At 68.2% G+C, this 57,671-nt stretch carries 43 protein-coding genes and 3 rRNA genes (2 of these 46 cut by a window edge); 35 read left to right on the plus strand and 11 right to left on the minus strand.

What is annotated here, in order from left to right; all coding sequences use genetic code 11:
- The 4 genes in view from ACZZZF_RS13445 to ACZZZF_RS13460 are tightly spaced (at most 48 nt apart) and all read left to right on the plus strand, a layout consistent with a single transcriptional unit that may run on beyond the window.
- Positions 1–629: the 3' portion of an L-ribulose-5-phosphate 4-epimerase gene (locus ACZZZF_RS13445; protein WP_463498807.1), read on the plus strand. Its footprint begins 91 nt before the window's first position; the window shows 629 of its 720 coding nt (coding positions 92–720); the start codon falls outside the window, past its left edge; it ends in the stop codon at positions 627–629.
- The gene (locus ACZZZF_RS13450) at positions 626–2,227 is read left to right on the plus strand and encodes a xylulokinase (protein WP_463498810.1); all 1,602 of its coding nucleotides are present in this window, start codon (positions 626–628) and stop codon (positions 2,225–2,227) included. Before ACZZZF_RS13445 ends, ACZZZF_RS13450 begins: the two co-directional genes overlap by 4 nt.
- Before the next feature lie 48 nt (positions 2,228–2,275).
- Positions 2,276–3,799: an L-arabinose isomerase gene (araA, locus tag ACZZZF_RS13455; protein ID WP_372984121.1), complete on the plus strand. Its 1,524-nt coding sequence runs from the start codon at positions 2,276–2,278 to the stop codon at positions 3,797–3,799.
- Positions 3,799–4,728, plus strand: a complete 930-nt coding sequence (locus ACZZZF_RS13460; protein WP_463498812.1) for an aldose 1-epimerase family protein — start codon at positions 3,799–3,801, stop codon at positions 4,726–4,728. Before araA ends, ACZZZF_RS13460 begins: the two co-directional genes overlap by 1 nt.
- A 162-nt stretch (positions 4,729–4,890) precedes the next feature.
- Here ACZZZF_RS13460 and ACZZZF_RS13465 read toward each other — a convergent pair whose 3' ends face one another.
- Positions 4,891–5,556 (minus strand): type 1 glutamine amidotransferase domain-containing protein, encoded by a 666-nt coding sequence (locus ACZZZF_RS13465; RefSeq protein WP_463498815.1) that lies wholly within the window; start codon positions 5,554–5,556, stop codon positions 4,891–4,893.
- 93 nt (positions 5,557–5,649) lie between these two features.
- Between ACZZZF_RS13465 and ACZZZF_RS13470 the strand changes: the two genes are divergently transcribed.
- Positions 5,650–6,549 carry a LysR family transcriptional regulator gene (locus ACZZZF_RS13470; protein ID WP_463498817.1) on the plus strand — a complete coding sequence of 300 codons (900 nt, stop codon included), beginning with the start codon at positions 5,650–5,652 and terminating at the stop codon, positions 6,547–6,549.
- Positions 6,550–6,894: 345 nt separating this feature from the next.
- Here the strand turns inward: ACZZZF_RS13470 and ACZZZF_RS13475 are convergent, their stop codons facing one another.
- Complete coding sequence (locus tag ACZZZF_RS13475; protein ID WP_463498820.1) at positions 6,895–7,482, minus strand: antibiotic biosynthesis monooxygenase; 588 nt, start codon at positions 7,480–7,482, stop codon at positions 6,895–6,897.
- Positions 7,483–7,865: 383 nt separating this feature from the next.
- Between ACZZZF_RS13475 and ACZZZF_RS13480 the strand changes: the two genes are divergently transcribed.
- Together ACZZZF_RS13480 and pulA are read left to right on the plus strand one after the other, a co-directional pair.
- Entirely contained in the window at positions 7,866–9,050 is a 1,185-nt protein-coding gene (locus ACZZZF_RS13480; RefSeq protein WP_463498822.1) for a thiolase family protein, read from the plus strand.
- Positions 9,051–9,457: 407 nt separating this feature from the next.
- Positions 9,458–15,490 carry a pullulanase-type alpha-1,6-glucosidase gene (gene pulA, locus ACZZZF_RS13485; RefSeq protein WP_463498825.1) on the plus strand — a complete coding sequence of 2,011 codons (6,033 nt, stop codon included), beginning with the start codon at positions 9,458–9,460 and terminating at the stop codon, positions 15,488–15,490.
- Positions 15,491–15,559: 69 nt separating this feature from the next.
- Here pulA and ACZZZF_RS13490 read toward each other — a convergent pair whose 3' ends face one another.
- Complete coding sequence (locus ACZZZF_RS13490; RefSeq protein WP_463498828.1) at positions 15,560–17,599, minus strand: beta-galactosidase; 2,040 nt, start codon at positions 17,597–17,599, stop codon at positions 15,560–15,562.
- A 169-nt stretch (positions 17,600–17,768) separates the two neighbouring features.
- Here ACZZZF_RS13490 and ACZZZF_RS13495 point away from each other — a divergent pair, with 169 nt between their 5' ends.
- From ACZZZF_RS13495 to ACZZZF_RS13510, 4 genes are read left to right on the plus strand one after another with little or no spacing between them, the layout of a single operon-like run.
- Complete coding sequence (locus tag ACZZZF_RS13495) at positions 17,769–19,271, plus strand: CoA-acylating methylmalonate-semialdehyde dehydrogenase (protein ID WP_056280628.1); 1,503 nt, start codon at positions 17,769–17,771, stop codon at positions 19,269–19,271.
- A 26-nt stretch (positions 19,272–19,297) separates the two neighbouring features.
- Complete coding sequence (locus ACZZZF_RS13500; RefSeq protein WP_072591951.1) at positions 19,298–20,479, plus strand: acyl-CoA dehydrogenase family protein; 1,182 nt, start codon at positions 19,298–19,300, stop codon at positions 20,477–20,479.
- Positions 20,476–21,378 carry a 3-hydroxyisobutyrate dehydrogenase gene (mmsB, locus tag ACZZZF_RS13505; RefSeq protein ID WP_463498832.1) on the plus strand — a complete coding sequence of 301 codons (903 nt, stop codon included), beginning with the start codon at positions 20,476–20,478 and terminating at the stop codon, positions 21,376–21,378. Before ACZZZF_RS13500 ends, mmsB begins: the two co-directional genes overlap by 4 nt.
- A 44-nt stretch (positions 21,379–21,422) precedes the next feature.
- Positions 21,423–22,199, plus strand: a complete 777-nt coding sequence (locus tag ACZZZF_RS13510) for an enoyl-CoA hydratase-related protein (protein WP_053097849.1) — start codon at positions 21,423–21,425, stop codon at positions 22,197–22,199.
- Between the two features lie 121 nt (positions 22,200–22,320).
- Here the strand turns inward: ACZZZF_RS13510 and ACZZZF_RS13515 are convergent, their stop codons facing one another.
- The 3 genes from ACZZZF_RS13515 to ACZZZF_RS13525 are packed head-to-tail and all read right to left on the minus strand — an operon-like array spanning position 22,321 to position 23,769.
- On the minus strand, positions 22,321–22,764 hold the full coding sequence (locus ACZZZF_RS13515) for a YdeI/OmpD-associated family protein (protein ID WP_230101226.1): 444 nt from the start codon (positions 22,762–22,764) through the stop codon (positions 22,321–22,323).
- Positions 22,761–23,231, minus strand: a complete 471-nt coding sequence (locus ACZZZF_RS13520) for an SRPBCC family protein (RefSeq protein WP_320488850.1) — start codon at positions 23,229–23,231, stop codon at positions 22,761–22,763. Before ACZZZF_RS13520 ends, ACZZZF_RS13515 begins: the two co-directional genes overlap by 4 nt.
- A 1-nt stretch (position 23,232) precedes the next feature.
- Positions 23,233–23,769, minus strand: a complete 537-nt coding sequence (locus ACZZZF_RS13525) for a MarR family winged helix-turn-helix transcriptional regulator (protein ID WP_053099260.1) — start codon at positions 23,767–23,769, stop codon at positions 23,233–23,235.
- Between the two features lie 133 nt (positions 23,770–23,902).
- Here ACZZZF_RS13525 and ACZZZF_RS13530 point away from each other — a divergent pair, with 133 nt between their 5' ends.
- The 3 genes from ACZZZF_RS13530 to ACZZZF_RS13540 are packed head-to-tail and all read left to right on the plus strand — an operon-like array spanning position 23,903 to position 27,367.
- Positions 23,903–24,679 carry an electron transfer flavoprotein subunit beta/FixA family protein gene (locus tag ACZZZF_RS13530; protein ID WP_053097843.1) on the plus strand — a complete coding sequence of 259 codons (777 nt, stop codon included), beginning with the start codon at positions 23,903–23,905 and terminating at the stop codon, positions 24,677–24,679.
- Position 24,680: 1 nt separating this feature from the next.
- A complete protein-coding gene (locus ACZZZF_RS13535) occupies positions 24,681–25,652 on the plus strand; it encodes an electron transfer flavoprotein subunit alpha/FixB family protein (protein WP_463498835.1) in 972 nt (323 codons plus the stop codon).
- 2 nt (positions 25,653–25,654) lie between these two features.
- Positions 25,655–27,367, plus strand: a complete 1,713-nt coding sequence (locus tag ACZZZF_RS13540) for a cytochrome b/b6 domain-containing protein (protein ID WP_463498838.1) — start codon at positions 25,655–25,657, stop codon at positions 27,365–27,367.
- A 109-nt stretch (positions 27,368–27,476) separates the two neighbouring features.
- Here ACZZZF_RS13540 and ACZZZF_RS13545 read toward each other — a convergent pair whose 3' ends face one another.
- On the minus strand, positions 27,477–27,983 hold the full coding sequence (locus tag ACZZZF_RS13545) for a GNAT family N-acetyltransferase (protein ID WP_053097837.1): 507 nt from the start codon (positions 27,981–27,983) through the stop codon (positions 27,477–27,479).
- A gap of 130 nt (positions 27,984–28,113) precedes the next feature.
- Between ACZZZF_RS13545 and ACZZZF_RS13550 the strand changes: the two genes are divergently transcribed.
- The 11 genes from ACZZZF_RS13550 (at position 28,114) to rrf (ending at position 43,226) form a co-directional block, all read left to right on the plus strand.
- Positions 28,114–28,674, plus strand: coding sequence for an acyl-CoA thioesterase (locus tag ACZZZF_RS13550; RefSeq protein WP_056280685.1), 561 nt, complete (start codon positions 28,114–28,116; stop codon positions 28,672–28,674).
- 4 nt (positions 28,675–28,678) lie between these two features.
- Complete coding sequence (locus ACZZZF_RS13555) at positions 28,679–29,503, plus strand: Rossmann-fold NAD(P)-binding domain-containing protein (RefSeq protein WP_463498841.1); 825 nt, start codon at positions 28,679–28,681, stop codon at positions 29,501–29,503.
- Between the two features lie 129 nt (positions 29,504–29,632).
- On the plus strand, positions 29,633–33,334 hold the full coding sequence (locus tag ACZZZF_RS13560) for a proline dehydrogenase family protein (protein WP_463498844.1): 3,702 nt from the start codon (positions 29,633–29,635) through the stop codon (positions 33,332–33,334).
- A gap of 90 nt (positions 33,335–33,424) precedes the next feature.
- The gene (locus ACZZZF_RS13565; RefSeq protein WP_447648231.1) at positions 33,425–33,859 is read left to right on the plus strand and encodes a hypothetical protein; all 435 of its coding nucleotides are present in this window, start codon (positions 33,425–33,427) and stop codon (positions 33,857–33,859) included.
- The gene (locus ACZZZF_RS13570; RefSeq protein WP_053097831.1) at positions 33,859–34,089 is read left to right on the plus strand and encodes a helix-turn-helix transcriptional regulator; all 231 of its coding nucleotides are present in this window, start codon (positions 33,859–33,861) and stop codon (positions 34,087–34,089) included. The genes ACZZZF_RS13565 and ACZZZF_RS13570 overlap by 1 nt, the downstream gene beginning before the upstream one ends.
- A 1-nt stretch (position 34,090) precedes the next feature.
- Positions 34,091–35,107, plus strand: a complete 1,017-nt coding sequence (locus ACZZZF_RS13575; protein ID WP_463498847.1) for an NAD(P)-dependent alcohol dehydrogenase — start codon at positions 34,091–34,093, stop codon at positions 35,105–35,107.
- A gap of 165 nt (positions 35,108–35,272) precedes the next feature.
- Positions 35,273–36,160 carry a dimethylargininase gene (gene ddaH, locus ACZZZF_RS13580; RefSeq protein WP_053097827.1) on the plus strand — a complete coding sequence of 296 codons (888 nt, stop codon included), beginning with the start codon at positions 35,273–35,275 and terminating at the stop codon, positions 36,158–36,160.
- Positions 36,157–37,368: an ornithine--oxo-acid transaminase gene (gene rocD / locus ACZZZF_RS13585; RefSeq protein ID WP_463498849.1), complete on the plus strand. Its 1,212-nt coding sequence runs from the start codon at positions 36,157–36,159 to the stop codon at positions 37,366–37,368. Before ddaH ends, rocD begins: the two co-directional genes overlap by 4 nt.
- 595 nt (positions 37,369–37,963) lie before the next feature.
- Positions 37,964–39,488, plus strand: a 16S ribosomal RNA gene (locus ACZZZF_RS13590).
- Positions 39,489–39,894: 406 nt separating this feature from the next.
- A 23S ribosomal RNA gene (locus ACZZZF_RS13595) occupies positions 39,895–42,999 on the plus strand.
- Positions 43,000–43,108: 109 nt separating this feature from the next.
- A 5S ribosomal RNA gene (rrf, locus tag ACZZZF_RS13600) occupies positions 43,109–43,226 on the plus strand.
- Together the 16S, 23S and 5S rRNA genes form the textbook arrangement of a ribosomal RNA operon.
- A 116-nt stretch (positions 43,227–43,342) precedes the next feature.
- On the opposite strand, the gene ACZZZF_RS13605 is transcribed toward rrf, so the two are convergent.
- Positions 43,343–44,119: an IclR family transcriptional regulator gene (locus ACZZZF_RS13605; RefSeq protein WP_463498852.1), complete on the minus strand. Its 777-nt coding sequence runs from the start codon at positions 44,117–44,119 to the stop codon at positions 43,343–43,345.
- Between the two features lie 52 nt (positions 44,120–44,171).
- Between ACZZZF_RS13605 and hutH the strand changes: the two genes are divergently transcribed.
- Genes hutH through ACZZZF_RS13625 form a run of 4 tightly spaced genes read left to right on the plus strand, consistent with a single transcriptional unit; the run spans position 44,172 to position 49,485 of the window.
- A complete protein-coding gene (gene hutH / locus ACZZZF_RS13610) occupies positions 44,172–45,713 on the plus strand; it encodes a histidine ammonia-lyase (RefSeq protein ID WP_463498855.1) in 1,542 nt (513 codons plus the stop codon).
- Positions 45,706–47,385 (plus strand): urocanate hydratase, encoded by a 1,680-nt coding sequence (gene hutU, locus ACZZZF_RS13615; RefSeq protein WP_056279137.1) that lies wholly within the window; start codon positions 45,706–45,708, stop codon positions 47,383–47,385. Before hutH ends, hutU begins: the two co-directional genes overlap by 8 nt.
- Positions 47,382–48,599, plus strand: a complete 1,218-nt coding sequence (gene hutI / locus ACZZZF_RS13620) for an imidazolonepropionase (RefSeq protein WP_463498858.1) — start codon at positions 47,382–47,384, stop codon at positions 48,597–48,599. The genes hutU and hutI overlap by 4 nt, the downstream gene beginning before the upstream one ends.
- A complete protein-coding gene (locus ACZZZF_RS13625; protein WP_463498861.1) occupies positions 48,580–49,485 on the plus strand; it encodes an arginase family protein in 906 nt (301 codons plus the stop codon). The genes hutI and ACZZZF_RS13625 overlap by 20 nt, the downstream gene beginning before the upstream one ends.
- 22 nt (positions 49,486–49,507) lie before the next feature.
- Here ACZZZF_RS13625 and cls read toward each other — a convergent pair whose 3' ends face one another.
- Positions 49,508–50,968: a cardiolipin synthase gene (cls, locus tag ACZZZF_RS13630; protein ID WP_463498864.1), complete on the minus strand. Its 1,461-nt coding sequence runs from the start codon at positions 50,966–50,968 to the stop codon at positions 49,508–49,510.
- A 135-nt stretch (positions 50,969–51,103) separates the two neighbouring features.
- On the minus strand, positions 51,104–52,381 hold the full coding sequence (locus ACZZZF_RS13635; protein WP_463498867.1) for a DUF445 domain-containing protein: 1,278 nt from the start codon (positions 52,379–52,381) through the stop codon (positions 51,104–51,106).
- 127 nt (positions 52,382–52,508) lie between these two features.
- Between ACZZZF_RS13635 and ACZZZF_RS13640 the strand changes: the two genes are divergently transcribed.
- From ACZZZF_RS13640 to ACZZZF_RS13650, 3 genes are read left to right on the plus strand one after another with little or no spacing between them, the layout of a single operon-like run.
- The gene (locus ACZZZF_RS13640) at positions 52,509–52,790 is read left to right on the plus strand and encodes a type II toxin-antitoxin system prevent-host-death family antitoxin (RefSeq protein WP_053099257.1); all 282 of its coding nucleotides are present in this window, start codon (positions 52,509–52,511) and stop codon (positions 52,788–52,790) included.
- Complete coding sequence (locus ACZZZF_RS13645; protein ID WP_463498870.1) at positions 52,787–53,200, plus strand: PIN domain-containing protein; 414 nt, start codon at positions 52,787–52,789, stop codon at positions 53,198–53,200. The genes ACZZZF_RS13640 and ACZZZF_RS13645 overlap by 4 nt, the downstream gene beginning before the upstream one ends.
- A gap of 29 nt (positions 53,201–53,229) precedes the next feature.
- Positions 53,230–53,502: a metal-sensitive transcriptional regulator gene (locus ACZZZF_RS13650; protein ID WP_053097810.1), complete on the plus strand. Its 273-nt coding sequence runs from the start codon at positions 53,230–53,232 to the stop codon at positions 53,500–53,502.
- 22 nt (positions 53,503–53,524) lie between these two features.
- Here ACZZZF_RS13650 and ACZZZF_RS13655 read toward each other — a convergent pair whose 3' ends face one another.
- On the minus strand, positions 53,525–55,072 hold the full coding sequence (locus ACZZZF_RS13655; protein WP_463498873.1) for an amino acid permease: 1,548 nt from the start codon (positions 55,070–55,072) through the stop codon (positions 53,525–53,527).
- Positions 55,073–55,228: 156 nt separating this feature from the next.
- Between ACZZZF_RS13655 and ACZZZF_RS13660 the strand changes: the two genes are divergently transcribed.
- The 3 genes in view from ACZZZF_RS13660 to ACZZZF_RS13670 are tightly spaced (each overlapping or abutting the next) and all read left to right on the plus strand, a layout consistent with a single transcriptional unit that may run on beyond the window.
- Positions 55,229–56,584, plus strand: a complete 1,356-nt coding sequence (locus ACZZZF_RS13660; protein WP_053097806.1) for a glutamine synthetase family protein — start codon at positions 55,229–55,231, stop codon at positions 56,582–56,584.
- Entirely contained in the window at positions 56,565–57,317 is a 753-nt protein-coding gene (locus ACZZZF_RS13665; protein WP_463498876.1) for a gamma-glutamyl-gamma-aminobutyrate hydrolase family protein, read from the plus strand. The genes ACZZZF_RS13660 and ACZZZF_RS13665 overlap by 20 nt, the downstream gene beginning before the upstream one ends.
- Positions 57,314–57,671 carry the 5' portion of an aldehyde dehydrogenase family protein gene (locus tag ACZZZF_RS13670; RefSeq protein WP_463498879.1) on the plus strand. The gene runs 1,004 nt beyond the window's last position, so the window shows 358 of its 1,362 coding nt (coding positions 1–358); it begins with the start codon at positions 57,314–57,316; its stop codon lies beyond the right edge, outside the window. Before ACZZZF_RS13665 ends, ACZZZF_RS13670 begins: the two co-directional genes overlap by 4 nt.

Genomic DNA, 57,671 nt, shown 5'->3' on the forward strand with positions numbered 1-57,671 from the left:
TCCGTTACGACCTCATCGTCTGGACCGGCGGCAACGTCTCGGGCCGCGTGCCCGGAGCCGACCTGTTCGTGATCAAGCCGTCGGGCGTCAGCTACGACGACCTCGCGCCCGAGAACATGATCCTGTGCGACCTCGACGGCGCCGTGATCCCCGGCACTCCGGGAAGCGACCGCTCGCCCTCGAGCGACACCGCGGCGCACGCGTACGTCTACCGTCACATGCCCGACGTCGGCGGAGTCGTGCACACGCACTCGACGTTCGCCGTCGCGTGGGCAGCCCGTGGCGAAGAGATCCCCTGCGTCATCACGGCCATGGCCGATGAGTTCGGCGGTCCGATCCCGGTCGGTCCCTTCGCGATCATCGGCGACGACTCGATCGGCCGCGGCATCGTGCAGACCCTCACCGGCCACCGCAGCCGCGCGGTGCTCATGCAGAACCACGGCCCGTTCACCATCGGAGTCGACGCGAAGGATGCCGTGAAGGCCGCCGTCATGGTCGAAGACGTGGCCCGCACCGTGCACTACGCCCGTGAGGCCGGCCCGCTGATCCCGATTCCGCAGGAGGCCATCGACAGCCTCTTCAACCGCTACCAGAACGTCTACGGACAGAACTCGGACGCCCGACGATGAGCGACACGAACATCACGACCGCCCGCGACGACATCCTCGCCGGCCGCACGAGCCTCGGCATCGAGCTCGGCTCCACGCGCATCAAGGCCTGTCTGATCGGATCCGACGCCACCGAGGTGCTCGCGACCGGGTCGTTCTCGTGGGAGAACCGCCTCCAGGACGGCCTCTGGACCTACGCGATCGACGAGGTGTGGACAGGCCTGCAGGCGGCATACGCCGGTCTCGTCGCCGACGCGGACGAGCGCCACGGCGTGCGCCCCGAGACGTTCGGCGCGATCGGGATCTCGGCCATGATGCACGGATACCTCGCGTTCGATGCGCGGGGCGAGCTGCTCATGCCGTTCCGCACCTGGCGCAACACCAACACGGGCGCCGCGGCGGCCGAGCTGACCGACCTGCTCGGCGTGAACATCCCGCTGCGGTGGTCGATCGCCCACCTGCACCAGGCGGTGCTCGACGGCGAGGCGCACGTGCCGCAGCTGGACTTCGTCACCACCCTCGCGGGCTATGTGCACACGAGGCTGACGGGCGAGCGCGTTCTCGGCGTCGGCGACGCCTCCGGCATGTTCCCGATCGACTCGGCCACCGGAGACTACGACGAGCGGATGCTGCAGGCCTACGACGCCCTCGCCGCCGACCGTCTTCCCGCCGCAGCCAAGGACCTGCTCCCGACCGTCCTTCCCGCCGGCGCCGCCGCCGGGACGCTCACCGCCGAGGGCGCGGCCCTGCTCGATCCGTCGGGCGCGCTGCCCCCCGGCATCCCGCTCTGCCCGCCCGAGGGCGACGCGGGCACCGGCATGGTCGCGACGAACTCGGTGTCGCCGCGCACCGGCAACGTCTCGGCCGGAACCAGCATCTTCGCGATGGTCGTGCTCGAGCGCCCGCTCGCCGAGGTACACCACGAGCTCGACCTCGTGACGACACCCGCGGGCGACGCCGTCGCGATGGTGCACTGCAACAACGGCGCGAGCGAACTGGCCGCCTGGGCAGGGCTCTTCACCCGTTTCGCCGCCGCCGCGGGGCAGCCGCTGAGCGATGACGCGGTCTTCGACGCACTCTTCCGCGAGGCTCTCGACGGAGAGGCGGATGCCGGCGGCCTGCTGGCGTACAACCACCTCGCGGGCGAGCCGATCGCCGGCCTCACCGAGGGGCGCCCGCTGTTCGTGCGCACCCCCGACAGTGCCTTCACGCTGGCGAACTTCATGCGCTCGCAGCTGTACGGCGTGTTCGGCACGCTCGCGCTGGGGATGCAGGTGCTCGCCGCCGAAGGAGTCGAACTCGACCGCATGTTCGCGCACGGTGGCATGTTCCGCACCGCGGGGGTCGCGCAGCGTTTCCTGGCCGGAGCGCTCGGCGCTCCCGTCGCGGTGGGCGAGCTCGCCTCCGAGGGCGGCGCGTGGGGTATCGCGGTGCTCGCGTCGTACCTCGCGCACTCCGAGACGGCGTCGCTGGGGGAGTACCTCGAGCGCGACGTCTTCGCCTCCGCATCCCTCGCGGTCGCCGACCCCGACCCTGCCGACGTCGCCGGCTTCACCGCCTACCTCGACCGCTACCGCGCGGGGCTCGCGATCGAAGCCGCCGCGACCACCGCTCTCTGACCCCCACGCGCACTCTTCACGCCGACACCGGAACACCCAAGGACTCTCATGCCCCGCACCCCGCTCACCACTTCGCTCGACGGCTACGAGGTCTGGTTCCTCACCGGCAGTCAGCACCTCTACGGCCCCGAGACGCTCGCGCAGGTCGCCGAGCAGTCGCAGGAGATCGCCCGCATCCTCGACGAGGCCGGCGAGGTGCCCGTGACCATCGTCTGGAAGCCGGTGCTGACGGATGCCGCAGCCATCAAGCGCACGGCCCTCGAGGCGAACGCCGACGACCGGGTCATCGGCCTGATCGCATGGATGCACACCTTCAGCCCCGCGAAGATGTGGATCGCCGGTCTCGACGCGCTGCAGAAGCCGCTCGCGCACCTGCACACGCAGGCGAACGTCGAGCTGCCGTGGGCCGACATCGACTTCGACTTCATGAACCTGAACCAGGCGGCGCACGGCGACCGCGAGTTCGGCTACATCCAGACGCGTCTCGGCGTGCCGCGCAAGACCGTCGTCGGTCATGCGAGCGACCCGCGGGTGCGCCAGGAGATCGCGACGTGGCAGCGTGCGGCCGCCGGCCTCGCGGCATCCCGTTCGCTCAAGCTCGCCCGCTTCGGCGACAACATGCGCTTCGTCGCGGTCACCGAGGGCGACAAGACCGAGGCCGAGCTGCGCTTCGGCGTGCAGGTCAACACGTGGGGCGTGAACGACCTGGCGGATGCCGTCGCCGCGGCATCCGACTCCGAGATCGACGCCCTCGTGGCCGAGTACGAAGAGCTGTACGAGGTCGTGCCGGAGCTTCGTCGCGGTGGCGACCGCCACCAGTCGCTGCGCGACGGGGCCGCGATCGAGATCGGTCTGCGGGCGTTCCTCGAAGAGGGCGGCTTCGGCGCCTTCACGACCTCGTTCGAAGACCTCGGCGCCCTGAAGCAGCTGCCGGGCCTCGCGGTGCAGCGTCTGATGGCCGAGGGCTACGGCTTCGGCGCCGAGGGCGACTGGAAGACCGCGATCCTCGTGCGCGTCGCCAACGTCATGGGCGCGGGCCTGCCCGGCGGGGCGAGCCTCATGGAGGATTACACCTACGACATGACGCCCGGCGACGAGCTGATCCTCGGGGCGCACATGCTCGAGGTCTCGCCCTCGCTCACGACGGCGAAGCCGACCCTCGAGATCCACCCGCTCGGCATCGGCGGCAAGGAAGACCCGGTGCGTCTGGTCTTCACCGCCGATCCCGGCCCCGCGATCGTCGTCGCCCTCAGCGACATGCGCGACCGCTTCCGCCTCACCGCGAACGTCGTCGAGAACGTGCCCCCGCGCCAGTCGCTGCCGAAGCTGCCGGTCGGCCGCGCCGTGTGGAAGCCGCAGCCCGACTTCACCACCTCGGCCGCCGCCTGGCTGACCGCGGGTGCTGCGCACCACACGGTGATGTCGACCGCCGTCGGGCTCGAGGCCTTCCGCGATTTCGCCGAGATGGCCGAGGTCGAGCTGCTCGTGATCGACGATGCGACCACCCTGCCCGAGTTCCAGAAGCAGGTCCGCTGGAACCAGGCCTACTACCGACTCGCGCAGGGGCTGTGATGACGGGAGCGGGCCGGCCGCGCTCGGGGCGTCAGCTGCGCATCACCGGGCACGGATACGAAGCCGTGATCGCGAGCGTCGGCGCCTCGCTGCGCCTGCTCGCATTCGAAGGACGCGACCTGGTCGTGCCCTTCGACGCCGACGAGGTGCGGCCCGGATACCGCGGCACCACTCTCGCACCGTGGCCCAATCGCATCGTCGACGGTCGCTACACGTTCAGCGGCGTCGAGCATCAGCTGGCCCTCACCGAGCCCGCCCGCGGACAGGCGCTGCACGGGCTGCTCGCCTGGGGCGAGTTCGAAGACCGACTGGTGCTCGACGACCGCGTCGTGCTCGCGGCCGTGATCGAGCCGCAGACCGGCTATCCGTTCCGCGTCGAGGTGGAGACCGAGTACCGCATCGACGGCGACGGCCTTCAGCAGACCGTCACCGCGCGCAACCTCGGGACGGATGCCGCGCCCTGGGGCACAGGGCCGCACCCGTATCTCGTCGCCGGACCCGATGGCCGGGTCGATGACTGGACGCTGACCGTGCCGGCATCCGAGGTGCTGACCGTCACCGACGACCGGCTGAGCCCGGTGGCGCTCGAGGGAGTGTCCGCGCATCCGCAGTGGGACTTCCGCGTTGCGCGCCCGATCGCCGACGTCTTCATCGACCACGCGTTCTCCGGCCTCGCCCGCGAGGGCGGAGTCGCCGAGGTGCGGGTGGTGACGGATGCCGGAAGCGGCGTCGTCATGACCTTCGACGAGCGCTGCCCGTGGGTGCAGGTGCACACGGCCGACAACCCCGGCATCGACGCGATCCATCGCATCGGCCTCGCGGTCGAGCCGATGACCTGTCCGCCGGACGCGTTCAACTCGGGGACCGACCTGGTCGTGCTCGAACCCGGCGCGACGCACGCAGCATCCTGGCGGATCGCCGCCGTCTGACGCGTGGCGGCCGGCCGAGTCGCTCGCGGCACGGTCGTGGCGCCGATGCGGGGCCAGTTCGGCATCCGAATGAGGCTTTTCCGGTGCGCAACTGGCCCCGCGTGCGGGTGCGGGTGCGGGTGCGGGTGCCGGATGTCGCGCCTGCGGACCGCGCCTCTCCGATCAGGCGAGTGCCGCGACCAGCGCCCGGGCTGCGGATGCCGACGACTGCGGGTTCTGGCCGGTGATGAGCAGTCCGTCGACGATCGTGTGATCGCTCCACGGGTCGGTCACGTCGATGTCGGCGCCGAGCTCGCGCAGAGAGGTCTCGAGCAGGAAGGGCGCGCGGTCCGCGAGCCCTCCGAGGCGCTCCTCCTCGTCGGAGAATCCGGTGATGCGCCGTCCGGCGACGAGCGGCTCGCCCGCAGCATCGCGTGCGGGCAGCAGGGCCGCGAGTCCGTGGCACACTGCGGCCAGCGGACGTCCCGCCGCGACGGTCGCCGAGATGAGCGCCGCCGAATCGGCATCCACAGCGAGGTCCTGCATCGGTCCGTGCCCGCCGGGGTAGTAGACGGCCGCGTAGTCGGCGCTGTCGACATCGGCGAGCACGAGGGGAGTGCTGAGCCCCGGGATCTCCGCGAGCGCCGCGGCATCCCCGTCGCCGAGGCTCGACGCATCGGCGACCGGCTCGACACCGCCGGGTGTCGCGAACACCACGTCGTGCCCCGCGGCGGTGAGCAGGCGGTAGGGGGCGAGCAGCTCTTCGGCCCAGTAGCCGGTGGGGTGCTCGGTGCCGTCGGACAGGGTCCAGGTGCGGGCGCCGGAGACGACGAAGAGGACGGATGACATGGATGCTCCCAAGGTTTGGACGACGGATCCCGTGCGGATGCGATATCCAGGACAACGGCCCGCCGCGACGAACGATTCCGATAGATTTCCGATATGAGCAATCGGAATTCCGATGGATTGCCCGACCTGGGGCTGTGGCGCACCTTCCTCATCGCGCACCGATCCGGGTCGGTGTCGGCGGCGGCGCGCAGGCTCGGACTCGCGCAGTCGTCGGTCACGACGCAGTTGCAGGCGCTGGAGGCGAGCGTCGGCGAGCCGCTGTTCGTCCGTCATGCCCGCGGCATCCGTCCGACGCCCCGAGCCGACGAGCTCGCCGCGCGGCTCTCGGGCCCGCTCGACGCGTTGGCGGATGCTCTCGGCACCCACCCGGCCCTCGAACCGCCGGTCATCCGCCTCGGCGGGGCGGGGGAGTTCCTGGCCGCCGTCGCCGCCCCGGCTCTCGCGAGTGCTGTGGCCGGCGGACTGTGGCTTGCGGTAACCACGGGCCTGGCCGACGACCTGCTCGATCAGCTGAGGGTCGGCAGCCTCGACCTGGTGATCTCCGCCGTGCGACCTCGCGGACGGGCGCTGCCGAGCATGCCGCTGTTCGACGAGGAATTCGTGCTCGTGGCCTCGCCGTCGCTGCGCATCGACCCGTCTCCGGCCCTCTCACCGGACGCGATCGCGCACGTACCTCTGCTCGCATACGACCGAGACGTCCCGATCGTCCGCCGGTACTGGCGCCACGTGTTCGGCATCCGTCTCGACCGGGAACCGGCTCTCGTCTTCCCCGACCTGCGCGCGCTCGCCGCCGCTGCGGTTGCGGGGGCGGGCGTCACCGCCCTGCCGACCTACCTGATCGCCGACGAACTCGCCGATGGCAGACTCGTCGACCTGCGACCCACCCAGGACCCGCCGATCAACACGCTGTATCTCGTGCGGCGACCGGGTCCGCTGTCCGACGGGGTCGCGGCCGTGGAGAAGGCGCTGCGCGCCGCCGTCGCCGACCTCTGACGCTCGTCGCGGCGGCGGTGCGGGGTCAGGTGCGCATCTGGAGTCCGGTGCAGGGTCAGTTTCGCATCGGACATCCGGTGCGGGGTCAGTTTCGCATCCACCATCCGGTGCGGAGTCAGTTTCGCATCGGAAACGCCCGATTCGGATGCGGTAGTGGCCCCTGCACAGATGCACTGCCTGGCCTCACAGATGTGCAGCCGCTCGCGCGGCGAACGCACACGACGGACGGATGCCGCACCTCACGGATGCCGCGCCTCACGGACGCATGCACCTCACGCACGCACCTCACGGACGGACCGCACACGGCAGGTGTGGCAGACCCGATGCGGCAGTGGCGACCGACCCTCAGCGGTTGAGCCACTGGCGCAGTGTGCGCGTGACCCAGGGCAGCACCCAGTAGGTCATGATCGGCGTGAGCACGACGGTCGTGGCGAGCACGCGCAGCCAGATCGGCAGCTCGTTCCAGCCGGGCACGGGGCTCAGCGCATAGGTGAAGGCGAGGTTCAGCGGGAAGAACCCGAGCCAGATCGACACGGCCTGCTTCCACCGCGGCGGAGTGCTGACCATCGCGACGGTGGTCGTCGAGCCGTCAGCGCGGGGGAGGGTGATGGTGTCGGTGGTCGGCTCGTCGAACCAGCCCTCGATGCCCGTGCGGCGGCGCACGCGCTCGCTGCGCACGAACTGCTCGCCGGTCGACTTCCACCACTCGCGCTCGCCCGACTGCTCCCACGCCACAAGCGACTTCTCGTCGGAGAAGCGGTACAACATGTGCCAGACATGCGAGTCCTCGCCGTCGCGCACCCAGCCGGATCCGAGGAACCCCGGGTATCGGTGCGCCAGATTCACGCCGGTCTGCACCCAGGCGGTGGCGGCGGCGACATGCTCGGGGTCGACCTCGCGGCGGATGGAGACGGTGATGGGTTCGCTGGACATGGTGGGGTCCTCGGAGAGAGCGGATCGCCCGGGTCACGGGCGCCTCGACGGTGGGGGATGCGCCGGGGTGCGGGCGCGTGTTCGATTGTATTTCGGATGCCGGGTGTCGCCGGTCGTTTTTCGCCGCGCGCGAAGACGGCATCTCGGGGTGCATGCCGATGCCGATGCCGATGCCGGGTGCCGGGTGCCGGATGCCGATGCCGGGTGCCGGGTGCCGGTGCCGGATACCGATGCCGGGTGCCGGACGCTCCAGAAGGCCGAATGCGCCTGCGACGGCCAGATGCCGGGAATCCGGCCGTCGCGGGCGCGCATGGCCGAGGCTGGTGCAGGGCAGCGCCGCGGCATCCGTCCCCGCACTCCGCGACAGGGTGAGAATAGGAGGCATGAGCACGCGCAGCGAAGCCGTCCTGATCGATGTCGTCCGCACTCCCGTCGGACGCGGCAAGCCGGGCGGCGCGCTCTCGGGCGTGCATCCTGTCGACCTCGCGGCGGGTGCTCTCGCCGCGATACTCGAGCGCAGCGGGCTCGAGTCGAGGCAGATCGACGACGTGCTGCTCGGTTGCGTGAGTCAGGTGGGGGACCAGTCGTCGAACATCGCGCGGCAGGCTGTGCTCGCCGCGGGTTTCGACGAGTCGATCCCCGCGACGACGATCGACCGCCAGTGCGGGTCCAGCCAGCAGGCCATGCATTTCGCCGCGCAGGGGATCATGGCCGGCGCGTATGACGCGGTCATCGTCGGCGGCGTCGAGTCGATGAGTCGGGTGCCGCTCGGATCGTCTGCGGCCGGCGGGTCGCCGATGTCGCCTCGCCTGCGTGAGCGCTACCCCGAGGGACTCGTGAACCAGGGCGTCTCGGCCGAGCTGATCGCCCAGCGCTGGGGCATCGATCGCGCAGCGCTGGATGAGTACGCCGCCGAGTCGCACCGCCGCGCGGCCGCCGCGTGGCACGAGGGATTCTTCGACCGCACCGTCATCCCGGTCGCCGAGGCGCCGGATGCCGCGGGCGACGAGACCGTGCGTGCCGGCACGACGACCGAGGGGCTCGGGGGACTCAACCCCGCGTTCCGCACCGACGCTCTTGCCGCCCGATTCCCGGACGTCGACTGGCGGATCACTCCCGGCAACTCCTCGCCGCTGACCGACGGAGCATCCGCTGCGCTCGTGATGAGCGCCGAGCGTGCCGCACAGCTGGGACTCACGCCGCGGGCGAGGTTCCACGCGTTCACGGTGGTCGGCGACGATCCGCTCATGATGCTGACCGGCCCGATCCCCGCGACGCGGCGCATTCTCGAACGCACCGGACTCACGATCGATGACCTCGACGCCTACGAGGTCAATGAGGCCTTCGCGTCGGTGCCCCTCGCCTGGGCCGCGGAACTCGGGGCGGATGCCGCCAAGCTCAACCCGCGCGGAGGGGCGATCGCCCTCGGGCACGCACTGGGCTCGTCGGGCACCCGCCTGCTCGGCACCCTGATCGACCACCTCGACGCGGTCGGCGGCCGCTTCGGACTGCAGACCATGTGCGAGGGCGGTGGCATGGCGAACGCCACGATCATCGAACGGCTGTAGGCCAGCATCCGTCACCCGGCATCCGCTGTGCCCCTGCCGGGTCGATGTTCGCCGGACAGGACAGAGAAGACCCCCGCCGACCCGATTCGGCGGGGGTCTCTTCGGGAGCAGACGCTCACCGTATGCGCGGATGACGTGACTACCCGATCCGGTCTGAGTCTGTGTCCGCGCATCTGCAGTTGTAGTCGGCGAAGGTGTCCGGGCGGTGAACGCGGCGAGAAATCCTCCTCACCTGGGATTCGCGAGCCTGGAAGCGTTTGCGACTTAAGGCCATCAGCAACATTCACACCCCTGACTTTTCGCCAGAACGCTACTGCAAGCGCTTGCAGTCATAGAGCCCGCCCTGCTAGCTTCACTCGCAAGCCTCCGGACACGTCGTCGTGTCCGCCGCCATCAGGGAGCATCATTTGTTCAAGTCGGCTCGGTCGAAGACGACCGCTTCACGTCCGCTCGCCCTCCTCGCCGCCACCGCGCTCGTCGTCTCGGGCTTCGGCGCGGCCGGCACTCTCGGCGGCTCATCCGCCGCAGCGGCCGATCGCACTGTGGCTCTCGTGGGCTCGCTGCAGTCCGAGCTCGGCTGCGCGGCGGACTGGGCGCCCGACTGCACCGAGACCGAGCTCGAGCCCACGGGCGCCGAGGGCATCTTCTCCGCCGAGTTCGAGGTCCCTGCGGGCACGTGGCAGTACAAGGTCGCGGTGAACGACGGCTGGGACGAGGCGTACGGGCTCGACGGCGGGGCCGACGACATCCCTCTGACGGTGGCCGGCCCGACGACCCTCCGCTTCACGTTCGACGACACGCTCAAGCGCGTCGGGCTCGAGGCCGCCGACCTGCGTGGCGGCTACACCTCCGACGATGAGGCGCTCATCGCGAGCCCGGCCCGACAGGCGGGTGCCGGCGAGCAGTTCTACTTCGTGATGACCGACCGCTTCGCGAACGGCGACACGGCCAACGACACCGGCGGTCTCGAGGGCGACCGGCTCACCACCGGTTTCGACCCCACGGACAAGGGCTTCTATCAGGGCGGCGACATCGCCGGAATCCGCGAGAACCTCGACTACATCGAGGGGCTCGGCACATCGGCGATCTGGCTGACGCCGAGCTTCGCCAACAAGCCGGTGCAGGGTGAGGGCGCCGACGCCTCTGCCGGTTATCACGGCTACTGGATCACCGACTTCACCCGCATCGACCCGCACCTCGGCACCAATGAGGAGCTGCAGGCGCTGATCGCCGACGCGCACGCCCGCGACATCAAGGTGTACTTCGACATCATCACCAACCACACCGCCGACGTCATCGACTACGCCGAGGGGCAGTACTCCTACATCGACCAGGCGACGAGTCCCTACACGGATGCCGCTGGCACGGCGTTCGACCCGGCCGACCACGCGGGCACCGACGGGTTCCCCGAACTCGACCCGGCGACGAGCTTCCCCTACACGCCGGTGATCGACGACAGCGAGGCCGACGTCAAGGTGCCGGCCTGGCTGAACGACCCGTCGCTCTATCACAACCGCGGAGACTCGACCTGGTCGGGGGAGTCGGTCACATACGGCGACTTCAGCGGACTCGACGACCTGATGACCGAGCACCCGACGGTGGTCAACGGCTTCGTCGAGGTCTACGACAAGTGGATCGACCTCGGCATCGACGGTTTTCGCATCGACACCGTCAAGCATGTGAACTTCGAGTTCTGGGAGAAATGGACGGCCGACGTCCTCGACTACGCGCACGAGAAGGGCAACGAGGACTTCTTCATGTTCGGCGAGGTCTACGACGCCGACCCCGTGAAGCTCGCACCGTACGTGCGAGACACCGACATGAACTCGATCCTCGACTTCACGTTCCAGTCCTCCGCCGTCAGCTACGCGTCGGGCAATTCGGCCAAGGGCCTGCAGTCCCTGTTCGCGGGCGACGATCGCTACACGACACCCGACTCGTCGGCGACGGCACTGCCCACGTTCCTCGGCAACCACGACATGGGCAGGGTCGGATCCTTCCTCCAGACGACGGATGCTCCGCTCGAGCGCGACGAGCTGGCGCACGAGCTCATGTTCCTCACCCGGGGTCAGCCGGTCGTCTACTACGGCGACGAGCAGGGCTTCACCGGCCCCGGCGGCGACAAGGACGCCCGGCAGTCGCTCTTCGCCACCCAGGTCGCCGACTACGCGAATCAGAACCTCATCACCGGTGAGCAGGCCGGCTCGGTCGACCGCTATGCGACGGATGCCGCGCTCTACGAGCACATCGCCGCGCTGTCAGAGCTCCGGGAGTCGAACCCGGCGCTCAGCGAGGGCGCGCAGATCGAGCGGTACGCGGCGTCCGGTGCTGGTGTGTACGCGTTCTCCCGCGTGGATGCCGACGACAAGGTCGAATACCTGGTGGCCGTGAACAACGCCGCCACCGCGCAGACGGTCGACCTCACCACGCTGACCGCCGACGCCTCGTACGAGGTGCTCTACGGTGATGCCTCGTCCCTCGCTACGGATGCCGGTGCGGCCGCCTCGATCACGGTGCCGGCTCTGTCGGCGGTGGTCTGGAAAGCCGACTCGACCGTCACGGCGCCGTCCGAGGCGGCATCCGTCGAGGTCGTCGTGCCCGCCGCCGGAGCCGGTGTCACCGGACAGTCCGCCGTGCAGGCCGACATCGCCGATCAGTGGGCGCAGACGAGCTTCGCCTGGCGCGTCGTCGGCTCCGAGGAGTGGCAGGCGCTCGGCACCGCGGAGGACACCGACCCCCGCGTCTTCCACGACATCCGCGATCTCGCGAACGGCACGCTCGTCGAATACCGGGCCGTGACGACGGATGCCGCGGGCAACCACGCCGCAGCCTCGACGTACGCGTCGGTCGGCAACGCCGTGACGCTGACGGCCGGCGAGGAGCCCGAGTCTCCGATCGACATGGTGACCGTGCCCGGCAGTCTCAACTCCGAGATGGGCTGTGCGGGCGACTGGGACCCTGCCTGCGAGAAGGCGAAGCTGACCCTGCGCGCCGACGGCGTATGGGAGGGGGCTTTTGATCTGCCGGCCGGCGACTACGAGTACAAGGCCGCGATCAACGGCAGCTGGGCCGTCAACTACGGTGCGAACGGTGTGCCGGACGGCTCGAACGTCACGCTCACCCACGCGGGCGGGCCGATCACCTTCTACTTCGACCCGCGCACCAACATCGTGCAGTCCTCGGCCGACGGACCCATCGTGACGCTGCCGGGCTCTCTGCAGGACGAGCTCGGCTGCGCGGCGGACTGGTCTCCCGACTGCCTCGGCACCCTCATGGCCGACGGCGACCGCGACGGCGTCTACGAGTTCTCGACCGCCGACCTCCCCACCGGAGCCTACGAGCTCAAGGTGGCGCACGGCCTGAGCTGGGCTGAGAACTACGGCGCCGACGGAGTGCCGGGCGGCGCGAACATCTCGTTCAGCGCGGCCGAGGGCAGCGTGACATCGTTCCGCTACACGCTGACGACGCACGTCCTCGAGGTCGTGAGCGCGGACCCGCAGCTCCCCGGCGCCGGAGAGCAGCGCGCGCAGTGGGTCGACGCCGAGACGATCGCCTGGCCGGCGACTCTCGGGTCTGTCGACAAGGCCGCCTATCAGCTGTATTCCTCGGCGGACGCCTCGCTCGCGGTGGCAGACGGCGACATCGCGGGTGGCGAGTCGATCGCGCTCGAGGTGATCGAGGGCGGCCTGACGGACGAGCAGCTCGCCCGGTTCCCCGCGCTCGACGGATACCTCGCCCTGCGGGTGACGGATGCCGATGCGGCGGCACTGCTGCGCACGCAGCTCGCGGTCGTCCAGCGTGACGAGACGGGGGCGCCCTCCGCATTCACCGGCGTGCAGATCGCCGGGGTTCTCGACGATCTCTATGCCGCAGCCCTCGACGATGTCCACCTGGGCGTGACGTTCTCGGGCAAGAAGCCGACGTTCCGGCTGTGGGCGCCGACGGCGCAGAGCGCGACCCTTCTCACCTGGGACGAGGGCGCCGAGGGCGACCCCGCTCGGCACGAGGCCACGTGGGATGCGGCGTCCGGCGTCTGGTCGGTCGCGGGCGCCAAGGATCTCAAGGGCGACGAGTTCCTGTGGGAGGTCGTGGTCTATGCGCCGACGACCGGTGCGATCGAGACGAACCGGGTCACCGATCCCTACTCGACGGCGCTCACTCTGAACTCGCGGCGTTCGGTCGCCATCGACCTCGACGACAAGGCCTGGCAGCCGAAGCAGTGGCAGAAGGCCGAAGCGCCGGTCGTCGAGCGCGCGGTCGACCGGGCGATCTACGAGCTGCACATCCGCGACTTCTCGATCAGCGACGAGACGGTTCCGGCCGACGAGCGCGGCACGTACCTGGCGTTCACCCGCGACAGCGCGGGCACCGATCAGCTGAAGCAGCTCGCGGATGCCGGAATCAACACCGTGCACCTGCTGCCCTCCTTCGACATCGCCTCGATCGAGGAGGACCGCGCGGCTCAGGCGGTGCCCGACTGCGACCTCGCCTCGTTCGGCCCGGCCGACGCGGCACAGCAGGCGTGCATCCAGGCGGTCGCGGATGCCGACGGCTTCAACTGGGGCTACGATCCGTACCACTACTCGACGCCCGAGGGCTCGTACGCAGTCGACGCCGACGGCGGCGCCAGGGTCAGCGAGTTCCGGTCGATGGTCGGCGCTCTCCATGACATGGACCTGCAGGTCGTGCTCGATGAGGTGTTCAACCACACGGCGGCATCCGGTCAGGCCGAGAAGTCGGTGCTCGACCAGGTCGTGCCCGGCTACTACCACCGGCTGAACGCGGCCGGCGGCGTCGAGACCTCGACGTGCTGCCAGAACGTCGCGACCGAGCACCTCGCCGCGCAGAAGCTCATGGTCGACTCGATCGTGACCTGGGCGCGCGACTACAAGGTCGACGGCTTCCGCTTCGACCTCATGGGCCACCACTCGACGACGAACATGCAGGCGATCCGCGACGCGCTCGACGCCCTGACCCTCGCGAAGGACGGCGTCGACGGTTCGGCGATCCATCTGTACGGCGAGGGCTGGAACTTCGGCGAGGTGGCGGACGATGCGCTGTTCGAGCAGGCCACCCAGGGGCAGCTGGGAGGCACCGGCATCGGCACGTTCAACGACCGCCTGCGCGACGCCGTGCACGGCGGCAGCCCGGTCGACTCGTCGTCGACGTTCCGTCAGGGCTTCGGCACCGGTCTCGGCACCGACCCGAACGGCGATCCGATCAACGGCACGGTCGAGCAGGCGCTCGCCGACCTCGGCCACGAGACCGATCTCGTCAAGCTCGGGCTGGCGGGCAATCTGCGCGACTTCGAGTTCACGACGAGCGACGGCTCGGTGACGGCGGGAGAGGCGATCGACTATCGCGGCTCCGCGGCGGGCTATGCCGATCAGCCGGACGAGACGATCAACTACGTCGATGCGCACGACAACGAGACGCTCTACGACCTCTCGGTGCTCAAGCTCCCGGTCGACACGACGATGGCCGACCGCGTGCGGATGAACACGCTGGAGCTCGCGACTGTGACGCTCTCGCAGTCGCCGTCGTTCTGGCATGCAGGCACCGAGCTGTTGCGGTCGAAGTCCCTCGATCGCAACAGCTACAACTCCGGTGACTGGTTCAACCGCATCGACTGGACCGGTCAGGAGTCGACGTTCGGCTCGGGGCTGCCGACCGCGGCGGACAACGAGGAGAAGTGGCCGATCATGGCGCCGCTGCTCGCCGATCCTGCGCTCAAGCCGGCCGCGGCCGACATGGCGGCCGCAGAGGCATCCGCTCTCGATCTGCTGCGCATCCGCGACGAGGTCGATCTGCTGCGGCTCGGCTCGGCCGAGCTGATCCAGCAGAAGGTCACGTTCCCGAACGGCGGGGCGGGGGCGGCTCCGGGCGTGATCCTGATGCAGATCGACGACCTGACGGGTCCCGACGCCGACGCCGATCTCGACGGGGCGCTCGTCGCGTTCAACTCCTCTCCTGCGCCGGTCACGCAGACCGTCGCGGGCCTGGCCGGGCGTTCGTTCGCGCTGACCCCGGCTCAGGCGAACGGAGCGGATGCCGTGGTCAAGACCACGACCTGGGACGCCGCGACCGGCACCGTGACGATCCCCGCCCGGTCGGTCGCCGTGCTGGTCGACGACCAGGTGCAGCCGATCGATACGCGGGTGCGCGCCTCCTCCGACCTGCTGGTGAAGTCGGGCAAGAGCGCCACCGTGAAGGTCACCGTGGCGGCCGACGACGGCAGCGCGCCGGTGGGCACGGTGACGGTGCACGACCGCGGCAAGGTCGTCGCCACGGTCGAGCTGGCTCCCTCCGACAAGGGCAGGGTCACCGTCTCGGTGCCGAAGCTGAGCCGTGGGGTGCACCTGCTCACGGTCCGCTTCGACGGTACGGAGCCGTGGCAGGACTCCCGCAGCACGCGCAGCCTCCCGGTGATCGTCTACTGAGGTCGAGGCGAGGGGTGCGGCCGCGCGCCGCACCCCTCGACCCGCGCGACCGCGGCCGTCCTCGCGTGATCAGTCCCGCGCGTCGACCCCGCTCGTGTCGATGAACGCCCAGCCGTACGCACCGAGCTCGCGGCGCGCCGCGGTCGACCCCGTGAGCACGTCGCGGCCGGGCACATCGACCGCGAACGGCTCTGCACTGTGGTTGATGACGGTGAGGATGCCGCCTCGGCGTGCGATCTCGACGTGCTCGGGAAGGCCCTCGATCTCGGCGGTCACTCCCGCCTCGGCGGCGAGCCAGCGCAGCACGGCTGCCATGCCGGCGTCGTCCGGGATCGTCGCGAGGTAGTAGCCGTTGCCGTCCCCGAAGGCCTTGCGGGTGAACGCCGCTCGCCCGGCGGTGCGACCCTCGGTGAAGCGACCCAGCACCTCGGCATCCTGCACGAGGAGCTCTTCCGCGAAGTACTGGCCGACGATCGTCCCCGCGGGGCCGTCCACTGGCGCCTCCGACTGGCCCGGCCCGTCGGGCACGGCGTGGCTCGCGACCTCTCCGGCAGAGTCGGCCGATCGCACCGACTCGGGCGGCACCAGCGCCCCGAAGTCCTCGAGCGCGACGCCGAGCGCGTCCCGCAGCGAGACGATGAAGCCGCCCTCGCGGAACGCGTCGTCCTGGTCGACGACATCGCTGAACGCCGAGACGAACAGGTCGCCGCCCTGCGCGACATACGCCGTGAGATTCGCGGCGCCCTCATCACTCAGCAGATACTGCTGAGGCGCGACCACGAGTGAATAGCCGCGGAGATCGCTCGTCGTGTTCACGATGTCGACCGCGAGGTTCTGCCGATGCAGCGCCGCATGCCAGCGGTGCGAGAGCGTCAGGTAGTCGAGCACGATCGGGTGGTCGCGCCCGTCGATCGCCCACCAGTTCTCCCAGTCGAAGACGATAGCGATCTTCGCCCCCGACGAGACCTCCGGCATCTCGGGGAGCTGCGCGAGCTGTCCGCCCAGCTCGACGACCTCCCGCCAGGTGCGGGTGTCGAGCCCGGCCTGCGGCACCATCGCCGAGTGGAACTTCTCGCTGCCGCGGCGCGACTGCCGCCACTGGAAGAACATGATCCCGTCGGCGCCTCGGCCCACCGCCTGCGCGCTGATCGCCGCCATCTGACCGGGTGCTTTCGGGGCGTTGGTGGGACGCCAGTTCAGGGCATTGGTGGACTGCTCCGTGAGGATCCAGGGCACCCCGGGCTTGAGACCGCGCATCAGCTCGCGTGCGAACGCGGCCCCGCGGAACGACTCGGGGTCGTTGGGATCGGGGTAGTTGTCGTCGCTGATCACGTCGACCTCGGCCGCCCACTTCCAGTAGTCAGCCGGCGGGAACGCGCCCATGAAGTTGGTCGTGATCGGCTGGGTCGCCCCCGCGGCGCGGATGATGTCGCGCTCCATCACGTACAGCTCGAGCAGGGTGTCGGAGGTGAACCGTTTGAAGTCCAGCACGCTGGTCGGGTTGATGCTGTACGGCGCCTTGCGCGGCGGCACGATCTGATCGAAGGCGGTGTAGCGCTGCGACCAGAAGTCCGTGCCCCAGGCGTGGTTGAGGGCGTCGATCGTCGCGTACCTGCGCTGCAACCACGCGCGGAACGCGTCGCGCGCGGCGTCGGAGTAGTCGTAGTGCAGATGGCATCCGTACTCGTTGTTGACGTGCCACAGCACGACGGCAGGATGCTGCGCGTAGCGCTCCGCGAGAGCGGTGACGAGTTCGGCCGCGAGGCGACGGTAGACGGGAGAGGAGGGCGCGAACGCCTGGCGGCTGCCGGGCCAGAACGTCGAGCCGTCGGCATCCTGCGGCAGCATCTCGGGGTAGGCGGTCGAGGCCCACGGCGGCGGGGATGCGGTGGCGGTGGCGAGGTCGACCTGGATGCCGCCCTCGTGCAGCAGCCCGATGATCTCGTCGAGCCACTCCCAGTCGAACTCGCCCTCGGCCGGCTGGATGCGCGACCACGAGAAGATCCCCAGGCTCACGAGCGTCACGCCGGCCTCGCGCATCAGCCGGACGTCTTCCGGCCACACCTCTCGCGGCCACTGCTCGGGGTTGTAGTCGGCGCCGTAGTGCATGAGTCTCCTGGGTCGGGTGTTCGGCCTGCTCTCTCGACCCTAGCGGGGAAGCGCTTTCCAGCACAGTCGTCCGGCGTACTTTCGCAACTGCAAGGACGCCCTAGTAAATATGCGGATGCCGAAGTACCATCGTCATAGTGCCAACGACGGCGCGAAGGGACATCGCACAATGACTCGTACCATTCCCCACTTCGTAGGCGGAAAGCACCTCACCCCCGAGGGAGGGCGCTTCGCCGACGTGTTCGATCCGAGCACGGGATCCGTCCAGGCGCGCGTGCCGCTGGCCTCCGCGCAGGAGGTCGCCGATGTGATCGCGAACGCCGAGGCCGCGCAGGTCGAGTGGGCGGCGACCAACCCCCAGAAGCGCGCACGGGTGCTGCTGCGCTTCCTCGATCTCGTGCAGCGCGAGATGACCGAGCTCGCCGAGCTGCTTGCGAGCGAGCACGGCAAGACGGTCGACGATGCGAAGGGCGACATCCAGCGGGGTCTCGAGGTCATCGAGTTCTCCGCGGGCGCGCCGCACCTGCTCAAAGGCGAGTACTCGACGGGTGCCGGCGCCGGCATCGACGTCTACTCGATGCGGCAGCCGCTCGGAGTGGTGGCGGCGATCACCCCGTTCAACTTCCCGGCGATGATCCCCCTGTGGAAGGCGGGCCCCGCCCTCGCCGCCGGCAACGCCGTGGTGCTCAAGCCCAGCGAGCGCGACCCCTCGGTGCCGGTGCGCATCGCCGAGCTGTTCCTCGAGGCGGGGCTGCCCGCCGGGGTCCTCAACGTCGTGCACGGTGACAAAGAGGCCGTCGACGCGCTGCTCACCGACGACCGCATCCGCGCCGTCGGCTTCGTGGGCTCGACACCGATCGCCGAGTACATCTATTCGACGGCGGCCGCGCACGGCAAGCGCGCGCAGTGCTTCGGCGGCGCCAAGAACCACATGATCGTCATGCCCGACGCCGACCTCGACCAGGCCGTCGACGCGCTGATCGGCTCGGGATACGGATCGGCGGGCGAGCGCTGCATGGCGATCTCGGTCGCGGTGCCGGTCGGCCAGGAGACGGCGGATGCTCTCGCCGCCAAGCTCACCCAGCGCGTGGCGCAGCTGCGGATCGGCCCGTCCCTCGCCTCCGACGTCGACTACGGGCCACTCGTCACCCGGGCTGCCGTCGAGCGGGTCGAGGGGTACATCCAGCAGGGGGTCGACGAGGGCGCGACCCTCCTGGCCGACGGTCGCGGCTTCACGGTGCCCGGTCATGAGCAGGGCTTCTACCTCGGACCGACGCTGTTCGACGACGTGACCACCGACATGGCGATCTACCGCGAGGAGATCTTTGGACCGGTGCTCGTGATCGCCCGCGCCGCCGATTACGAGGAGGCGCTGCGCATGGCATCCGAGCACGAGTACGGCAACGGCGTCGCGATCTTCACGCGCGACGGAGACGCGGCACGCGACTTCGCCGCACGGGTCGAGGTCGGGATGGTCGGCGTCAACGTGCCGATCCCGGTGCCGATCGCGTATTACACGTTCGGCGGCTGGAAGCGCAGCGGGTTCGGCGACCTCAACCAGCACGGCGCCGATGCCTTCCGCTTCTACACGAAGACCAAGACGGTCACGAGCCGCTGGCCGTCGGCCGGCATCCGCGACGGCGCCAGCTTCGTGATCCCCACCATGCACTGACCTCGCGACGCCCACAAGGAATCGACATGACAATGACCACCGTCACCACCACCGCCGAAGAGCGCGAGGCCATTCTCGACGCCGTCCGCGAGTTCGCCGAGACCGAGCTCGCACCCTTCTCCGCCGAGCGCGACGAGAAGCACATCTTCCCCCGCGAGTCGCTCGGCAAGGCCGGAGAGCTGGGCCTCGGCGGCATCTACGTGAGCGAGGAGTTCGGCGGCACGGGCCTCAGCCGCTCCGACACCGTGGCGATCTTCGAAGAGCTCGCGAAGGGCGATCCCGCCGTCGCCGCCTACATCTCGATCCACAACATGGTGGTGTGGATGATCGACACCTACGGCGACGATGCACAGCGCGGCCGCTGGCTGCCCGACCTCACCGCCATGCAGGAGTTCGGCGGCTACTGCCTGACCGAGCCGGGCGTCGGATCCGATGCCGCGAACGTCGCCACGAGCGCGGTGCGCGACGGGGACGACTACCTCCTCACCGGCGTGAAGCAGTTCATCTCGGGTGCCGGCGAGGCCGCCGTCTACGTGGTGATGGCCCGTACCGGCGAGCCGGGAGCCCGGGGCATCAGCGCCTTCCTCGTTCCCGGCGATGCCGAGGGACTCAGCTTCGGGGCGCCCGAGAAGAAGATGGGCTGGCACGCCCAGCCCACCCGTCAGGTGATCCTCGACGGCGTGCGCATCCCCGCATCCGGAATGCTCGGCGACGAGGGCCGTGGCTTCGCGATCGCGATGTCGGCGCTCAACGGCGGTCGCCTCAACATCGCGGCCTGCTCCATCGGAGGTGCCCAGTGGGCCCTGGATCGGGCGGTGCAGTACGTGCACGAGCGCGTGGCGTTCGGCGAGCCGCTGGCCGAGAAGCAGTCGATCCTGTTCGCGATCGCCGACATGCGCACCGACCTGCAGGCCGCTCGCCTCATGGTGACCGACGGGGCGCTGGCGGTCGACGAGCACGCCCCGGATGCCACGATGCGATGCGCGATGGCCAAGCGCTTCGCGACGGATGCCGGATTCGACGTCGCCAACCGCGCGCTGCAGCTGCACGGCGGCTACGGCTACCTGCAGGACTACGGCATCGAGAAGGTCGTGCGCGACCTGCGGGTGCACCAGATCCTCGAGGGCACGAACGAGATCATGCGCCTGATCGTCGGGCGCGAGATGCTGCGACCGGCGGGATCCGCCTCGATGCGGAGCGCATCATGAGCGAGTCGTCGAGCGTCCGGATCGCCTTCCTCGGACTCGGCCACATGGGGCTGCCGATGGCGAAGAACCTCGTCGCCGCAGGGCACGAGGTGCACGGGTTCGACCTGGTGCCCGCGGCGATCGAGGCGGCGCAGGCCGCCGGCATCCCCGTCGCGGCCAGCGGAGCGGACGCCGTCGCCGACGCCGACGTCGTCATCACGATGTTCCCGGCGGGAAGGCACGTGATCGACGCGTACCGCACCGAGCTGCTCGCCGCAGCCCGCCCCGGCACCCTGTTCATCGAGTCGTCGACGATCGCGGTCGACGAGGCCCGTGCCGCCCACGCGCTCGCGCTCGCCGCGGGGCATCGCAATGTCGACGCCCCGGTGTCCGGCGGCGTCGTCGGTGCCGAGAACGGCACGCTCGCGTTCATGGTGGGCGGCTCGGACGAGGACTTCGCCGCCGCACTGCCGGTGCTCGAGATCATGGGCACGCGCATCGTGCACTGCGGGGGGTCGGGGCTCGGCCAGGCCGCGAAGGTGTGCAACAACATGGTGCTCGCCGTCTCGCAGATCGCGGCGGCCGAGGCTTTCGTGCTCGGCGAGCGGCTCGGGCTCGAGCACCAGGCGCTGTTCGACGTGGTGTCGCAGGCGTCCGGTCAGTGCTGGTCCATCACGACCAACTGCCCCGTGCCCGGCCCCGTTCCGACGAGCCCGGCGAACCGCGACTACCAGCCGGGCTTCGCCGGTGCTCTGATGGCGAAGGATCTCGGGCTCGCGCTGCAGGCGATCGAGCAGACGTCGACCGACGCGCGGATGGGGCGCCTCGCCCAGCAGCTCTACGCCGCCTTCGCTGCGGGCGACGGCGCGACCCGCGACTTCTCCGGCATCATCACCGACATCCGCGACGGCAGCGTGTGAGCCGCGCGAGATACTGAGATGACCACGACGGAGAGGCCTTCACGATGACGGAATACGAGACGATCCTGGTCGAGCAGCGCGGACGTGTGGGGTGGATCACCCTGAACCGCCCCGAGGCGCTCAACGCGTTGAACAGTCGCCTCGCCGACGAGGTCACCGCGGCCGCTGTGGCCTTCGACCTCGACGACGGGGTCGGCGCCATCGTCGTGACCGGGTCTGAGAAGGCGTTCGCCGCCGGCGCGGACATCAAGGAGATGGAGGGCATGTCGGCCTCCGAGATGCTCGAGACCGATCATTTCGGCGTCTGGCATGAGTTCGCCGCGGTGCGCACGCCCGTGATCGCCGCCGTCTCGGGGTTCGCACTCGGGGGAGGATGCGAGCTCGCGATGATGTGCGACATCATCCTCGCCGCCGACACCGCGAAGTTCGGGCAGCCCGAGATCAACCTCGGCGTCATTCCCGGCATGGGCGGCACGCAGCGGCTCATCCGCGCCGTGGGCTACTACAAGGCGGCCGAACTCGTGCTGTCCGGTCGGTTCATGGGCGCCGAGGAGGCGGAGCGCTCCGGCCTCGTCTCGCGCGTCGTGCCGGCATCCGACCTCCTCGCCGAGGCTACGAGGCTCGCCGAGACCATCGCGTCGAAATCGCTGCCGTCGGTGTTCGCCGCGAAGGCCGCGCTCGACGCGGCGATGGAGACGACGCTCGCCGATGGCCTCGCCCACGAGAAGCGGGCGTTCGCCGAGCTGTTCGACACCGCAGACCAGAAGGAAGGCATGTCCGCCTTCCGGGAGAAGCGTGCGCCCGACTTCCAGAACCGCTGAGCGCCGCTCCACAACTCCGGAGGACCGCGCCCGTTCCGTGCCGAGCACCCGCCGGCAAGCCCGAACCCTCTCGGATCTCCGGAGTCATGGAACAGGGCGTGAACGCAGGCGGCGGGAGACCTCAGCCGCGCAGCGCGTCGACGATCTTCGCCACGCGCCGCTCGCGGGTCGCATCCTGTTTGGCCTCCGCCACCGAGCGGGCGTGCTCTTTGCGCACGGAATAGGGGAGCGCGTCGAAGGCGGCGCGCAGCGCGGTGTCGGCGTCGAGCACCTCCGCGAGGGAGGCGGGCACCTCGACAGTGCGCTCGGCCGCATCCAGCCGGATCACCGCATCGACCTCCTCGTCGATCTCGACGCCGAGGTCGGCGCGCACAGCCTTGCTGAAGCCGATCATGTTCGCACCTCCCATCCGGGCCAGGCGCAGACGGGCGGTGCGTCCTCCGATCGTGACCGCGACGGGGAACGCCTTCCCCGCTCCGAACGAGGCGACCTGCTCGTCGGTGAGGATGATCGCGGCCGCGGGGCCACGGCCTTCGAGGATCGTGTGCAGGCGCAGTTCGCTCATGCGGGCAGTGTACGCCCGCGTCCCTCGGCCTCGGATGCCAGGTGGGCGTTGCGCTCCTCGATCAGGCGTCGCATGTACTCGCGAAGGATCAGACGGTCGACGAGGCGTCCGATCGGACCGAACGGCGAGTGGAAGACGATCGTGTCGCGGGCCAGCGTTCCCTGCGGATGCTCCTCGAACACGTGCTCGTGCTCGAACGCTCCGAACGGCCCGGAGAGCTGCCGATCGCGGAACCCGCGCGGCGGGTCGACGTCGTACACGATCGTCCGCAGCCGGAACGGGATGCCGAAGTGCCGTGCCCGCCATGTGACGGTCGACCCCTCCGTGAACACGCCGCCGGCGGGAGCCTCGATCATGGTCTCCCGGTATCGCGCCATCGACCGCAGGTGCATCCCGGGGTCGAGGGCGACCGCGAACACCGTCTCACGCGGTGCGGCGATGACCGTCTCGAGCACGAACTCGGCCATGTCAGAGCGGCTCGGGCTGCGGCCTGGGGTCGGTGAAGTCGCCGGCGGCCTTGCGCATGCGGGCGACGATCGCGACGAGCTCGGCGGCATCCTCGCGGCTCATCCCCGGGTCGGCGAAGACGTCGGCGTTCAGGGCGTCCGTGGCGCGAGCCACGAGTTCTCGGCCCGACTCGGTCAGGGCGAGCAGTGCCGCACGGCCGTCGTGCGGGTGCGGTTCGCGCACGATGAGTCCGTCGCGCACGAGGCGCTCCGCGGTGCTCGTGACGGTCGTCGCGTGCACCTGCAGTCGGGCGACGACGCTCGACAGCGGCAGTCGGCCCGACCGGCTGAACGCCAGCAGACGCAGCATCTCGTATCGGGCGAAGCTGAGCGCGAAGGGCTTGAGCGTCGCGTCGACCCGCGCGAGCAGCAGCTGCTGCGCGCGCATGACGGAGGTGACGACGGTCATGCCGTCGGCGGCATCGGTCCATCCGTGCGCGAGCCACTGCCGCTTCGCCTCGGCGAGCGGATCGACGGGCAGCGGACGCGGTCGGTTCACGGTTCTACGGTAGGCCATCGCGTCGCCGCAGCCGGGACCCGGCACCCGGAAGACGACTGGTGGTCCTCAGTCGCTCATCGGGTGGGACTCAGTATCAAGGGACTAGAATCGACGCAGTCGTGAGGAGCAATCGATGAAGATCTTCGTCCTGGTCAAAGAGGTGCCGGACACCTATGGCGACCGCAAGCTGAACCTCGAGACCGGCCTCGCCGACAGAGGTGCCGGCGACGTGGTGCTCGATGAGATCACGGAGCGCGCGCTCGAGGTCGCGCTGAGCCATGCCGACAAGAACGAGGGCACCGAGGTGGTCGCGGTCGCGATGGCTCCTGGCGGCTCGACGGCATCGGTGCGCCGAGCGCTCGCGATCGGCGCAGGCTCCGCAGTGCACATCGCCGACGAGCAGCTCGCGGGGGCCGACCTCGGCCTCACTGCCGAGACGCTGGCCGCGGCGATCCGTCGCGGCGAACCCGACCTGGTGATCACCGGCAACCTGTCGACCGACGGCTCGGGCGGCGTCATGGCGGCGATGCTCGCCGAGCACCTGGGGTGGGCGCAGGCGACGGCGCTGACCTCGGTCGAGATCTCCTCGGACGGCATCACCGGAACCCGAGGGGCGGATGCCGGAGCGCAGCCGATCTCGGCATCCCTCCCGGCGGTGATCTCGATCACCGAGGCACTGCCCGACGCGCGCTTCCCCAACTTCAAGGGCATCATGGCGGCGAAGAAGAAGCCGCTCGAGGTGCTCACCCTCGACGACCTCGGTGTCTCCGCGGACCCGGCGGCCGCACCCCGCACCATCATGACGTCGGTCGCCGAGAAGCCGCCGCGCGCGGCCGGCGTGAAGATCGTCGATGAGGGCGATGCCGCCGAGAAGCTGGTCGAGTACCTCGTGCAGAACAGGCTGGTGTGACATGACCTACCCCGAGAACCCCATCCTCGTCCTCGTCGACCTCGACCCCGCGGGCAACCCCGCCAGCAGCACGGCGGCACTGATCGGCGCGGCCTCGACCGTCGGCGCTCCGGTCGCGCTCGTCGTCGGAGGGTCCGCAGACGCGGCGGCTCAGGTCGCCGCGGCCGGAGCGTCGGTCGTGCTCACGGCCGACGGCGACCCGACGGTGCTCACCGTGCCGATCGTCGATGCACTGCACGCGGCCTTCGAGCAGGTGGGGCCGGATGCCGTGCTGATCTCGAACTCGATCAGCGGACGCGATGTCGCCGGGCGGTTCGCCGTGCGCGCGAAGCTGGCGCTGTCGGTCGACGCCGTCGGCGTCTCGAGGGATGACGAGGGCATCGTCGCCCACCACTCCGTCTACGGAGGCGCGTACCTCACCGACTCGGCTCCCACGTTCGGCGCACCGGTCATCACGGTGCGTCAGGGCGCGGTCGATGCGCGAGCCGAGGCGGTGGAGTCGCCGACGATCGACGCGCTCTCCGTGTCGGCATCCGGCACCGTCGGGGCGACCGTCGGCGCGGTCGAGGCCGTCGAGTCCACGTCGACGCGGCCTGAGCTGCGCGGCGCCACGCGGGTCGTCTCGGGTGGTCGCGGCCTCGCCTCGAAGGAGAAGTTCGTGCTCGTCGAAGAGCTCGCCGACGCTCTCGGCGCAGCGGTCGGCGCCTCGCGCGCGGCGGTCGACGCCGGCTACATCCCCCAGTCGCATCAGGTCGGTCAGACGGGCGTCTCGGTCTCGCCGCAGCTGTATGTCGCCCTCGGCATCTCGGGTGCGATCCAGCATCGCGCGGGCATGCAGACGGCGAAGAACATCGTCGCGATCAACAAGGACGGCGAGGCGCCGATCTTCGACGTCGCCGACTTCGGCATCGTCGGCGATCTGTTCACGATCGTCCCGCAGGTGATCGCGGCCCTCGAGGCGCGGAAGAAGTAGCCATGGCGACGCGGATGCTCAGGCGCGGGCTCCCGCGCGTTCCCGGCGGCGAGCCGTGGCCTCCCGGCGACACCGCCGTTGAGGCGCCTGCGGATGCCGAGTACGCATCGCCGCTCTCGGCGCCGTCGACCTCGCTCGATGAGTCGGAGGAGGCGGCTCCGGTGGCTACCGCCCCGGCGGCTGCCGTGCCGGAGCCCGAGTCCTCGGTCGTCGAGCACGCGGTGCCGTCTGCGGCGAGTGGCGCGTCCCTTCGCCGAGGCCTTCCGCGCACGCCGGGTGGCGAACCGTGGCCTCCCGCGAGCGTGGCGGCTGTCGCAGGCGCAGGCGCTGCCACGGCGCGGGCATCGTCTTCGACGCCGGAGCCGGCGGATGCCGCCACCGACGCCGCGGCAGACGTGCCGACCCAGGCTGCCTCGCCGTCCACGCTCGACGAGCCGACGCCTGAGTCGGCCCCGGTCGTCGCGCAGACGGGATCCGTGCGTCGCGGTCTGCCGCGAGTCGCAGGCGGAGATCCGTGGCCCCCGGCGGATACCGTTCCGCTGATCGCAGTCGCCTCGGACGCGGCCTCCTCCATCGCCGTCGATGCCCCGGCTGCCGCGGACGCCCCGGCAGCCGCGGATGCCCATGCCTCCGCGGATGCAGCCCCCGAGGTCGCGGCATCCGCACCGGCCGTCGCTCCGGCATCCGCACCCACCACGGCCGTCGCCACCGCCGCCGCGTTCGCGCTCGGGGATCCTTCGATCCCGCTGCCCGCTCCCCGCACCGTCTGGAACGGCAGTGCGCCTCGGCACGTCACGGCGACCGCTCCGGCATCCGACCGACCTCGGCCGACCTGGACCCAGGCGATCGCCGTCCTCCTCGGCGCCGCGGCGCTCGGCATCCTGGCGGCCGCTGCCGTGGCGTTCGTGCGGGCGCTGCTGAGCTTCCCGTTCATGCAGGACTTCCTCGCCGCGTTCCCCGGCGAATACGAGCCGGCCGTCGCCGTCGAACCGGGATTCGCCCCGTGGACCAACTGGGCGCACTTCTTCAACGTGTTCCTGATGGTGCTGATCATCCGGTCGGGCCTCCGCATCCGCAACGAGAAGCGCCCGACCGCGTTCTGGACCCCGCGCAACGATCCCAAGGGCAAGGTCAGCCTGACGATCTGGTTCCACCAGGCGCTCGACATCCTCTGGCTCGTGAACGGCGTGATCTTCGTGGTGTTGCTGTTCGTCACCGGACACTGGGCGCGCATCGTGCCGACGAGCTGGGAGGTCATCCCGAACGCGCTGTCGGCCGCGCTGCAGTACGTGTCGTTCGACTGGCCGACCGAGCACGGCTGGGTGAACTACAACAGCCTGCAGCAGCTGGCCTACTTCGTCACGGTGTTCATCGCGGCTCCCTTGGCGGCGGCGACCGGGTTCCGCATGTCGGGGATGTGGCCGAAGAAGGCCGAACGTCTCTCGAAGGCCTACCCGATCGAGTGGGCCCGCGCGCTGCACTTCCCGATCATGATCTACTTCGTGGTGTTCATCATCGGACACGTCGCGCTGGTGTTCCTCACCGGGTTCCTGCGCAACCTCAACCACATGTACGCCTCCTCGGATGCCGTCGGCTGGACTGGGTTCTGGGTCTTCGTGGCATCCCTGGTGGTGATCGCCCTCGGCTGGGTCGCCGCCCGGCCGCTCGTCATCGCCCCGATCGCGAAGCTGTTCGGCACCGTCTCCGGACGTTGACCCGTCCACGATTCAGCCCAGACCGCTTCCGACGCAGCGAAACGGCCCCCTGCCTGAGGCAGGGGGCCGTTCATGCGAAAACGTGAGCGCGAGGCCACGAGGCGCGGGCTCAGCGCACGAAGCGCACCTCGGTCAGCGTCTCGCCGAGGAACGGCTCGGTGTGGCTCGCGCCGTCGAGCGTGAATCCGTTGCGCGTGTAGAAGCGGTGGGCGCGGGGGTTGTCCTCTGCGACCCACAGGTAGAGAGGTTCGTCCTTCTCGACGGCGGCGTCGAACAGCTTCTGGCCGATGCCCGTGGAGTGGTACGCGTCGAGCAGGTAGATGAAGTACAGCTCGCGGAACGCCGGGGCGTCCTTGTCGCGGGCGGGGCCGGAGCCGACGAACCCGACGATCTCTCCGTCGACGAGCGCGGCGCGCATGGTGAACTCGGGGCCCTGCGAGGCCCAGTGCGTCCACAGCTCGGCCATGCGGCGGGGCGAGACCTTCTCGAGGGCTGCCTTGCTGATCAGGTGGTCGTAGGTCTCGTGCCAGCACTGCGCGTGCACGCGACCCAGGGCTTCCGCATCCACATCACGGACCGGACGGACGATGACTTCAGGCTGGGCTTCGGCGCTCATATCGCGACTCTACGCGCGGGGTCCGCGAAGAGGAAATCGAACGGAAGCGTTCCCGCAGCACCGATATGCCGCTGGAGACATCGCACAACGATGTTCGCGAATCGTTCGTCGCTGGCTACGATCAGTGCTCGTGAACGTGATCTGGCGCACTCTCCTCGTGATCCTCTCCGCCCGTCGCCGCGTGCGGCGAGGCAAGACCCTCGACGCGGGCTCCGTCAGCAGCATCACACTGACGACGCTCCCCACCGACATCGACATCCTGCGCCACATGAACAACGGTCGCTACCTGTCGCTGTTCGACCTCGGCCGCTGGGACCTGCTGATCCGCACGGGGCTGTTCGACGCGATGAACGAGCGCGGCTGGTACGCCGTCGTGTCGAGCGAGACCGTCACCTTCCGCAAGTCCCTGCAGCTCTGGCAGCGGTTCGAGGTGCAGTCCCGGTTCATCGGACACGACGACAAGGCCGTGTTCCTCGAGCACCGAGCCGTCGTCGGCGGCGAGATCTACGCACGGGTGATCGTGCGCTCGCGGATGCTGCGCCGCACCGGCGGCACGGTCAGCAACGAGGAGCTGTTCGCCGCAGTGGGCAAGCCCGAGGGCGTGCCCGAGATCGACCCGTGGGTGCACGACTGGGCCGCGGCATCCGCTCTGCCTCCCGTGCGCACCTCCGCGCCGAGCGTGTGGAACTGACGCCGTGACCGATCCGTGGGGTCTCGAGACCCGCGCACCGGGCTCGGTGCTGCTGGTGGGATGCGGCAAGCTCGGCGTGCGACTCGGCGAGCGGCTCGTCGAGCAGGGCGCACAGGTCACAGCCATGCGCCGGAGTGCAGGGGAGATGCCCTTCCCGACGATCGAGGCGGATCTGCGGCATCCGCTCGACCGCGACCTTCCGGCCTTCGACTCGGTCGTGATCACGCTGCCGCCCAGCACCGAGGGCGACTCGATCTATCCACCGGCGCTGCGCGGGCTCGCGAAGGCCCTGCCCTCGATGCCGGAGCGGGTCGTGTTCGTGTCATCGACGCGCGTGTTCGAAGGGCGTCCTGGCGAGACGCCGCTGACCGAGCGCGACGCGACGCGGGTCTCGAGCGAGCGAGGCGGCGATCTGGTCGAGGGCGAGCAGCTGGCCATGGAGCTGTTCGGTGCTCGCATCGTGCGGCCCGCCGGCATCTACGGCCCGGGACGCGACTTCCTCATCCGACGGGTGCGAGAGGCGGCACCGGTCGACCACACGCGTCGCACGAACCGGATCCACGAGACGGACCTCGTGCGGCTGCTCGAGGCGATGCTGCGTGCCGACTCCGCGCCACCGCTGATCCACGCCGTCGATCGGGAGCCGGTGCTGCTCGGAGACGTGGTCGCGCATATCGCCACCCGGCTCGGCGTCGAGCCGCCGCCGCACCTCGACCCCGAGGTCGGCGGCGGGACGGTGCTCGACGGGCATCTGCTGCAGGAGTTCCTCGGCGATCTCGACTACCCGACCTTCCGCGAGGGATACGACGAGATGATCGCCGCGCTCTGAGCGGTTTCACCTCTTCCGGTCGCAGTCGTGCCGCCCGCCCGCGCGTTCGACGGCACGAACTGCGACCGGAACCGCACGACGCGATCGTCGCTCAGGGCCAGGCGCTCACCGCGGTCCTAGGCTGAGCTCATGGCCGACCCGATGCCCTCCACGGATCCCGAATCCGTCTCGCTCGCGGACCGTGCGGTCGAGCTCGCCCGCCGCTGGGTGATCGAGGCCGCGGCCGCCGATGTCGACCCGGCGGCCGAGCGCCTGGCCGGTGTGCTGCAGGATGCCAATGGCCTCCCGTTCACGCTCGGATTCGTCGACGGGGTCATGCGCCCCGAGAGCCTGAGCGCCGCGGCATCCCAGCTGCACCGCATCGCCCCGATCGTGCCCGACTTCCTGCCGTGGTACCTGCGGTCGGCCGTGCGCATCGGCGGCGGAGTCGCGCAGATGCTGCCGAGCCCCGTGGTGCCCATCGCCCGCCGGGTGCTGCGCGAGATGGTCGGTCACCTCGTGGTCGACGCCCGACCGGCGAAGCTCGGTCCTGCGATCGAGAAGATCCGCGAATCGGGCGCACGACTCAACCTCAATCTGCTGGGAGAGGCCGTGCTCGGCGAGGCCGAGGCGCAGCGGCGGCTCGACGGCATCCATGAGCTGATCCGTCGTCCCGATGTCGACTACGTCTCGGTGAAGGTGTCGGCGATCGTCAGCCACATCTCGATGTGGGCGTTCGACGAGGTCGTGCAGTCGGTCGTCGAGCGACTCCTTCCGCTATATCTGACCGCCGCGGCGGATCGCACCTTCATCAACCTCGATATGGAGGAGTATCGCGACCTCGATTTGACGATCGCGGTGTTCACGCGCATCCTCGAGGATCCGCGGCTCGAAGGTCTCGAGGCCGGCATCGTGCTGCAGGCCTATCTGCCCGACGCCCTGCCGGCGCTGCAGCAGCTCACCGCCTGGGCTCGCGAGCGCGTCGACCACGGCGGCGCCCCCATCAAGGTGCGGCTCGTCAAGGGAGCCAACCTCGCGATGGAGCGGGTCGAGGCGCGGATGCACGGATGGACGCAGGCGACGTACGACACGAAGCTCGACACCGACGCCAACTATCTGCGCTGCCTCGACTGGGCGCTGCGCCCCGAGAACGTCGCCGCCGTGCGTCTGGGGATCGCGGGTCACAACCTGTTCGGCATCGCCTATGCGTGGCTGCTCGCGGGGGAGCGGGGTGTCCGCGCTCTCGATCCGGGATCGGCGACCGCCGCGAACTCGCAGCCGCCGATCGAATTCGAGATGCTCCTCGGCATGGCGCAGGGGCAGGTGCAGGCCGTCTCCCGCGAGGTCGGCGAGGTGCTTCTCTATGTCCCGGTCGTGAAGCCGAGCGAGTTTGACGTCGCCATCAGCTACCTGGTGCGCCGGCTCGAAGAGAACGCGTCGAGCGACAACTTCCTGTCCGCAGCATTCCGCCTCGGTGACGATGAGGCGCTGTTCGTGCGTGAGCGCGACAGGTTCCTCGATGCGGTCGACCGCTCGGCGTCCCCGACGCTGCAGGTGGGGGCGCTGCGCAGCCAGGACCGACTCGCACCCGTGCACGAGTCCATGCGGCCCGTGCCCGTGGCGCCTGCGCCCGAGGAGGGGCTGACCCAGGCGGTGCTCGGAATCTCGCGCGGATCGGATGACCCGACCGGGCCGTTCCTGGAGACCGCGGTCTACGCCCCGCGCGAGATCGATGAGGCGACCGGCGGCGCGCCGGGCTTCGCGAACACGCCCGACAGCGATCCGTCGCTTCCGGCCAACCGGGACTGGGCTCGCGAGATCACCGCCCGGATCGACGACTCCACCCTCGGCGTCTCGACGATCGAGGCCGCCCGGATCGACGATGCGGACACGCTCGAGGCCACGATCGCGGGCGTGCACGACGCCGCGGCTCTCTGGGGTGCTCGCCCCGCCGCCGAGCGGGCCGAAGTGCTGCTGCGCGCGGCCGCCGCTCTGGAAGGGCGCCGCGGAGACCTGATCGAGGTCGCGGCCTCCGAGACCGGCAAGGTCTTCGCCGAGGCCGACGTCGAGGTCAGCGAGGCCGTGGACTTCGCGCGCTACTACGCCGCCAAGGCGCGGGAGTTGGATGCCGTCGCCGGCGCCACGTTCGACCCGGCGCGCGTGACGGTCGTCACCCCACCGTGGAACTTCCCGCTCGCGATCCCCGCGGGCGGCGTGCTCGCCGCGCTCGCCGCGGGCTCCGGAGTCGTCTTCAAGCCGGCTCCGCAGGCTCGCCGCTGCGCGGCGGTCATCGCCGAGACGCTCTGGGAGGTCGGCGTTCCCCGCGACGTGCTCGCCCTCGTCGACATCGAAGAGGGCGATCTCGGCCGTGAGCTGATCTCGCACGAGTCCGTCGATCGGGTCATCCTCACCGGTTCGTGGGAGACGGCGGCGCTGTTCCGCTCGTGGCGCCCCGAACTGCCGCTGCTCGCCGAGACCAGCGGCAAGAACGCGATGATCATCACCCCCTCGGCTGATCTCGATCTCGCGGTCGCCGATCTGGTACGCAGCGCCTTCGGGCACGCGGGGCAGAAGTGCTCGGCGGCCTCCCTCGCGATCCTCGTCGGACCCGTCGGACGCTCCCAGCGCTTCGCCCGTCAGCTGGCCGATGCCACTCGGTCGCTGCATGTCGGCTGGCCCACCGATCCGCTCGCCGAGGTCGGACCCGTGATCGAGCGACCCGAGGGCAAGCTCGCGTGGGCGCTCACCGAGCTCGAAGGCGACGAGCAGTGGCTCATCGAGCCCGCCGTCTCGACTGACGACCCCACGGGGCGCCTCTGGCGACCCGGCATCCGTGTGGGAGTGCAGCCGGGTTCGCGGTTCCACACCGAGGAGTTCTTCGGCCCGGTGCTCGGCGTCATGCACGCGCCGACGCTGGAGCGGGCGATCGATCTGCAGAATGCGGTCGAGTACGGTCTGACCGCCGGACTGCACACGCAGGACCCGGCTGAGCTCGCGCTCTGGCTCGACCGCGTGCAGGCCGGCAACCTCTACGTGAACCGGGGCATCACCGGTGCGATCGTGCAGCGCCAGCCGTTCGGCGGGTGGAAGCGCTCCTCGGTGGGCCCCGGCGCCAAGGCCGGCGGCCCGAACTACCTCATCGGACTCGGATCCTGGCGGTCGAGCGGGTCCGGCACCGTCTCGAGCACTCTTCATCTGCGCGGGCTGGACTCGCGCATCACCGACCTCATCGAGTCGGCCCAGCCGTCGCTCGACTTCGAGGCCTTCGAGTGGCTGCGTCGTTCTGCGCTCTCGGATGCGCTCGCCTGGGACCGCGAGTTCGGGCAGGTGCGCGACGTGTCGCACCTCGGGATCGAGCGCAACCTGTTCCGCTACCGCCCGGTGCCGGTCGCGATCAGAGCCACCGCGGATGCCGGCTGGCAGGAGCTGCTGCGCGTCGTCGTCGCCGCGGTGCGCGCCGGCGCCCGGTTCGTGCTGTCGACGCCCGTCGGTCTTCCGGCGCCGGTTCGCCGCGCTCTCGGCGAGCTCGGCGCCGTCGTCCACATGGAGAGCGACGACGAGTGGATCGAGCGGATGCGGCGGCGCGGCGAGCAGCCGTCCGCGACGCTCGAATCCCTCGACGACGAATTGCGACCGAGCCGGGTGCGGCTGGTCGGGCCCCGCGACTCCGTGGCAGCGCTGCACCGCGCACTGGCGACAGCCGTCGGCGGCGATCCCGACCTCGCGGTGTACGACGGCGAGGTCACCTCCGCCGGGCGCATCGAGCTGCTGCCTTTCGTGCACGAGCAGGCCATCGCGATCACCGCGCACCGCTACGGCAACCCCGACGCCTGGAGCGCCTCCGTCATCTGACGCCGCGCGAGCGCGGTGTAAAGAATTCTTGACACAGCGGATGCCGCAGGCGTAACCTCGTGTCAAGAATCTTTTACACGGGAGGGTGTCATGGTCTACGAGGAGCGCAACGTCTGGGTCGGTCTCGTCGTCAGCCTGATCGCCATCACGGCGTACGTCGTCGCGGTGCTGCAGCAGGCGGCCGGCGGTCCCGTGACCGAGGTCGACTGGCCGCCGCTGATGCTGTGGATGATCGGCGGCGGAATCGTCGTGACCATCGCGATCAGCATCATCTGGGGCATGATCGCCGGCGCGCGCGACCCCGACGGCGTGGGCAGGTCCGACATCCGCGATCGGGACATCGGTCGCATGGGGAGTCGTGTCGAGCAGGCGTTCGTGGCCATCGCGGGCACCGGCGTGATCCTTCTCTGCGCGATGAACGCGGACGTCTTCTGGATCGCCCACGCCATGTTCGCGGGCTTCGCGATCGCGACGATCGTGGGCGGGATCGCGCGGGTCGTGGCCTATCGCCGGGGTCTCGTCTGATGGTCAAGCCGACGCTCGTCTCCAACCGCATCCGTGCGCATCGGGAGGCCGCCGGTCTGACCCAGGCCGAGCTCGCCCGCCGCGTCGGCGTGACTCGCCAGACGCTGATCGCGATCGAGCAGGAGAAGTACTCGCCGACCCTCGAACTGGCCTTTCAGATCGCCCGGGCATTCGGCGTCGGCATCGACGACCTGTTCCAGTACCCCGAGCCCACGACCACGGAGGTGTGAGATGACCGAGACGATGCCTGCCTGGGTGCGTGAGACGTACGGCCCGTCCGACGGAGTGCACCTCGAGCAGATCCCCGTTCCGATCCCGCGTCCGGGCGAGGTGGTGCTGCGCGTCGAGGCGACCGCCCTCAACGCCGGTGATATCCGCCTCATGCTCGGAGACCCCCTGCTCGTGCGTCCGGTCTTCGGCCTGACGCGCCCGAAGCATCCGGTGCGGGGAATGGAGGTGGCCGGCACCGTCGTCGCCGTCGGATCCCAGGAGATCGGCGCCGAGGTCGGCGAGCGAGTGGTGGGCGAGCTCGTCGGAGGCGGGGGACTCGCATCGCATGTCGCTGTGCCCGCGACGCGCCTCGTCCCGATCCCGCCGGATGTGACCTCCGTGACTGCGGCCTGCCTGCCGATCGCCGCAGGCACCGCATGGCAGGCACTCGACCACGCGGGCATCGGCTTCCGCTCCGTCAAGCACACTGCGGCGGGCCATGTCCCTCGAGTCCTGGTGCTCGGCGCCTCCGGGGGAGTGGGCACCTTCGTGGTGCAGCTCGCGGCGCTGCGCGGTTCCGAGGTCTGGGCGACGTGCGGCGAACGCAGCGCGCGCCTCGTCGAGCACCTCGGCGCCGTGCGCACCCTGGACCATCGCCGCTCGCCGCTGACGGAGCTGCCTGCAGCACACTTCGACGCGGTGATCGACATCGCCGGAGGGATGCCGCTGCGCGACCTGCAGCGCCTCGTGATCTCCGGCGGCCGGGTGGTGCTCGTGACGGGCGACGGCGGCCCCGTGCTGGGCCCGATCCCGCGGATGGTGAAGGCGGCGTTCCTGTCGATCGGTTCGAGCCGCCGCATCCGCCCGCTCGCGGCGAGCCCTCGTCCGGAGATCCTCGCGAAGCTGCTCGAGCTCACCGCCGAGGGGCGGATCACACCCGTGATCGAGCGCGAATTCGGATTCGACGAGGCCCGCGCGGCCCTCGCGCACCTCGAGGCCGGTCATACGGTCGGCAAGGTCGTCGTCCGCGGAGCCTGAGCGAGAAGCGCCTGCGCTCTGGCGGCGTCCAGGGGGCGGGTGACAGAATGGATGCTGGCGTGCCCGAGTCGCATCTTCCCCGGGCGCCGGCTCTCATCGAGCGGCGCGGGTCGAAGGACCGCCGGGCCCCTGGACAGCGTCCGCCGCATCCGTTCGAGGAGCCCCATGTCTGTCGAAACCACTGCGCCGGCATCCGAGACCGCAGCCCCGGTCCGCACCGCACACCACCGTCACTACCTGATGTGCACGCCGTCGCACTTCACGGTGAACTACTCGATCAACCCGTGGATGGAGCCCTCGAAGCCGACCGACACGGCCAGGGCGGTCGAGCAGTGGCAGAAGCTGCACGACCTGTACCTCGAGCTCGGCCATGAGGTCGAGCTGATCGAGCCTCTCGCCGGGTTCCCCGACATGGTCTACACGGCGAACGGCGGGTTCCTGATCGACGGCCGCGCCTACGTGCCGAAGTTCCGCTTCGTCGAGCGCCAGGGCGAGGCGCCCGCGTTCGCCGACTGGTTCCGCGCCGCGGGCTACGACACCGTGATCCCCGAAGAGGTCAACGAGGGCGAGGGCGACTTCCTGCTCGTCGGCGACGTGATCCTCGCCGGCACCGGGTTCCGCTCGACCGGCGACAGCCACCGCGAGGTCGGCGACGTCTTCGGCCGTGAGGTCGTGTCGCTCAACCTGGTCGACCCGCGCTTCTACCACCTGGACACCGCGATCGCGGTGCTCGACCCCGTGCAGGGCGTCGAGAACGGTGGCCCCGAGCGCGCGAACATCGCGTATCTTCCCGGCGCGTTCGACGACGAGAGCCGGGCGATCCTCGAGGAGCGCTTCCCCGAGGCGATCCTCGTGTCCGACGAGGACGGATCCGTCTTCGGTCTCAACTCCGCGAGCGACGGCTACAACGTGATCATCTCGCCGCGCGCGAAGGGCTTCGAGAAGCAGCTGCGCGAGCGCGGCTACAACCCGATCATGATCGACCTGTCCGAGCTGCTGCTCGGCGGCGGCGGCATCAAGTGCTGCACCCTCGAACTGCGCGGTGCGGTGTGACCGCCGTCGACTCGGGCGTGAGCGCCGAGGTGACGGCGGAGCCGCACGTCGCCCACAACTACCACCCGCTGCCGGTCAACATCGCCCGGGGTGAGGGTGCGTGGGTGACGGATGTCGAGGGCAAGCGGTACCTCGATCTGCTCGCCGCCTATTCGGCGGTGAACTTCGGGCACCGGCATCCGGCTCTCGTGGCGGCCCTGACCGAGCAGCTCGGTCGCGTCACCCTCACGAGCCGCGCCTTCATGAGCGATCGGCTCGAGCCGTTCGCCGCCGCGCTGTCGACTCTCGCCGGCAAAGACATGGTGCTGCCGATGAACACCGGCGCCGAAGCGGTCGAGACCGGCATCAAGGTCGCTCGCGCATGGGGGTATCGCGTCAAGGGCATCGCGGACGACCAGGCGCGCATCATCGTCGCGGCCGGCAACTTCCACGGCCGCACCACGACCATCGTCAGCTTCAGCGACGACCCGGAGGCGCGGACGGACTTCGGCCCGTACACGCCGGGGTTCGACGTGGTTACCTATGGGGACGCGGATGCCGTCGCAGCGGCCATCACCGAGAACACCGCCGCCGTGCTGATCGAGCCGATCCAGGGCGAGGGCGGAGTGGTGATCCCCCCGGAGGGCTACCTGCGCCGCATCCGCGAGATCTGCGACGAGAAGAACGTGCTGTTCATCGCCGATGAGATCCAGTCGGGTCTCGGCCGGGTCGGCGAGACCTTCGCCTGCGATCGGGAGGGCGTCGTGCCCGACCTGTATCTCCTGGGCAAGGCGCTGGGCGGCGGGATCCTTCCGGTGTCGGCGGTCGTCGGCGACGCGGACGTGCTCGGAGTCATCCGCCCGGGTGAACACGGTTCGACGTTCGGGGGCAACCCGCTCGCCGCGGCCGTCGGCCTGCGGGTCGTCGAGATGCTCGAGTCCGGGGAGTTCCAGGAGCGCGCTCGCGCACTCGGCGCCCACCTCGCCGCTGGCCTCGAGCCGCTGATCGGGCACGGGGTGACCGAGGTGCGCATCGCCGGGCTGTGGGCCGGCGTCGACATCGACCCCGCCAAGGGCACCGGCCGCGAGATCGCGGAGAAGCTTCTCGACCGGGGCGTGCTCGTCAAGGACACCCACGGTCAGACGATCCGCATCGCCCCTCCGCTGGTGATCCGCGCGACCGAACTCGACTGGGCGGTCGAGCAGCTGAAGCTGGTTCTCGGGGCGTGACGCCCTGTCCGCCGGGCGACACGCCCGGCGGACAGCCCGGATTTGCCGGAACCCCGGAACCCACGTAACTTATTACTTGTTCGCCCCACAGGGAAGCGGAGAGGCCGAGAGCCTTACCCCCCTCAAGCGGAGAACCACCTCCACTCGATCAGCTCCTCGGAGCAGATCGCAGACACACTTCTGTCTGACCTGGAGCTTCCACTTCGGAGAAGCGGTCGATTTGACAGCGACTCCGGAACGGATAAGCTAGTGAAGTTGCCTCGGCGGCCTTGAGCCCCGAGCTGCAGATCTGGTTCTGAGCCTCACGGCGTGTCGATTTGACAGGCCAAATGGCACAGATAAGATAGAGAAGTTGCCCTTCGGGCCTGGTTGTGATGACTGGGTCGTGGGAGCATCCGATCCTTGAGAACTCAACAGCGTGCACTTGTCAAATGCCAAATAACCTCGATTCAGCTTCGGCTGGATGAGATTCCTTTGGATCAAAGACCAACCTCCTTGTGGGGTTGGCAACGGATAAAGTCAGCAATGATTTGTCTCTTTGGTCAGCATCAAACTCGCTGCGTCACCGTTTTCCCGGTGTCGTATGCATTTCTTTTTTACGGAGAGTTTGATCCTGGCTCAGGATGAACGCTGGCGGCGTGCTTAACACATGCAAGTCGAACGGTGAACACGGAGCTTGCTCTGTGGGATCAGTGGCGAACGGGTGAGTAACACGTGAGCAACCTGCCCCTGACTCTGGGATAAGCGCTGGAAACGGCGTCTAATACTGGATACGAGTAGCGACCGCATGGTCAGTTACTGGAAAGATTTATTGGTTGGGGATGGGCTCGCGGCCTATCAGCTTGTTGGTGAGGTAATGGCTCACCAAGGCGTCGACGGGTAGCCGGCCTGAGAGGGTGACCGGCCACACTGGGACTGAGACACGGCCCAGACTCCTACGGGAGGCAGCAGTGGGGAATATTGCACAATGGGCGCAAGCCTGATGCAGCAACGCCGCGTGAGGGATGACGGCCTTCGGGTTGTAAACCTCTTTTAGCAGGGAAGAAGCGAAAGTGACGGTACCTGCAGAAAAAGCGCCGGCTAACTACGTGCCAGCAGCCGCGGTAATACGTAGGGCGCAAGCGTTATCCGGAATTATTGGGCGTAAAGAGCTCGTAGGCGGTTTGTCGCGTCTGCTGTGAAATCCGGAGGCTCAACCTCCGGCCTGCAGTGGGTACGGGCAGACTAGAGTGCGGTAGGGGAGATTGGAATTCCTGGTGTAGCGGTGGAATGCGCAGATATCAGGAGGAACACCGATGGCGAAGGCAGATCTCTGGGCCGTAACTGACGCTGAGGAGCGAAAGGGTGGGGAGCAAACAGGCTTAGATACCCTGGTAGTCCACCCCGTAAACGTTGGGAACTAGTTGTGGGGTCCATTCCACGGATTCCGTGACGCAGCTAACGCATTAAGTTCCCCGCCTGGGGAGTACGGCCGCAAGGCTAAAACTCAAAGGAATTGACGGGGACCCGCACAAGCGGCGGAGCATGCGGATTAATTCGATGCAACGCGAAGAACCTTACCAAGGCTTGACATATACGAGAACGGGCCAGAAATGGTCAACTCTTTGGACACTCGTAAACAGGTGGTGCATGGTTGTCGTCAGCTCGTGTCGTGAGATGTTGGGTTAAGTCCCGCAACGAGCGCAACCCTCGTTCTATGTTGCCAGCACGTAATGGTGGGAACTCATGGGATACTGCCGGGGTCAACTCGGAGGAAGGTGGGGATGACGTCAAATCATCATGCCCCTTATGTCTTGGGCTTCACGCATGCTACAATGGCCGGTACAAAGGGCTGCAATACCGCGAGGTGGAGCGAATCCCAAAAAGCCGGTCCCAGTTCGGATTGAGGTCTGCAACTCGACCTCATGAAGTCGGAGTCGCTAGTAATCGCAGATCAGCAACGCTGCGGTGAATACGTTCCCGGGTCTTGTACACACCGCCCGTCAAGTCATGAAAGTCGGTAACACCTGAAGCCGGTGGCCTAACCCTTGTGGAGGGAGCCGTCGAAGGTGGGATCGGTAATTAGGACTAAGTCGTAACAAGGTAGCCGTACCGGAAGGTGCGGCTGGATCACCTCCTTTCTAAGGAGCATCTGACTCTTTGGAGTCCAGAACCCAGATCGAAGACGTTCGTTCTTCGCTGGGAGCTCATGGGTGGAACATTTGACATGGTGCGAAGGAAGAAGCTCTCGCTTAGTACACCGCTTGCGGTGGGAACGGGGAGGGTTTCGGATGTCGCACTTGCACGCTGTTGGGTCCTGAGGGACCGGATGCGATCTTCGGATCGTTTCTGTACCTCTGGGCCTCTTGTTGTTTCCCCTGTGGGGGTGGCGAGAAGGGGTACCGCCCGTACTTTGAGAACTACACAGTGGACGCGAGCATCTTGCAGCCGGCTTCGGTCGGTTGCACAAGATGATCTTAAAGATCATTAGTCAATTTCATGCCAGGCCTTTGGGTCTGGTGTCGATTCTGATTCAAACTCATGTGATTTCAAGTCTTTAAGAGCAAACGGTGGATGCCTTGGCATCTGGAGCCGAAGAAGGACGTAGCAATCTGCGATAAGCCTCGGGGAACTGATAAGCAAGTTTTGATCCGAGGGTGTCCGAATGGGGAAACCCCGCTGGGCGGCGTGCCGACCTAGTGACTCCCGCCTGAATATATAGGGCGGGTAGAGGGAACGTGGGGAAGTGAAACATCTCAGTACCCACAGGAAGAGAAAGCAACCGCGATTCCGTTAGTAGTGGCGAGCGAAACCGGAACAGGCTAAACCTAGCGTGTGTGATAGCCGGCAGGCGTTGCACGTTGGGGGTTGTGGGACTTTTCAGTCATCTCTGCCGAGATGGCGGCGTTACACGATGGTATAGACGAACGGTCTTGAAAGGCCGGTCATAGAGGGTGCCAACCCCGTAGTCGAAATGCCAACCGTGGCGCGAAGAGTATCCCAAGTAGCACGGGGCCCGTGAAATCCCGTGTGAATCTGTCAGGACCACCTGATAAGCCTAAATACTCCCAGATGACCGATAGCGGACAAGTACCGTGAGGGAAAGGTGAAAAGTACCCCGGGAGGGGAGTGAAATAGTACCTGAAACCGTTTGCTTACAAACCGTTGGAGCAGCCTTAGTAGCTGTGACAGCGTGCCTTTTGAAGAATGAGCCTGCGAGTTAGCGATATGTGGCGAGGTTAACCCGTTGAGGGGTAGCCGTAGCGAAAGCGAGTCTGAATAGGGCGATTCAGTCGCATGTCCTAGACCCGAAGCGAAGTGATCTATCCATGGCCAGGTTGAAGCGACGGTAAGACGTCGTGGAGGACCGAACCCACTTAGGTTGAAAACTGAGGGGATGAGCTGTGGATAGGGGTGAAAGGCCAATCAAACTTCGTGATAGCTGGTTCTCTCCGAAATGCATTTAGGTGCAGCGTTGCGTGTTTCTTGCCGGAGGTAGAGCTACTGGATGGCCGATGGGCCCTACAAGGTTACTGACGTCAGCCAAACTCCGAATGCCGGTAAGTGAGAGCGCAGCAGTGAGACTGTGGGGGATAAGCTTCATAGTCGAGAGGGAAACAACCCAGACCACCAACTAAGGTCCCAAAGCGCGTGCTAAGTGGGAAAGGATGTGGAGTTGCCTTGACAACCAGGAGGTTGGCTTAGAAGCAGCCACCCTTGAAAGAGTGCGTAATAGCTCACTGGTCAAGTGATTCCGCGCCGACAATGTAACGGGGCTCAAGCACGCCACCGAAGTTGTGGCATTGACATTATTGGTAGGCCTTCGTGGTCCAGCCGTGTTGATGGGTAGGAGAGCGTCGTGTGGCCAGCGAAGCGGCGGTGTAAACCAGCCGTGGAGGCTACACGAGTGAGAATGCAGGCATGAGTAGCGAAAGACGTGTGAGAAACACGTCCTCCGAAAGACCAAGGGTTCCAGGGTCAAGCTAATCTTCCCTGGGTAAGTCGGGACCTAAGGCGAGGCCGACAGGCGTAGTCGATGGACAACGGGTTGATATTCCCGTACCGGCGAAGAACCGCCCAAGCTAATCCAGTAGTGCTAAGTGTCTGAATCCCAGTGACTGATCCCTTCGGGGTGACGCGTTGGGCCTAGCGCACGACCCCATTCTGGTGCGGTTAGCGTATTAACAGGTGTGACGCAGGAAGGTAGTCCAAGCCAGGCGATGGTTGTCCTGGTGCAAGTGCGTAGGCCGAGAGATAGGCAAATCCGTCTCTCACATAGGCTGAGACACGATGCGGATAAAAAGTGGATGATCCTATGCTGCCAAGAAAAGCATCGACGCGAGGTTCTAGCCGCCCGTACCCCAAACCGACTCAGGTGGTCAGGTAGAGAATACCAAGGAGATCGAGAGAATCGTGGTTAAGGAACTCGGCAAAATGCCCCCGTAACTTCGGGAGAAGGGGGGCCTTCGACGTATTAGGACTTGCTCCGAAAGCGTTTGGAGGCCGCAGAGACTAGTGGGTAGCGACTGTTTACTAAAAACACAGGTCCGTGCCAAGTCGCAAGACGATGTATACGGACTGACGCCTGCCCGGTGCTGGAAGGTTAAGAGGACCGGTTAGCCGCAAGGCGAAGCTGAGAATTTAAGCCCCAGTAAACGGCGGTGGTAACTATAACCATCCTAAGGTAGCGAAATTCCTTGTCGGGTAAGTTCCGACCTGCACGAATGGCGTAACGACTTCCCAACTGTCTCAACCGCGAACTCGGCGAAATTGCATTACGAGTAAAGATGCTCGTTACGCGCAGCAGGACGGAAAGACCCCGTGACCTTTACTACAGCTTGGTATTGGTGTTCGGTGTGGCTTGTGTAGGATAGGTGGGAGACTGTGAAGCATGGACGCCAGTTCATGTGGAGTCATTGTTGAAATACCACTCTGGTCACTCTGGATATCTAACTTCGAACCGTAATCCGGTTCAGGGACAGTGCCTGGTGGGTAGTTTAACTGGGGCGGTTGCCTCCCAAAAAGTAACGGAGGCGCCCAAAGGTTCCCTCAACCTGGTTGGCAATCAGGTGTCGAGTGTAAGTGCACAAGGGAGCTTGACTGTGAGACTGACAGGTCGAGCAGGGACGAAAGTCGGGACTAGTGATCCGGCAGTGGCTTGTGGAAGCGCTGTCGCTCAACGGATAAAAGGTACCTCGGGGATAACAGGCTGATCTTGCCCAAGAGTCCATATCGACGGCATGGTTTGGCACCTCGATGTCGGCTCGTCGCATCCTGGGGCTGGAGTAGGTCCCAAGGGTTGGGCTGTTCGCCCATTAAAGCGGTACGCGAGCTGGGTTTAGAACGTCGTGAGACAGTTCGGTCCCTATCCGCTGCGCGCGTAGGAAATTTGAGAGGATCTGACCCTAGTACGAGAGGACCGGGTTGGACGAACCTCTGGTGTGTCAGTTGTTCCGCCAGGAGCACCGCTGATTAGCTACGTTCGGGATGGATAACCGCTGAAAGCATCTAAGCGGGAAGCCGGCCTCAAGATGAGATTTCCATACCTTCGGGTGAGAGGCTCCCAGCCAGACTACTGGGTTGATAGGCCAGATGTGGAAGTGCAGTAATGCATGCAGCTGACTGGTACTAATAAGCCGATGACTTGATAACACACCGTTTGTTGGTGCTACGCGTCCACTGAGTGGTTCTCGATGTACGGTCGAGAACCCTACAGACAACAATGATTTGTCTATAGGTTTGATTGAAACATCAATAGTGTTTCGGCGGCCATAGCGTGAGGGAAACGCCCGGTTTACATTCCGAACCCGGAAGCTAAGCCTCACAGCGCCGATGGTACTGCAGGGGGGACCCTGTGGGAGAGTAGGACACCGCCGGACTTCTTTTACACAGAAAAGCCACCCAATGTTGGGTGGCTTTTCTGCGTTAACGTGTGCGCAAACGCAAGCGCAAGCGCAGTCGTCGACTGATCGGGCGCAGCAGAGAATGCGCCGCCTCAGCGCTTGAGCCGTGACTCGAGTACGGACGCCGTCTCGATCACGGCGTCCGCGAGGATACGCTCATCGAGCTCGCCGCCGGCCCAGGTCACAGCGACCGCGGCCACGGGCCAGCCCGCATGATCGCGGACGACGGCGCCGACGCTGCGCAGTCCGTCTGCCACCTCGCTGTCCTCGGTCGCATAGCCGCGTTCACGAACGGTGCGCAGCAGCTCGCGCAGTTCGCCCGGCTTCCGGGGGCCGCGTCCCGTACGGTCGGGGAACGCAGACGCGCTCGGATACAGTGCGCGCACCTGCTCGCGGGGGAGCGCAGCCAGCATGGCCCGCCCCGAGGCGGTGAGATGCGCGGGCAGGCGGACGCCGACATCCGTCACGAGAGCCTGCCGTCGGGGAGCGCGCTCCTCGACGATATAGAGCACGTCGCCGCCGCTCATCACCGCCAGGTGGGTGCTCTCCCCGAGACGATCTGAGAGGGCGGCCACAAGAGGCCGCCCGATGCGCGCGAGCGGCTGCTGCCGCGCGTATCCGCCGGCGAGTTCGAATGCCGAGGTGCCGAGGCCCCAGCGCCGGTCTTCCTTCATGTGCAGCACGAACCCGTGCGCAGCGAGGGTCGTGAGCAGGTGATAGACGGTCGACCGGGGCAGCTCGAGTTCGCGGGCGATCGCCGAGGCGGCGACGGGCGCGGGGCGCCCGGCCAGATAGCTCAGGATCCGCAGCGTGTTGTGGGCGGCGGGCACCTGCGCGGCGGCCACTTCATTGTCTGGGATCACAGACACAGGATGTCACGATCACCTGCCACGCGCGACCCGTCGGGTGTGGAATCGAGACATGACCGATCTTCCCGCCGTTCTCGTCGGCGATGCACCCCTGAGCCCCGCCGACGTCGTCGCCGTGGCGCGCCATGGCGCGAGCGTTACGATCAGCTCCGCCGCTCTCGACCGGGTCGCGGAGACGCGGCGCGTGATCGACGGACTCGCGGCAGATCCGCACCCGCACTACGGCGTCTCGACGGGTTTCGGCGCGCTCGCGACGACGTTCATCGCCCCCGACCGCCGCCTTCAGCTGCAGGCGAGCCTCATCCGCTCGCACGCGGCCGGCACCGGCGCGGAGGTCGAACGCGAGGTCGTCCGCGGCCTGCAGCTACTGCGCCTTCAGACGCTCTCCTCCGGCCGGACGGGTGTTCGCCCCGTCGTGGTCGAGACCTACGCTGCTCTGCTGAACGCGGGCATCACCCCGATCGTGCGCGAATACGGATCGCTGGGGTGTTCCGGTGACCTCGCCCCGCTCGCGCACATCGCGCTCGCGGCGATGGGAGAGGGCGATGTCCGTGACGCCGAGGGGACGCTCATCCCGGCATCCGACGCGCTGGCCGCTGCCGGCATCCATCCCCTCACTCTCGTCGAGAAGGAAGGCCTCGCGCTCATCAACGGCACCGACGGCATGCTCGGCATGCTCGTGCTGGCGCTGCACGACCTCGAGACGCTGCTCGTGACGGCCGACATGGCGGCGGCGATGTCGGTCGAGTCGCAGCTCGGCACGGATGCCGTCTTCGCGGCCGACCTCATGGCGCTGCGACCGCAGTCCGGCCAGGCCGAGTCGGCGGCGAACCTGCGGGCCTTCCTGCACGATTCGCCGATCGTGCACAGCCACAAGGGACCGGAGGACGGGCGCGTGCAGGACGCGTACTCCCTGCGCTGTTCGCCGCAGGCCCACGGCACCGCGCGCGACACGATGGGCTACGCATCGACCATCGCCGAGCGCGAGCTCGCCAGCGTCATCGACAACCCGGTGATCACGGTCGATGGGCGCATCGAGTCGAACGGCAACTTCCACGGTGCACCGGTCGCAGCGGTGCTGGACTTCCTGGCCATCTCGGTCGCCGACGTGGCCTCCATCTCCGAGCGCCGCACCGACCGCGCGCTCGATCCGGCACGCAACCACGGGCTGCCGCCCTTCCTCGCCGACGAGGTCGGTGTCGACTCGGGGCTGATGATCGCGCAGTACGCGGCGGCTGGAATCGTCTCGGAGCTCAAGCGGCTCGCCGTTCCGGCATCCGTCGATTCCATCCCGTCCTCGGCGATGCAGGAGGACCACGTCTCGATGGGGTGGGCTGCTGCTCGCAAGCTGCGCCGTGCGATCGACGGCCTCGGCCGTGTCATCGCGATCGAGGTGCTCACCGGTGCTCGTGCGCTGGATCTGCGCGCTCCGCTGCAGGCCGGCCCCGCGACCGGAGCGGTGCGCGACCTGGTGCGCACGGTCGCCGCGGGCCCCGGACCCGACCGATTCCTCTCACCCGACATGGAGGCCGTGACTGCACTCGTGCAGTCCGGCGCCATCGCCCGCATCGCAAAGGAGCACGCGAATGACTGACATCACGACGGATACGACTCCGACCACCGGGCCGCGCACGGTTCGCGCCGCCCGTGGCAACCAGCGCACCGCCAAGAGCTGGGGTGCGGAGGCGGCGAAGCGGATGCTGATGAACAACCTCGACGCCGAGGTCGCCGAGCACCCCGAAGACCTCGTCGTCTACGGCGGTACGGGCAAGGCGGCGCGCAGCTGGGAGGCGTACGACGCGATCGTCCGCACGCTCGATGAGCTCGAGCCGGACGAGACGCTGCTCGTGCAGTCGGGCAAGCCGGTCGGCGTCTTCCGCACGCACGAGTGGGCGCCGCGCGTGCTGATCGCCAACTCGAACCTCGTGGGCGACTGGGCCAACTGGCCCGAGTTCCGCAAGCTCGAAGAGCTCGGTCTGATCATGTACGGCCAGATGACCGCGGGGTCGTGGATCTACATCGGCACCCAGGGCATTCTGCAGGGCACGTACGAGACGTTCTCCGCGGTCGCCCGCTCGCTGGGCAAGGACTCGCTCAAGGGAACGCTGACGCTGACCGGCGGTGCGGGTGGCATGGGCGGCGCTCAGCCACTCGCGGTGACGCTCAACGACGGCGCCGTGCTGATCGTCGACGTCGACGAATCGCGTCTCGCCCGTCGTGTGCAGCACGGCTACCTCGACGAGTACACCACCGATCTCGATGCGGCGATCGCGCGGGTCGTCGCGGCGAAGGATGCGGGCGAAGCGCTCTCGGTGGGCGTGGTCGGCAACGCGGCCGAGGTCTTCCCCGAACTGCTGCGTCGCGGGGTGCCGATCGACATCGTCACCGATCAGACCAGCGCGCACGACCCGCTCGCCTACCTGCCGGTCGGCATGGCCGTCGCCGACTGGAAGTCCGAGGCCGAGCGGGATGCGGAGGAGTTCACCCGCCGCTCGCGCGAGTCGATGGCTCAGCATGTCGCGGCCATGGTCGCGTTCCAGGATGCCGGGGCCGCGGTCTTCGACTACGGCAACTCGATCCGGGCCGAGGCGCAGCTCGGCGGATTCGATCGCGCCTTCGAGTTCCCGGGCTTCGTGCCGGCGTACATCCGCCCGCAGTTCGAAGAGGGTCGCGGACCCTTCCGCTGGGCGGCGCTCTCGGGCGACCCCGAGGACATCTACAAGACCGACCGTGCGATCGCCGAGCTGTTCCCCGAAGACAAGGCTCTCCACCGCTGGCTCGAGAAGGCCGGCGAGAAGGTGCACTTCGAGGGCCTGCCCGCGCGCATCTGCTGGCTCGGATACAAGGAGCGCCACCTCGCCGGCCTCAGGTTCAACGAGATGGTGGCCTCGGGGGAGCTGGCCGCGCCGATCGTGATCGGCCGCGACCACCTCGACTCCGGCTCCGTGGCGTCGCCGTATCGTGAGACGGAGGCCATGAAGGACGGCTCGGATGCGATCGCCGACTGGCCCCTGCTGAACGCGCTGCTCAACACGGCATCCGGTGCATCGTGGGTGTCGCTGCACCATGGCGGCGGAGTCGGCATCGGGCGCTCGATCCATGCAGGGCAGGTGACCGTCGCCGACGGATCGGCGCTCGCCGCCGAGAAGCTCGAACGCGTGCTCACCAACGATCCGGGCACTGGCGTCATGCGCCATGTCGACGCCGGATACGAGCACGCTCGGGACATCGCCCGTGAGCGTGGACTCAAGGTGCCGATGCTGTGAGCACCTCGCTGATCACGAACATCGCCGAGCTGACGACCAACGTCGCCTCGCCCGACGGCGACCGCTTCGGCACGCTCGTCGACGCGGCAGTGCTCATCGACGGCGAGCGGATCGCATGGGTCGGGTCCGCCGCGGATGCGCCGGAGGCCGACGTCGTCCTCGACGCGGCGGGTCGCGCCGTCATCCCCGGTTTCGTCGACAGCCACAGCCACCTGGTCTTCGGAGGCGACCGCGCCGCGGAGTTCGAGGCCCGGATGGCGGGGCAGCGATACGCCGCCGGCGGCATCCGCTCGACCGTGGTCGCGACACGAGCGGCGAGCGACGACGAGCTGCGCGCGCGTCTGCGGGGATTCGTCGACGAGATGCTCGCCCAGGGCACCACGACGGTCGAGATCAAGAGCGGCTATGGCCTGAGCGTGCGAGACGAGGAGCGCCTGGTGCGCCTCGCGGCGGAAGTCACGCCCGAGGTCACCTTCCTCGGAGCGCACGTGGTGCCGGTGGAGTACGCCGACCGCGCGGACGAGTACGTCGACCTGGTGACAGGGCCGATGCTCGACGCGTGCGCTCCGCATGCGAAGTGGATCGACGTGTTCTGTGAGACGGGTGCGTTCTCGGTCGAGCAGTCGCGAAAGGTGCTCGAGGCGGGCATCGCCCAGGGGCTCGTTCCCCGAGTGCATGCGAGTCAGCTCGGCCCGGGTGAGGGAGTACGCCTCGCCGTCGACCTCGGCGCGGCATCCGTCGACCACGGCACCTACCTGACCGACCCTGACATCGAGGCGCTGGCGGCATCCGACACGGTGCTCACGCTGCTCCCCGGGGTGGAGTTCTCGACGCGCCAGCCGTATCCCGACGCGCGACGACTCATCGATGCGGGCGTGACGGTGGCGATCGCCTGCGACACGAATCCAGGATCGAGCTTCACGTCGTCGATGCCGTTCTGCATCGCGATCGCGGTCCGCGACATGGGCCTGACTCCCGCCGAGGCGGTGTGGGCGGCGACCGCCGGGGGCGCTCTGGCGCTGCGCCGCGACGATGTCGGCGTGATCACGCCGGGCGCGCGGGCGGACCTCGTGCTGCTGTCGGCGCCGACCCGCATCCATCTCGCCTACCGACCCGGAGTCCCGCTCGTCGAGCGGGTGTGGAAGGACGGCGTCGGGGTCTTCGCGGCACCCGGAACGGCAGAGGGGAGGAATCATGGCACTGTCGCACGATGAGCTCTGGCCGCGCGCGGGCTCCTGGCCCGGGTTCGAGACAGGCGATGACGCGGATGCCGTGCTGCTCGGCGTGCCGACCTGGCGAACCTCGCTGTCACCGACCGGAGCACACGCGACGCCCGCCGCGATCCGCGAGGCGCTCACCCGGTACAGCGCGACGCTCATGGGGCCGCCCGTGGTCGATCTCGGGGCGGCACTCCGCGTGCTCGATGCCGGGGACGTCGACGAGCCGGACGGCGAGGACGGCATCGCGACCACCGTCCGGCGCGTGCGCGAGCTCGCTGACGCCACCCGTCTCGTCATCGCACTCGGGGGCGACAACGCCCTGACCTATCCGGTCGCGCGCGGTGCCGGGGCCACCGGCCTCATCACCATCGACGCGCACTTCGATCTGCGTGACGGCATCTCGAACGGATCGCCCGTCCGTCGGCTGATCGAAGACGCGCCCGATGGCGAGAGGATCGACCCGACGAGGATCGTCCAGATCGGCATCGCGGACTTCGCGAACTCCGCCGCCTACGCGGCGCGTGCCGCCGAGTGGGGAATCCGCGTGATCACCCTCGACGAGGTTCGCCGCCGGGGCATCGAGGACGTCGTCGCGGAGGCGACGCGCATCGCCGGAGCGGGTGCCGCCGCCCGCATCCACCTCGACGTCGACGTCGACGCGGTCGACCGTTCCGCGGCGCCGGGCTGCCCGGCATCCGTTCCCGGCGGCTTCGCCGCGTGGGAGCTGCGCCACCTCGTGCGCGCGATCGTCGGCGACCCGCGTGTGGTCAGCGCCGACATCGCCGAGGTCGATGCGACCGCTGACACCGACGACCTGCGCACGGTGAGGCTCGCCGCGCTGTGCGTGCTCGAGATGCTCGCGGCGCTCGCGTCCCGCTGACACGGCGTCGGGAGAGCGCCACTCAGTTCAGCGCCGATGTCAGCCGGAACAGGCCGTCGAGGAAGGTCGACTTCGCAGGCTCGCGCAGCCATTCGTCGAGTGTCAGCTCCCGCCCGGCGGCGCGGTACTTCTGCTCGACCTGGCGCATCTGCGCGACGAAGGACCCGCCCCGCACCAGCAGCGACATCTCGGCGTTGAGGCTGAAGGAGCGGATGTCCATGTTGCTCGAGCCGATCACGGCGATGTCGTCGTCGATCGAGAAGTGCTTGGCGTGCAGGATGTACGGCGCGGGGTAGAGGAAGATGCGCACTCCGGCTCGCAGCAGCGTCTCGTAGTACGACCGCTGTGCGTGATAGACCATCGCCTGGTCGCCGAGCTCCGATACGAACAGCTGCACGTCGAGTCCGCGCTGGCATGCCGTGGTGATGGCATAGATCATCGCCTCGTCGGGCACGAAGTACGGGCTCGTCAGGATGACCTTCTCGGTCGCGCCGTGGATGAGCGAGAGGAACATCCGCAGATTGTTCTCGGTGCCGTATGCCGGCCCGCTCGGCACCATCTGGCAGTGCAGATCGGCGGGTGGAGGTGCGGGAACGGCGGTGGCCGGTACGCGTTCGACCGCGGACAGGTCCTCGCCGGTCTCGATGAGCCAGTCCGACAGGAACACCGCATCGACCTGGGCGACGACCGGTCCGTCGACGCGCGACACCAGCTCCTGCCACATGAGGCCGCGTCTGATGTTCTTCTCCGAGTTGTAGTCGCGGGAGATGAGATTCTGCGAGCCGACGAAGCCGACGCGGCCGTCGACGACGACGAGTTTGCGGTGGTTGCGCAGATCGGGGCGCTGGTACTCGCCCTTGAGCGGGCGAACCGGCAGCATCCATGCCCACGTCACGCCGACCCTGTCGAGCTCCGCGAAGGTCTCCTCCGACTTCGGGATCTTGCGCGAGGCGATGTAGTCGGCCAGCAGGCGCACCGTCACCCCGCGGGCGACGGCCCTCTCCATCGCGTCGAAGAAGCCCCGGGTCGTCTCGTCGCGCGCCGCGATGTAGAACTCCACGTGCACGTATCGCTCGGCGGAGTCGATGGCTGCGGCCATCGCGTCGATCGATGCCTGGTAGTCGTCGATCAGTTGCGCCGACGAGGCACCGACCATCGGCAGGCCGGTGAGGGCGTGATTCTGCTGCGCGACACGCTGCAGCCACCGCGGAGCCTCGGCATCCGGAAGGCCGAGGGCGCGCTCGGCGATCATCGCCGTGATGCGCTGCTGCTCGTCACGGCGCTTCTTCGGCAGCCGGAAGTCTCCGATCAGCAGGTAGAGCGCGATGCCGATGAAAGGAAGCAGGAACACGAGCAGCAGCCACGCCATCGCCGCGGTGGGCTTGCGATCGCGCGGGATGTAGATCAGCGCGAGCACGTTGATGCAGAACGCCGCGATCGCGAGCACCGACCAGACCAGGTTCGCGGAGAGCAGCGAGTCCATGACTCCTCCTTCGAGGGATGCCGGCATGCCAGAGGGGGTCCCCGTGCGACCTGCGCGAGTGAGGTGCACGCTAGCAGTGGCGCGGCCGCGCCTCCACAGGCCCTCACCCGGAGGGTGCGATGCCGTCCGCGCTGCTCAGACCCCGGGGATCAGCAGGTGCGCGATCGTGAAGATCGCCAGGCCCGCGAGCGCGCCGACGAACGTGCCGTTCAGACGGATGTACTGCAGGTCGCGGCCGACCATGAGCTCGATCTTCTCGGTCGTCTCGACCGGGTCCCATCGCTCGACGGTGTCGGTGATGATCGACGCGATGTCGTGGCGGTAGCGGTCGACGAGGAACACCGCGGCATCCGACACCCACGTGTCGACGCGGTGCTGCAGCGCGGCATCCGTCGTGAGCCTGTCGCCGATCTCCTGCAGAGCCTGTGCTGCCCGCACACGCAGACCGCTGTCGGGGTCGGCGAGGGCGGTGAGAAGTCCGTTCTTCGCCGTGTCCCAGGCCTCGGCGGCGAGGGCGCCCACGCGGGGGCTGTCGAACAGCGACGCCTTGGCGTTCTCGAGCTTGGCCCTCGTCGCGGGGTCGTTCTGCAGGCTGTCGGCGAGGCGGGCGAGGTAGCCGTCGACGGCGATGCGTGCCGGATGCTTCGGGTCGGCCTGCACGGCGCGGACGAACTTGACCGCCTCGTTGTAGGCGGTGTCGTCGACGAATCGGTGGGCGAGCTTCGGCACCCACCCGGGGAGCCTGCGCGAGATGAGTCCCGAGAACGACTCGGCGTTCGCATCCAGCCAGCGGCCGATGCTGTCGGCGGCGAGGTCGACCGCCCCGTGATGCGCATCGGCCTCGACGATCTTCTCGAGCCAGGCGCCGGCGGGCGGTCCCCACTCGGGAGAGACGAGGTGCTCGCGGGCGAGGTCGGTGATGAGGTCGCGCACGTCGTCGTCGCTGAGAGCGTTCAGGACGGCGGTCGCGATCGTCGCCCCCTCGGCCGCCACGCGTTCGGCGTGGGCGGGCTCACGCAGCCATTCACCGGCGCGCTTCGCGATCGCCGTGCTCGCGAGCTTGGTGCGCACGACGCTCGCCTCGAGGAAGTTCGTCTCGACGAACTCGCCCAGCGTGCGGCCGATCTCGTCTTTGCGGTTCGGGATGATCGCGGTGTGCGGAATGGGCAGCCCCAGCGGCCGACGGAAGAGCGCGGTCACGGCGAACCAGTCGGCGAGAGCACCCACCATGCCGCCCTCGGCGGCGGCGCGGACGTAGGCCAACCACGGCTGACGCTCCTGGAAGGCGAACGCGATCACGAACACGACCGCCATGAAGATCAGGGCGCCGAGAGCCACCGCCTTCATGCGGCGAAGAGCGCGAAGTCGTACCTGGTCTGCGGGCGACAGGAGCGCCATCGGGGTTCGCGGCATGACGTCATCCTTTCACGGTGAGTCCTCGCTGAGGTCGGCTTGCAGCGTCCGGTCCGTTCGCCCTTCACCGAGTCCACGCTGTGTAGTACTCTCACTACGGCCCGAAAGGGGGTCCATCGTGTTCACCATGACCGCTCGAGAGTTCAACCAGTCCGTCGCGCGCGCTCAGCGCGTCGCCGACGGGCAGCCCGTGATGATCACGAGACGTGGCGAGCCCGCCTATGTACTGCTGAGCATCGGAGAGTACGAACGCCTCCGGCCCGCCGCTCTGACGGAGGACACGCGATCCTTCCTGGACGTCGTCCGGCCCCTCCCTGAGGGGGCGGATCCCGATGACGTCTTCGGTCAGATCATGGACGAGATCGCCGCCGACAGATCGCGTGACTTCGGACGAGAGATCGACCTGTGACACCGTTCCTGGTCGACACGAAGGTGATCTCGGAGATCCGTCGGCCCAGGCCCGACCTCGGCGTGGCGCGGTGGTTCGGCGCGACGGCTCGGGAGTCCATTCACATCAGCGTGATCACCGGGCTCGAACTCGAGCGCGGCGTCCTCCTGGCGCGGAGACGGGATGCCGTCGCCGCCGCGTCTCTGGAACGGTGGCTGAATTCGGTCAGAAGCGGACTGGTGCACCCCGCTCTCGAGGTGACGCCGGCGATCGCTCAGATCACCGCAGCCATCCAAGTGCCGAACCGGCGTCCGCTCGGCGACTCGCTCATCGCGGCCACCGCGCTGCACCACGGACTGACGCTGGTCACCCGCAACGAGAGAGACTTCGACATCCCGGGACTCGCTGTCCTCAACCCGTTCTCGGGCTGACCGAGGCAGGATCCGAGTACCCTCGAATCGTGATCGAAGACATCAAGAAGCGTGCGCTGCACCGCACCAGCATCCTCGAGGGTCAGATGCGCGGAGTCGCGCGGATGATCGAGAGCGAGGAGTACTGCATGGACATCATCACGCAGTCCCGCGCGATCCAGCGTTCGCTCGAGTCCCTCAACCGCCTGCTGCTCGAGAACCATCTGCGCACGCACGTGACCCACATGTTCGACGAGGGCGGGGAGGAGCGCGACAAGGCCGTCGACGAGCTGCTCAAGGCGTTCGACTTCGACCGCAAGTAACGCCGCGCTCCTCCGCTCCGCGTCAGCGTCCGCCGCCGAACACCTCGCCCTCCATGGCGTCGTAGCCCTCGGCCTGCGGGTCGCCGTGCGAACCGCCTGACAGCGCGTACTCCTCTTCGGGCGAGAGTACGAGGCGGTGCCGGAAGAACAGACCGAATCCGAGCAGGATGATCGCGTAGACGATCGCGATCGCGATGATCGCCGGGCCGAACGTCGGGTTGAGCAGGAAGCCCACGAAGATCAGTGCCGCGATCACCAGGGCGATCACCGCGCCGGGGATGCCCCACGGGCTGACGTACGGACGGTCGACGTTCGGGAACTTCCTGCGCAGGATGATGAACGACACGAGCTGCAGCCCATAGGCGACGACGGCTCCCCAGACGGCGATGTTCAGCACGATCGCGCCGGCGACCGTTCCGGCACCCTCCGAGTCGACGGCCGTGAGCACGTCGAGCACGATCAGCGCGACGAAGCCGACCGCCGCGCCGACAGTGAGCGCGACCCACGGGGTCTGCCGCTTTCCGGTGAGCGAGAGGAAGCGGGGGTAGTAGCCGGCGCGGGACAGTGAGTACATGTTGCGTCCGTAGGCGAACATGATTCCCTGCAGCGACGCGAGCAGGCCGATGAGGGCGAACAGCGCGAGCACGGCGGCGAGCTGGTCGCCGACGATCGCGCGGAAGCCGTCGAGCAGCGGCTCACCGGCGGTGCCGGTGGCCTCGGCGCCGATCACGCCGGTGTTCAGGAACAGCACCAGGAGTCCGGTGACGATCAGGGTGCCGCGGGCCCAGAATCCTGCCTTCGGGATGTCGCGGGTCGGGTTGTGCGACTCCTCGGCCGCGAGCGGGAGCTCCTCGATGCCGAGGAAGAACCACATCGCGAACGGCAGCGCGAACAGGATCGGCAGGACGCCGTGCGGAAGGAACGCGGTCTGGCCCTCGTCGGGGACGATGTCCCACAGGGCATCCCACGAGAACGCGCCGGAGAAGATCGCCATGGCGGAGAACACCAGGATGATGCCGATGGAGATCACGGAGACGACGATCGCGAAGCGGAACGAGATGGCGGCGCCCGCGGAGTTCAGGGCGATGAAGACGACGTAGAGGATGAGGTACCAGACCCAGCCCGGCAGTTCGAGGCCGAGCAGCTCGCTCGTGATGCCGTTGGCATACGACGCCGAGAAATAGACGATCACCGCCGTGGTCGCGACGTACTCGATGGTCTCGGCGGCTCCGGTGACGAGACCGCCCCACGGACCCATGGCCGAGCGGGCGAAGGAGTACGCGCCACCGGTATGCGGCATCGCGGCCGCCATCTCGCCGATCGCGAAGATCATGCCGTAGTACATCGCCACGAGGATGGCGAACGCGATCAGCATCCCGCCGAAACCCGCGAAGTCGATGCCGAAGTTCCAGCCGGAGAAGTCGCCCGAGATCACCGCGGCGACCGCCAGACCCCACAGGCCCCAGACGCCGGCCGACCTCTTCAGCGTCCGTTTCTCGAAGTAGTCACTCCCGGCACGTGTATAGGTCGCTCCGGCGACCTTGCGGGATTCATTGCTCTGCTGGGACATCCGCTCTCCGTTCGCATGCGTGCAGGCGCCGGGTGCACCTTGCGGATGATTGTGACAGTCAATGGTGGTTTCGTCTACCTTTAGACGACGAGTTGATCTACTCTGAGGGCGAAGCCGGTCGGCCGATCGCTTCACCGCACGAGAACGGAGCGTCAGATGTCGGGCAACCTGAGCATCGAACAGCTGGATGCCGGCATCGCCGCCGGTGAGATCGACACGGTGATCGTGGCCTTCGCGGATGCGCAGGGGCGACTGGTCGGCAAACGCGTGTCGGCGCGGCTGTTCCAGGAGGACATCCTGGCTCACGGGGCCGAGGCCTGCGACTACCTGCTGTCGGTCGACGTCGACATGAACACCGTCGACGGCTATGCGATGTCGGGGTGGGACCGCGGCTACGGAGACATGGTGCTGAAGCCCGACGTCGAGACCCTGCGCAACATCCCGTGGCTCGAGGGCACCGCGCTGGTCATGTCCGATCTCGTCTGGCAGAACGGCGAACCCGTCGGGCCCTCGCCCCGGGCGATCCTCGATCGCCAGCGCGACCGTCTCGCCGAGCGGGGCTGGACCGCGTACTCGGGCACCGAGCTCGAGTTCATCGTCTTCGACAACACCTACCGCGACGCCTGGGCGCGCAAGTACGACGGGCTGACACCCGCGACCGACTACAACGTCGACTACAACCTGCTCGCCTCGACCCGCATGGAGCCGCTGCTGCGCGACATCCGCAACAGCATGGATGGTGCCGGGCTCTATTGCGAGGGGGTCAAGGGCGAATGCAACTTCGGTCAGCAGGAGATCGCGTTCCGCTATGCGGAGGTGCGGGAGACCGCCGACCAGCACGCGATCTACAAGAACGGCGCGAAGGAGATCGCCGAGCAGCACGGCAAGGCGCTCACCTTCATGGCCAAGTTCAACGAGCGGGAGGGCAACAGCTGCCACATCCACCTGTCGCTGCGCGACGAGTCGGGTGCCCCGGTCATGGCAGGCGACGGCGAGCACGGCTTCAGTCCCGTGATGGAGCACTGGATCGCCGGCATCCTCGCCACTCTGCGCGAATTCACCCTGCTGCTCGCGCCGAACATCAACTCGTACAAGCGTTTCGCGAAGGGCAGCTTCGCGCCGACCGGTGTGGCATGGGGCATCGACAACCGCACCTGCGCTCTGCGGGTAGTCGGCCATGGATCGGGGCTGCGGGTCGAGAACCGGGTGCCCGGCGGAGATGTGAACCCGTACCTCGCGATCTCGGCGATCATCGCGGGCGGTCTGCACGGCATCGAGAACGAACTGCCGCTGCCCGAGCGCTTCACCGGCAACGCCTACGAGGATGCGGTCGACCACCTGCCGACCACCCTGCGCGAGGCGGCGAAGCTGTTCAGCGAATCGACCATCGCGCGGGCGGCGTTCGGCGACGACGTGGTCGAGCACTATCTGAACCAGGCCCGCATCGAGGTGGAAGCCTACGACGCGGCCGTCACCGACTGGGAGCGCATCCGTGGCTTCGAGCGCCTCTGACCCCGCGCCGCTGATCGGCGTCACGACCTATCTCGAGCGCGCGCAGCAAGGGGTGTGGGATGTCAGGGCCGCGTTCCTGCCGGAGCAGTACCTCACGAGCGTGACCTCGGTCGGCGGCATCGCCCTTCTTCTTCCACCACAGGATCCGGATGCCGCAGATGCGGCGATCTCGGGCATGCACGGCCTCGTGCTCTCCGGCGGGGCGGACGTCGCGCCCGAGCTGTACGGCGAGGACCGGCATCCGCTCACCGACCCCGCGAGGGTCGACCGCGACGCGTGGGAGCTCGCGCTCTTCCAGGCGGCCGAGCGTCGTGGCATCCCGGTGCTCGCCATCTGCCGCGGTCTGCAGCTCGTGAACGTCGCCCGCGGCGGAACCCTGCAGCAGCACCTGCCCGAGTCGCTCGGCACCGAGAAGTACCGCATCGGCGGCGGTGTCTTCGCCGAGAACGACGTCGCGGTGTCGACCGACACACCCCTCGCCGACATCATCGGCGAGACCGAGATGCGGGTGCACAGCTACCACCACCAGGGGGTCGACCGTCTCGGCGAGGGGCTCGTCGCCGCCGCGCATTCGGACGACGGCCTCGTGCAGGCCTTCGTCGACACGTCAGCCGGCCACATCGTCGGCGTCCAATGGCACCCCGAGGAGAACGCCGAGGATCGGCGGCTCTTCACCGATCTCGTCTCACAGGCCCGTGCGTTCGCCGCGCGGCGGAAGGAGGACGCCCGATGAGCGCGTTCACAGTCATCAACCCGTCGACCGGTGCCGCGATCCGTGAGATCGCGCGCGCCGACATCGGAGAGACGGATGCCGCGATCGCCCGCGCGGTCGCAGCGCAGCGACGGTGGGCGGCTCTCGCCCCGGTCGCGCGGGCTGACGCGCTGCGGTCCTTCGCTCGTGCGGTCGAGGCCGCCACGGAGGAGCTCGCACAGCTCGAGGTGCGGAACTCCGGGCATCCGATCGGTTCGGCCCGCTGGGAGGCCGGACACGTCGCGCAGGTGCTCAACTACTACTCGGCCGATCCCGAGCGACTGTCGGGTCGGCAGATCCCGGTGGCCGGCGGACTCGACGTCACCTTCCACGACC

Source organism: Microbacterium sp. AC215 (genome assembly GCF_979258645.1).

Coding starts and splice junctions, on each gene's coding strand:
- ACZZZF_RS13530 (WP_053097843.1), top strand. CDS start 23,903: ATGAAGATCTTCGTCCTGGTCAAAGAGGTGCCGGACACCTATGGCGAC.
- mmsB (WP_463498832.1), top strand. CDS start 20,476: ATGAGCGAGTCGTCGAGCGTCCGGATCGCCTTCCTCGGACTCGGCCAC.
- ACZZZF_RS13520 (WP_320488850.1), bottom strand. CDS start 23,231: ATGGCCGAGTTCGTGCTCGAGACGGTCATCGCCGCACCGCGTGAGACG.
- ACZZZF_RS13540 (WP_463498838.1), top strand. CDS start 25,655: ATGGCGACGCGGATGCTCAGGCGCGGGCTCCCGCGCGTTCCCGGCGGC.
- ACZZZF_RS13490 (WP_463498828.1), bottom strand. CDS start 17,599: ATGCACTACGGCGCCGACTACAACCCCGAGCAGTGGCCGCGAGAGGTG.
- ACZZZF_RS13500 (WP_072591951.1), top strand. CDS start 19,298: ATGACAATGACCACCGTCACCACCACCGCCGAAGAGCGCGAGGCCATT.
- ACZZZF_RS13575 (WP_463498847.1), top strand. CDS start 34,091: ATGACCGAGACGATGCCTGCCTGGGTGCGTGAGACGTACGGCCCGTCC.
- ACZZZF_RS13655 (WP_463498873.1), bottom strand. CDS start 55,072: ATGTCCCAGCAGAGCAATGAATCCCGCAAGGTCGCCGGAGCGACCTAT.
- ddaH (WP_053097827.1), top strand. CDS start 35,273: ATGTCTGTCGAAACCACTGCGCCGGCATCCGAGACCGCAGCCCCGGTC.
- ACZZZF_RS13480 (WP_463498822.1), top strand. CDS start 7,866: ATGAGCACGCGCAGCGAAGCCGTCCTGATCGATGTCGTCCGCACTCCC.
- cls (WP_463498864.1), bottom strand. CDS start 50,968: ATGGACTCGCTGCTCTCCGCGAACCTGGTCTGGTCGGTGCTCGCGATC.
- ACZZZF_RS13465 (WP_463498815.1), bottom strand. CDS start 5,556: ATGTCATCCGTCCTCTTCGTCGTCTCCGGCGCCCGCACCTGGACCCTG.
- ACZZZF_RS13535 (WP_463498835.1), top strand. CDS start 24,681: ATGACCTACCCCGAGAACCCCATCCTCGTCCTCGTCGACCTCGACCCC.
- hutH (WP_463498855.1), top strand. CDS start 44,172: ATGACCGATCTTCCCGCCGTTCTCGTCGGCGATGCACCCCTGAGCCCC.
- ACZZZF_RS13625 (WP_463498861.1), top strand. CDS start 48,580: ATGGCACTGTCGCACGATGAGCTCTGGCCGCGCGCGGGCTCCTGGCCC.
- ACZZZF_RS13545 (WP_053097837.1), bottom strand. CDS start 27,983: ATGAGCGCCGAAGCCCAGCCTGAAGTCATCGTCCGTCCGGTCCGTGAT.
- ACZZZF_RS13510 (WP_053097849.1), top strand. CDS start 21,423: ATGACGGAATACGAGACGATCCTGGTCGAGCAGCGCGGACGTGTGGGG.
- ACZZZF_RS13560 (WP_463498844.1), top strand. CDS start 29,633: ATGGCCGACCCGATGCCCTCCACGGATCCCGAATCCGTCTCGCTCGCG.
- ACZZZF_RS13460 (WP_463498812.1), top strand. CDS start 3,799: ATGACGGGAGCGGGCCGGCCGCGCTCGGGGCGTCAGCTGCGCATCACC.
- ACZZZF_RS13475 (WP_463498820.1), bottom strand. CDS start 7,482: ATGTCCAGCGAACCCATCACCGTCTCCATCCGCCGCGAGGTCGACCCC.
- ACZZZF_RS13470 (WP_463498817.1), top strand. CDS start 5,650: ATGAGCAATCGGAATTCCGATGGATTGCCCGACCTGGGGCTGTGGCGC.
- ACZZZF_RS13450 (WP_463498810.1), top strand. CDS start 626: ATGAGCGACACGAACATCACGACCGCCCGCGACGACATCCTCGCCGGC.
- ACZZZF_RS13565 (WP_447648231.1), top strand. CDS start 33,425: ATGGTCTACGAGGAGCGCAACGTCTGGGTCGGTCTCGTCGTCAGCCTG.
- ACZZZF_RS13495 (WP_056280628.1), top strand. CDS start 17,769: ATGACTCGTACCATTCCCCACTTCGTAGGCGGAAAGCACCTCACCCCC.
- ACZZZF_RS13660 (WP_053097806.1), top strand. CDS start 55,229: ATGTCGGGCAACCTGAGCATCGAACAGCTGGATGCCGGCATCGCCGCC.
- ACZZZF_RS13570 (WP_053097831.1), top strand. CDS start 33,859: ATGGTCAAGCCGACGCTCGTCTCCAACCGCATCCGTGCGCATCGGGAG.
- ACZZZF_RS13635 (WP_463498867.1), bottom strand. CDS start 52,381: ATGCCGCGAACCCCGATGGCGCTCCTGTCGCCCGCAGACCAGGTACGA.
- ACZZZF_RS13515 (WP_230101226.1), bottom strand. CDS start 22,764: ATGAGCGAACTGCGCCTGCACACGATCCTCGAAGGCCGTGGCCCCGCG.
- hutU (WP_056279137.1), top strand. CDS start 45,706: ATGACTGACATCACGACGGATACGACTCCGACCACCGGGCCGCGCACG.
- ACZZZF_RS13640 (WP_053099257.1), top strand. CDS start 52,509: ATGACCGCTCGAGAGTTCAACCAGTCCGTCGCGCGCGCTCAGCGCGTC.
- araA (WP_372984121.1), top strand. CDS start 2,276: ATGCCCCGCACCCCGCTCACCACTTCGCTCGACGGCTACGAGGTCTGG.